We start from the raw sequence: 55,533 nt of genomic DNA, 5'->3' as shown, positions 1-55,533 counted from the left end.
CGAAGCCCGCGAGGTCGGTGATGCCGCTGCCCGCGGGGACGATCGCCTGCGAGAAGTAGCCCGGCTCCTGGCCCTCGGCCGTGACGATCGAGGAGATCGGGGTGATCTCGGCGCCGTTGTTCGTGGCGGTGACGTAGGTGAAGCCGGAGAACGAGGCGACGTCGATCTTGCCGGCGACGGCGGCCTCGATGAGCGCCGCGTAGTCGGTCGACTCGTGGTACTCGACGGTCTTGCCGGTCTCCTGGGCGAGGTAGTCCATGAGCGGCTGGTAGTTGGTCTCGGTGTCGACCGAGTCGGGCACGACGCCGAACACGAGGGTGTTCGCGTCGACGGCGAAGCCGGCGGCGTCGTCGCCGGACTCGCCCGCGGCGGCCGTGCCCGAACAGGCCGAGAGGCCGATGGCGAGGGCGGCGGCGCCGAGGAGCGCGAACGCGGAGGTCGTGGTGCGGGAGATCATGACGGCCTTTCAGGCAGGGGTGCGGATGCTGGCGACGGCAACGCTGCCAGATCCGCGACAAGGTGTATACCGATCTCGCCACCCATTCACGAGGTGTTCACTCTTGTCGGGTCCAAGGTGAACAGTCGGTGTCGGGAATCCGCCCGCTCTGTCGGCGTGGCTGGGCGGGAAGTAGTATTCCTACGTGACGTCGATGGTGTACAAGGAGATCGCCGAGGACCTGCGGCAGCGCATCGCGAGCGGTCAGCTCTCGCCGGGGGACGTGGTGCCCACGGAGGCCGAGCTGGCCGAACGGTGGAGCACCTCGCGCGGTCCCATCCGCAACGCGCTCGCCGAGCTGCGGCAGGAGGGGCTCATCGAGACGAGCCGCGGCCGGCCCGCGCGGGTCATCGAGCGGAAGGCGCACCAGGCGGTCGACGTCTCGATCCCCTTCACGCGCTGGGCGCGCGAGCTCGGCGCCGAACCGGGCGCCGTCACCCAGGAGGTCTCGCTCCGGCGAGCCGACGACGAGCACGCGCAGCTCCTCGGCATCGAGCCGGGCGCCCTCGTCGTGCACGTCCTGCGGCTGCGCCGCCTCGACGGCCGGCCGGCGATGCTCGAGCGGCTCAGCTACCTCGAGCCGGTCGGGCGGATCCTCCTCGGCATCGACCTCGACGCCGTGTCGATCACCGAGGTGCTCGCCGAGCACGGCTACGGATCGAGCGACGTCGACCACGAGATCGACGCCGTCGCCGCCGACGAGCTCGACGCGGCCCTGCTCGAACTTCCGCTCGGCTCGCCCGTGCTGCGGCTGCGACGGATCTCCCGCGATGCCGACGGGCGGGTGTTCGAGGCATCCGACGACCGCTACCGCAGCGACCTCGTGCGCTTCACCGTCGCAGCCTCCGGCCGCGCGCCCGGGGGCGAGCACTACCTGCGGCCGATCGCCGGCGCCTGAGCGGCGCGGGCGCTGCGCTCAGACCGCGAGCAGCGCGATCCCGCCGACGACGAGCGCGGACGCCGCGAGCCGACAGCCGGGCCGGCTCTCGCGGAGCACGACTGCGCCGAACAGGCTCACGAGCACCACGCTGACCTCGCGCATCGGGGCGACGAGCGCGACGGGCGCCATCGTGATCGCCACCAGCACGAGGATGTACGAGAGCGGGGAGAGCGCCCCGAACAGCAGGATGCGCGGCCAGTGCCGGCGCACGACGGGCAGCAGTTCGCGGTGCCGGCGGCCGAGCATGGCCGCGTAGAGCAGGATCTCGCCCAGCGTGCAGCCGACCATGTACGCGACCGGCGGGATGGCCCACTCGCGCACCGCGTGGGCGTCCCACACGGTGTAGATCGCGATGGCGACGCCGGTCGCGAGCCCCCACGCGATGCCGGGGTCGAGACGGACGCCGAGGATCCGGCCGGGGCGCGGACGCGGCGACGGCCCGGATGCGGGAGCGGGCGCGGATGCCGTCGCGAGCCCGGATGCCGCGGCGGCCCCGCGCTCGCGGTCGAGCAGTCCGATCGCGACGATCCCGGCGAGGATGACCGCGATGCCGGCGAACGCGGCCGGCGAGGGGCGTTCGCCGAGCAGGGTCACCGCGACGATCACGGTGATCGTCGGTCCGGTGCCGCGGGCGGTCGCGTACACGGTCGACAGCTGCCCGCCCGCGTAGCCGCGCTGCAGCACGAGCATGTACCCGCAGTGCAGCGCGGCCGAGACGACGACCCCGATCGCGAAGTCCTCGGGACGCGCGCGACCGAGCCCGCCGGTCGCGGGCACGAGGGGGAGCCAGACGAGGGAGGCGGCGACGGCGCCCCACCAGAGGAAGGGGATGCCGATGCGGCTCACGCCGTGGGCGAGGATGTTCCACGCGGCGTGGCAGACGGCGGCGGCGAGGACGAGGGCGAGCGCGGTGGGCGACATGGGGACCTTCTGCCCGTCGCGGGGCGCGACGAACCGGTCCTCCGGGCTTTTGTCCTGTCAGATGACGGTCGTCGCTGGCGGCGGCCGTGGCGCCGCTCGGACCAGGCGGGCGGACCTCGCGGTCGGCCCCGGAACCCTAGGCGCTATCGCCCTCGACGCTAGCAGGGAGCCCGCGTCGGACCGGACCGCTGGGCCTGCGCGAGCCGATCGTTCATCAGCAGTTCAGTTCGCCCGCGCGGAACGCTCAGTCGACGTCGAAGTTGCGCTGCACGAGCATCTGCACGTCGCGGTCGAGGCCGTCGATGCGGTGGCCGACGGCCTCGAATCGCGCCCGCATCTCCTCCCGGACGCCGCCGATCTCGCTGCGGAGGCTGCCGATCTCGCCCCGGAGCTCGCTACGGAGGCTGCCGATCTCGCCGTGGACTTCGGCGCGGAGCGTGCCCATCTCGCCCCGGAGTTCGGCGCGGACTCCGCCGAGCTCGGCGCGGACGCCCCGGAGTTCGGCGCGGAGCACCCGGACGAAGCCGACCGACACGATCGTGAGCATGCTGAACATGAGGGTCGTGAACACCCCCAGCATGGTCCACACCTGCGCCTCGGTCATCTGCACCCCTCCATCGTCGCCGTTCCGGGACCAGGCTTCCAGTGCTGGGCGTGCGGAAGTGGCGCGATGGCGATGCGGTGGAGGGTGGGCCGCGGTGCGCGGATGGGGAGGAGGGTCAGGCGGCCGCGAGGGTGCGCCGGATGACGCTCGTGAAGAAGCGCAGTCCGTCGACGCCGGAGCGCATCGCGGCCGCGGTGTCGGGGCCGAAGCCGGGCTCCACCGCGTGCTCCGGGTGCGGCATCAGGCCGACCACGTTGCCGCGGGCGTTCGTGATGCCCGCGATGTCGCGGAGCGAGCCGTTCGGGTTCACGTCGACGTAGCGGAACACCACGCGCCCCTCGCCCTCGAGCCGGTCGAGCGTCTCGTCGTCGGCGATGAAGCCGCCCTCGCCGTTCTTCAGCGGGATGGTGATCTGCTCGCCGGCCTCGAACTCGCCGGTCCAGTCGGTCGAGCCGTTCTCGACCCGCAGCACCTGGTCGCGGCAGATGAACGAGCCGTGGTCGTTGCGGATGAGGCCGCCCTCGAGCAGGTGCGCCTCGGTGAGCATCTGGAAGCCGTTGCAGATGCCGAGCACGGGCATGCCGCGGTTCGCGGCATCCACGACCTCGGTCATGATCGGCGAGAGCGAGGCGATCGCGCCGCAGCGCAGGTAGTCGCCGTAGCTGAAGCCGCCCGGGAGGATGAGGGCGTCGACGCCCTCGAGGTCGTGCGAGCCGTGCCAGAGGGCGACGGGCTCCGCGCCGGCGAGGCGCACCGCGCGCTGCGCGTCGCGGTCGTCGAGCGAGCCGGGGAAGGTGATGACGCCGACGCGCATGGGATCAGGCCCCGGCGGCCGTGTCGTCACCGAGCTCGGCATCGCCGAAATCGATGGCCACGACGTCTTCGATGACCTGGTTGGAGAGGATCTCCTCCGCGATCCGGCGCACCTCGGCCTTCACCGCGTCGTCGACCGGCCCGTCGACCGTGATCTCGAAGCGCTTGCCCTGGCGGACGCCGGTGACGAGGGCATGACCCGTGCGGTTCAGGGCGCCGGCGACGGCCTTCCCCTGCGGGTCGAGCAGCTCGGGCTTCGGCATCACGTCGACGACGATGGTGGGCACCTGGGACTCCGTCCGGTGTCGAGGGTGGGGATGCCTCGATTCTAGCCGGTGCCGCGGGGCGCTCGCGCCCGACCCCGCTCGGCTTGCGGAGCATCCATTCCGGGCGTACTATTCCGGGCGGAATAGCTTGCAGGATCGCGCTCGCACCGCGCGGACGAAGACGGGAGGACCGGATGCCGCAGCTCACGCCGCTCGGGGTGACCGCCCTCGCCGTGCTCGCCGAGGGCGACATGCATCCCTACGAGATGTACCAGCTGATGCTGACCCGCAAGGAGGACCGCGTCGTCAAGCTCTCGCCGGGCTCCCTCTACCGGGCCGTCGAGCGCTTCGCCGCCGACGGGCTCATCGCGGAGGTCGGCGTCGAGCGCGAGGGCAACCGGCCCGAGCGCACCGTCTACACGATCACGCCGGCCGGGCGGGAGGTGCTCCGCGACTCGATCGCGGAGATGCTCGGCCGGCACGTGAACGAGTTCCCCGAGTTCCCGGTCGCGATCGGCGAGGCGCACAACCTCCCCGCCGACGAGGTCGTCCGGCTCCTCGGCGAGCGGGTGGCCAGCATCCGCGAGACGGTCGGCTACATCGACTCCGCCATCGCGCGGATCGCCGAGCGCGGCGTCGCGACCGCGCACGTGCTGAACGTGCACTACACGCGGGCCATGCTCGCCGCCGAGGCGGACTGGCTCGACTCCACGATCTCCCAGCTCGGGACGGGCGCACTCGCCTGGCCCGGGCCAGCCAACTGACTCCGAAAGGTTCCGGCATGGAACGCAAGCCCTGGCCCGCTCTCTGGGCCCTCGTCATCGGGTTCTTCATGATTCTCGTCGACTCGACGATCGTCTCGATCGCGAACCCGGCGATCCTGAGGGACCTGAACACCGACATCACCGCCGTGCTCTGGGTGACGAGCGCCTACCTGCTCGCCTACGCGGTGCCGCTGCTCATCACGGGCCGCCTCGGCGACCGCTTCGGCCCGAAGCGGATCTACCTGATCGGCCTCGTGATCTTCACCCTCGCCTCGCTCTGGTGCGGCTTCGCGGGCGACATCTCGATGCTCATCGCGGCGCGCGCCGTGCAGGGACTCGGCGCCGCACTGATGACCCCGCAGACGATGGCGGTCATCACCCGCATCTTCCCGCCGAACCAGCGCGGGGCGGCCATGGGACTCTGGGGTGCGGTCGCGGGCATCGCGACGCTCGTCGGCCCGATCCTCGGCGGCGTGCTCGTCGACAGCCTCGGCTGGGAGTGGATCTTCTTCGTGAACGTCCCCGTCGGCGTCATCGCCTTCGCGATGGCGGTGTGGCTGGTGCCGAACCTCGAGACGCACGCGCACCGCTTCGACTGGCTCGGCGTGGTGCTGAGCGGGGTCGGCATGTTCCTCCTCGTGTTCGGCATCCAGGAGGGCGAGAGCTACGACTGGGGCACCATCGTCGGTCCGATCACCGTGTGGGGGCTCATCATCACCGGCCTCGTGGTGCTCGCCGGATTCCTCGTCTGGCAGCGGTTCAACCGCGCCGAGCCGCTGCTGCCGCTCGGCCTGTTCCGCGACCGGAACTTCGCCCTCTCGAACGTCGCGATCTCGCTCGTGGGCCTCGCGATCACCTCGATGCCGTTGCCGCTCGCGTTCTACTTCCAGGTCGCCCGCGGGCTCGACCCGACCCAGGCGGCGCTCATGCTCGCGCCGATGGCGGTCGCCTCGGGCATCATGGCGCCGATCATCGGCAAGCTCACCGACCGGGTCGACCCGAAGTGGGTCGCGTTCGCGGGCTTCTCGATCGTCGCGGTCGCGCTCGCCTGGATGGCGCTCTGGCTCTCGCCCGACGCGGAGCTGTGGACCCTGCTCTTCCCGGTCGCGCTGCTCGGCCTCGGCCTCTCGGGCATCTGGGCCCCGCTCGCCTCCTCGGCGACGCGGAACCTGCCGCAGCAGCAGGCCGGCGCGGGCTCCGGCGTCTACAACATGACCCGTCAGGTCGGCTCGGTGCTCGGCAGCGCGGCGATCACGGCGCTGCTGAACGCCCGGCTCGCGGCCGAGCTGCCCGGCTTCACCGGCGGGTTCGGCGGCGAAGCAGCCGGTGGCTCCGGCTCGGGCGGCCTGCCGCCCCAGCTCGCCGACGGCTTCGCCACCGCGATGAGCCAGTCGCTCTGGTTGCCCGTGATCGGCTTCGCGCTCGGCGCCGTCGTGGTGCTCTTCTTCGCGAAGCCGAAGGTCACGGTCGCCTGGGGCGGCGGGCAGCGGACGGCGGATGCCGCGGGCGCGCCTGCCTCGGGAACCCCGGCGGAGGCCGCGGAGGAGCCCGGCTCCAGCGACGCGCCGGCCGGGGCATCCACCTCCCGACCGGAGTAGCACCGGGCGCGGGGGCCGGCCGGACGTGCGCCGGCCGGGGCATCCGCCTCCCGATCGGACGTCGTGTGCGGAGGAGATTCGCACCGGGGGAGGCGCTGCCGGCGCGCGCCGTCCTCCCGAGGTGCGAATCTCCTCCCGCCGCGGGACGGGGCGGGAGGGCGTGGCACCGCGGGGCGCGCGGCGCCGGTTGGCGCGGGCGGGTGGCGGCTACGCTAGCCCGGCGCGCTCCGTCAGCACCTCGCGGAGCACCTGCTCGGTCTGCTGCAGGCCGCGGTGCACCTCCTCGAAGCTCGTCGACAGGGGCGACAGGCCGATGCGGAGGCCCCCGGGATCGCGGTAGTCGGGGATCACGTCGCGCTGCCACAGCCGTGCCGTGACCTCGCGCATCGCGTCGTGGTGCAGCGTGACGTGCCCGCCGCGCTCCTCGGGGTCGGCGGGCGAGGCGAGCGTCACGCCGAGGGGCGCGAGCCACGCCTCCGAGAGCTTCACCGCGAAGGCGGTGAGCGCGACCGACTTCGCACGGATCGCGGGCATGCCGGCCTCCTCGATCATCGCGAGGGTCTCGGCCATCGGCAGCATGCCGAGAATCGGCGCCGTGCCGGACAGGAAGCGGCGGATGCCGGGCACGGGCTCGTACTCGGGGCCCATCAGGAACATGTCCTTCGTGCCCCACCAGCCCTGGATCGGCTGCGCGAGCACCTCCTGCAGGTCGTCGCGGACGTAGGCGAACGCGGGCGAGCCCGGGCCGCCGTTCAGGTACTTGTACGTGCAGCCGACGGCCAGGTCGAAGCCCCAGGCATCCGCCTTCACCGGGACGGAGCCGGCGGAGTGGCAGAGGTCCCAGAGGATGAGCGCGCCCGCGTCGTGCGCGATGCGGGTGAGCTCCGGGGCGTCGGCGAGGTGCGCCGAGCGGTACGCGACGTGGGACACGACGACGAGCGCGGTCTCGGGCCCGACGGCCTGTGCGAGCTGCGCCGGGGTCACCCCGGCCGTGGTGTCGACCTCGATCCAGCGGAGGCGCAGGCCGCGCTCCTTCGCGATGCCCTCGAGCACGTACCGGTCAGTGGGGAAGTTGTCGGTGTCGACGACGATCTCGCGCCGTTCGGGATCGCGGGCGATCTGGGCGTCGACCGCGGCGCGGGCGAGCTTGTAGAGGAGCACGGTCGTGGAGTCGGCGACGATCGTCTGCCCGGCCTTCGCCTCGATGACGGCGCGGCCGATGCGGTCGCCGAGCTCGGTCGGCTGGGCGAGCCAGGCCTCGTCCCAGCCGCGGATGAGCCGGCCGCCCCACTCCTCCGTCATGAACTGCTGCATGCGCTCGACGGCGGCGAGCGGCGGCCGGCCGAGCGAATTGCCGTCGAAGTAGACGAGCGGGCCGTCGGCGCCGGCGAAGCGCGCGCGGTAGTGGGCGAGGCCGTCGGCCCGGTCCATGCGGCGGGCGTAGGCGAGGTGCTGGTCGAGGCTCATCCGAACTCCAGGTTCTCGATCGGGACGACGCGGGCGCCGGCGAGCCACGCGGGCAGCTCCTCGGCGTCCTGCGGCTGCGGGCCGGGGACGAAGGTGGCGAGGGCGTCGCCGCCCCACTCGACGGGATCGCCGAGCGGCCACGGGTCGCTCAGCGCGCCGATCAGTTCGCCCGGTGCGAGGCCGGCGGCGAGCATGGCGGCGAGCTCGCCGGGGTTCACCCCGTCGGGCAGCTCGCCGTTGCCGAGGTCGGTGCCGTAGAGCACCCGGCCGCCGGCGGCCAGGAACCGCGCCGTGTTGTCGATCGCGGTGCCGAGGGCGGATGCCTCGCCGGCGCGGGCGTGGATGTCGAAGGTCGTGATCCAGCACTGCCCCGACGCCGCGGCCAGGGCCACGAGCTCGTCGTCGAGGCGCTCGGTGAACGGGGCGTGCACGAGGACGTCGGCGCCCGCCTCGATCGCGAGCCGGGCCGTGCCCTCGCCCTCCGCGTGCGTGGCGACGAGGAGGCCCCGGGCTCGCGCTGCGACGACGATCGCGTCGACGGTCGCGCGGTCGAAGACCGGGCCGGCATCGGCGTTCAGCATGATCTTCACGAGCCGCGCACCGAACGCCGCCTGCTCGGCGACCGCGGTCTCGATCGGGTCGGGGAGCGCGCGGCGGTCGTCGGCGCGCGTCGCGGCCGGCAGCTCGCGCAGACTGCCGGGGCGGAGCCACCAGCGGTCGCTCGGGTACCCGCCGGGCGCGGTGAGGAACTGCCCGGCGAACACGACGCGGGGCAACGGCTCCCGGGCCGCGAGGGCGGCGATCGCCGTGAGCTCGGCGCCGAGGTCGACGACGCCGGCGATGCCCGCCTGGGGCGCGGCGTCGGGGTCGACCATCTGCAGGTGCACGTGGTGGTCGATGAACGGCGGGAACGCGACGCCCTCGGGCCCGGCGGCGCCACCCGGCAGCCGCAGCCGGGCCGGGCGCCCGGTCGGCGTGCCCGCGGCGTCGCCTGCTGCGCCCGTGCTCACCCCGGGATCTCCGTGCGCACGGCGAACAGCTCGGGGAAGAAGGTGAGCTCGAGGGCGCGGCGCAGGAACGGGGCGCCCGACGACCCGCCCGTTCCGGTCTTCGAGCCGATGATGCGCTCGACCGTCTTCAGGTGGCGGAAGCGCCAGAGCTGGAAGTTGTCCTCCAGGTCGACGAGCTCCTCGCAGGTCTCGTAGGCGGCCCAGTTCTCGTCGGGGTTCGCGTAGATCGCGGCGAAGAACGGCACCAGTTCCGGCTGGAACGTCCAGGCGAGGGTGACGTCGCGCTCGAGGACGGCGGACGGCACGGCGTAGCCGCGCCTCGCGAGCAGCCGCAGGAACTCGTCGTAGAGGCTCGGCTGCTCGAGGGCCCGTCGCACGACCGCCTGCGCCACCGGGTCGGCGTCGAACACCTGCAGCATCTTCGCGTTCTTGTTGCCGAGCACGAACTCGACCGCGCGGTACTGGTACGACTGGAACCCGCTCGCGTTGCCGAGCACGTTGCGGAACTGCGCGTACTCGGTCGGGGTGAGGGTGGCGAGCACCGACCACTGCTCGGTGAGGGTCTTCTGGATGTGCTTCACCCGGGCGACGCACTTCAGCGCGGGGGCGAGCTCGTCGGCGCGGAGGAACTCGCACGCCGCCTCGAGCTCGTGCAGCACGAGCTTCAGCCAGAGCTCCGTGGTCTGGTGCTGGATGATGAACAGCAGCTCGTCGTGGTGCTCGGGGCGCGAGATCGGGCGCTGCGCGGCCAGCAGGGTGCCGAGGTCGAGATAGCCGCCGTAGCTCATGCGGTCGCTGAAATCGGTGACGACGGATGCCTCGATCTGCCGGGTGTTCGACTCGACGCCGCTGGTCACGTCCTCGTGCTGGCTCACGGGGCAAGCCTACGCGCGCCCCGGAGCCGGGCGGTCGCCGAATCCGCCGGAGGTGGCGCGACGTGAAAATCCGCATGAATGCCGGAGGGGTTCGGTCGCTAGAATTCGAAGATGAGCTCGTCGACCTCCACCCGTCGCGACGCCAGGCGCAACCACGAGCGGCTGCTCGTGGAAGCCCGTCGCCTGTTCGCCGAGCGCGGCATCGACGCGCCGCTCGACGAACTCGCCAACCGAGCGGGGGTGGGCGCCGGCACCGTGTACCGGCACTTCCCCAACCGCGAGGCGCTGCTGCTCGAGCTCTACGACTCCGCCCTCGTCATGTTCCGCGACATGCAGCCGGAGATCCTCGAGGCCGACACCGCCTGGGAGGCGATCGAGCGCTACATCGACCGCCTCGCAGGGTGGATCGCCGAGACGCCCTACCTCGCGGCGCTGCTGCACCGGGTCGGCGAGATCTACCCGGAGCACCAGCCGGCGCTCGCCATGGAGCCGCTGCTGAACGAGCTCGTCGAGCGCGCGCACGCCGAGGGCTCGCTCCGCGCCGACGTCACCGGGGTCGACCTCTCGGTGCTCGCGAACATGCTCGGCTCGGTCGGGCAGTTCGGCGGGGGCTACCTGCCCTACTGGCACCGTCAGCTGCAGATCGTGCTCGACGGGCTCCGCGCCCGGCCCGATCTCTCGCCGTTGCCCGTGGCCGCGCCGAGCTTCGCCGAGTTCCACGCGCTGCAGCACGGTCGCACGGCGGAGTAGGCGCAGCGACGCGGATGCCTCGACCAGGCATCCGCCACGCCGGGGCACCCGGGGCGTCCGCGGCGCCGAGGCATCCGCGCCGCCGTACGCCGGTGCTAGCCGGCCGCGCGCACCTCGACGAGGTTCGCCCACGGGTCGTCGAAGGCGAGCGCCAGGCCGTCGTCGCGCACGTCGACGCGGAAGTGCTTCATGCGCTCGCCGAGGGCGCCGAGCTCGTCGGCGTCGGGCACGACGATCTCGACCTTGCCGAGGCCGAGCGCGAGGCCCCGGCGGCCGGCGCCGCGACTGCCCCAGGTGTTCATCGCCATGTGGTGGTGGTAGCCGCCCGCGGAGACGAACAGCGCCTGATCGCCCATCTCGGCGGTCGTCTCGAAGCCGAGCCGCTCGACGTAGAACTCGCGCGCGCTCGCCACGTCGCCGACCGAGAGGTGCACGTGGCCGACGATCGCGCTGCCGAGCCCGGTGCCCGCGGCGGCGGCCTGCACGCCGGTCTTGTCGAGGTGGTCGCGGAGGTAGGCGTTCGGGTCGAGGTGCATCGTCGCCATCTCGACGGAGCCGTGCACCCAGCTCCACGTGGAGCGGTCGCGGTCGAAGTAGAGCTCGACGCCGTTGCCCTCCGGGTCGGTGAAGTAGAACGCCTCGCTGACGAGGTGGTCGGCGCTGCCGGTGAAGGTGCCCGGGTACCGCGAGGCCACGGCGTAGATCGCGGTCGCGAGGGCCTCGCGCGTGTCGAAGAGGATGGCCGTGTGGTAAAGCCCGGCGTCCCGCGGGGAGGCGTGGCGGAGCTCGGGCGCGTGCTCGAGCACGATGATCGGCGTGCTGCCGCGCCCGAGCACGGCGACCGGCCCGTCGTGGCTCAGGAGCTCGAGGGTGACGCCGTCGCGGTAGTAGCGGATCATGCCGTCGAGGTCGGCGACGCGGAGGGTCACCGCGCCCATGCCGGTGTCGGCGGCGAGGAGTCCGGCGCCCTGCGGCGCCCCATTGGTTGTAAGCACAACTAATACTACCGCGCCGGGCCCTCGGGTATTCCCGATCACCACTCGAGGTGCCCGACTCCCATGGAAGTCGGGCAAGTCTGGAAGGGGGAGGGCGGCGTCAGTGGCGGCGGAGGCTTCCGAGCAGGGCGTCGAGGGCCGCGAGCATCCGCTCGTCGGTCGAGAACTCGGGCATCAGCAGGCGGATGGTCTGCCAGCCCATGTTCGAGGAGGCGACGCGGTCGGAGGCGGTGACGAGGTCGACGTCCTCGGCGATCTCGCCGTCGGCGTGCGCCTCCTCGAGGTGGCGGAGGATCCGCTCCCGCCACCGGCGGGCGTGCTCGCGCTGCGTCGCCCAGAACGTCTCGTTCTGCGCCGCGTAGCTCCAGTACGCGACGCCGACCCTCGCGTGCCGCGTGCCCTCGGGGCCGAAGGGGAGCGCCGCGACGCACATGCTGTGCAGCGCGTCGAGCCCCCGCTTGCCGGCGGTGAGCTCGTCGATGCGCCGGTCGGCGTCCCCGCGCGTGAGGAGGAACACCGCGTTCAGCAGGGTCTCCTTATCGGGGAAGTACCGGGCGAAGGCGCTGTGCGAGTAGCCGGCCTCGGCCGCGATGCTGCGCATCGTCGCCTGGTCGAAGCCGTCGCGGGCGATGACCTCCCAGGCGGCCGCCGCGATCTCGTCGCGGCGCGCGTCGTGGTCGACGACTCTCGGCATCCTCGGCTCCTCGTTCGGCTGGCGGACCGGCTGGTGCCTCACAGCATACGTTGTTCCACGCTTGGAGAAAGTTATGCGTTCGTGACCTGGCGCGAGCCGCCGGCGGTTATGGTTAGTGACCACTTGGTCTCCAACGATTGCGAGGATGCATGGGACGGGCAGCTGCACGCGGCTACGAGGGCTTCGGCGGACGGGTCGAGGAGTTCGCCTCCGCCTCGACGCCGTGGGACCGCCCGCGCCGGACCGCCCCAGCCGGTGCGCCGAACGTCGTGGTGGTGCTCGTCGACGACCTCGGCTTCAGCGACCTCGGCCCCTTCGGCAGCGAGATCCCCACCCCGAACATCGACCGGCTCGCCGACGGCGGCTGGGTCTTCACCGACTACCGCACCGCGCCCGTCTGCTCACCCGCCCGCGCCGCGCTCCTCACCGGACTGAACCCGCACCGCGCCGGCTTCGGCACCGTCGCGCACGTCGACCCCGGCTACCCCGGGTTCACCTGCGAGTTGCCCGAGGACGCCCCGACCCTGGCCGAGTCGCTCCGCGCCGGCGGCTACGCGACCTTCATGGTCGGCAAATGGCACCTCACCGTCGAGTCCGAGCTGCACGACGGCGGCGATCGCGCCAGCTGGCCGGTGCAGCGGGGGTTCGACCGCTACTTCGGCTGCATGGACGGTTTCACCTCCCTGCACCACCCGCACCGGCTCGTCCGCGACAACACGGTGGTCGACCGGCCGAGCCTGCCCGAGGGGTACTTCCTCACCGACGAGCTCACCGAGGAGGCGCTCGGGATGATCGACGGCCTGCGCGCGAACGACGCCGCGAAGCCGTTCTTCCTCTACTTCGCGCACACGGCGGTGCACGGCCCCGTGCAGGCGAAGGCCGAGGACATCGCGCGGCAGCGCGGCCGCTACGCCGCGGGCTGGGACGCGCTGCGCGAGGCGCGCTTCGCCCGCCAGCGCGAGCTCGGCATCGTCCCCGAGGGCGCCCGGCTGCCGGTGGGGGAGCAGGCGGATGCCGCGCTCATCCCCTCCTGGGAGGCGTTGACGGATGCCGAACGCGCGCTCTTCGCCCGGCACATGGAGGTCTACGCCGCGTCCGTCGCGGAGGTCGACGAGAGCGTCGGCCGCCTCGTGCAGCGGCTCGAGGAACTCGGCGAGCTCGACCGCACGATCATCGTCGTCGCGAGCGACAACGGCGGCACCGCGGAGGGCGGCCCCGGCGGCACCCGCAGCTACTTCGCCCAGTTCGTCGCGGGCACGCCGGTGCCCGGCGACTGGGTGCGCGACGTGCCGCGCGAGCTCGAGCTCCTCGGCGGGCCGCGCGTGCACGGCCACTACCCGGCGGGCTGGGCCCGCGTCTCGAACACGCCGTTCCGCTCATTCAAGGGCGGCCTGTACGAGGGCGGCGTGCACGCCCCGCTCCTCGTCTCGTGGCCGGGAGCGCCGGTGCCGAGCGGGGAGCGGGGTCTGCGCGAGCAGTTCGTCTTCGTCGCCGACCTCGCGCCGACCATCCTCGAGCTCACGGGCGTCGCCCCGCTCGCGGAGCGCCACGGCCGCCCCGCCCAGGATCCCGACGGCCGCAGCTTCGCCGCCGCGCTCGCCGACCCGGCGGCGCCCGGCCGCTCCGCGCAGTACTTCGAGAGCTTCGGCCGCCGCGCGATGGTCTCCGCGGGCTGGAAGGCCGTCTCCTCCACGGCCCCGACCCCGGCGGACGGTGCGGCCGGCGGCTGCTGGGAGCTCTACGAGCTCGGGGGCGACCCGACCGAGACGCGCGACCTCGCGGCGGAGCATCCGGCCCTCGTCGGCGAACTCGCCGAGGCCTGGCGCGGCGAGGCCTGGCGGAACACCGTCTTCCCGCTCGACGACGACGGATCGCTGTTCCGCAGCCGGCCCGAACGCGAGTGCGCGCTCGCCGAGCCGGTGCGGCTGCCGCCGTTCCGGCCGCCGCTCGAGCGCTTCCGCGCCTCCCGGCTCACCGTGCTCCGCTCCTTCGAGCTGCGCGCCGAGCTCGAGCTCGGGCCCGAGGCCTCCGGCGTGATCGTCGCGCACGGCGACCAGGGCGGCGGATACCTGCTCGCGATCGAGGGCGGCCGGCCGCTCGTCTCCTACAACGCCTACGGGGTCATGCACCGCGCGCACGGCGCGCGGCTCGAGCCGGGGGAGCACCTCCTCGATCTGCGCTTCGCCGAGCTCGAGGGGCTCCGCTGGCGGGTCGAGCTGGCGGTGGACGGGATGCCGGAGGCCGAGCTTCCGGGAGTGCCGATGCTGCTCGGCATGGCCCCGTTCACCGGCATCAGCGTCGGGTACGACTTCGGCGGCCCGGTCGACTGGGAGCTGCACGAGCGGCACCCGGGCGGCTTCCGCTTCCTCGGCGGGGAGCTCCGCGCCGTCACCTACCTTCCCGGGCCGAGGTCCCGGCACGACGCGACCGTCATCCGACGGCTCGACGAGGCGGTGCTCGCCGTCGCCGACTGACCGTGCCGGCATCCGCCGGCCGACCCAGCTGTTCCGCACTCCCCCGACCACGAAAGGAACACCATGACCCGCACCACCACCGCGGCCGTCGCGCTCGTCGCGGCAGCCGCCCTCGCCCTCACGGCGTGCTCGAGCGGCGGAGCCGGCGACGATGCCGGCGCCGTCCCGAGCGAGCTGCGCATCGGCAACTTCGCCGACCTCACCTCCTGGGACCCCGCGAGCGCCGACATCGGCTTCAACGCCCCGTACCTCTCGGCGATCTACGACCCGCTGATCACGATCGACGGCGCGGGGGAGCCGCAGCCGGGGCTCGCGACCGACTGGGCCTTCTCCGACGACCGGCTCACCCTCACGATGAACCTCCGCAGCGACGCCGTGTTCTCCGACGGCGAGCCCTTCGACGCCGAGGCGGCCGTCGCGAACCTCGCGCACCTGAAGGACGGCACCGTCTCGCGCGAGTCGTACCTGAACGTCGAGAGCTTCAGCGCCGTCGACGAGGACACCGTCGAGATCCGGCTCTCGCGCCGCGACGACCGACTGCTGTACTTCATGGGCCTCGGCCGGAGCTACATGGCCGCGCCCGCGGCGATCGAGGCGGGCACGCTCGAGGAGACGCCCGTCGGCTCGGGTCCGTACACGCTGTCGGACGCCACGATCCCCGGCGCCGAGTACCGCTTCGAGCGGGTCGCCGAGCACTGGGCGGCCGAGGACTTCCCCTTCGACGAGGTCACGGTGCTGCCGATGCAGGACTCGAGCGCTCGCAACAACGCCCTCGAAGCGGGGCAGATCGACGTCAGCTACGGCGACGCCACGACCGTCGGGATGGCGGAGCAGCACGGCTGGAACGTCGCCTCCCAGGTCGCCTCCTGGGTCGGCCTCCGCATCAACGACCACACCGGCTCGAAGCTCGCGCCGCTCGGCGACCCGCGGGTGCGCCAGGCGCTCGCCTACGCCTTCGACGGCGGCGCCCTGCTCGAGAGCATCGGCGAGGGCGAGGGGGTCGCGACGCCGCAGCTCTTCGCCGCGGGGTTCGCGGGCTACGACGCGGAGCTCGACGGCCGGTACCCGCACGACCTCGACCGGGCCAAGGAGCTCCTCGCCGAGGCGGGCTACGCCGACGGCTTCGACGTGACGATGCCGATGGCGCCGCCGTTCCAGCCGTGGCAGGCCGCCGTCGACCAGACCTTCGGCGAGCTCGGCATCCGCGTCACCTGGGACGAGTTCCAGTACGTCGACTACCAGTCGAACGCGCCCAGCTACCCGATGTTCATCTCGGTGCTCGCGGTCGACTCGAACCCGACCGCGACGATCGCCCGGCAGCTCACGGTGCCGCAGTGGTACATGCCCGAGCCGGACATCGCGCAGTTCCCCGAGCTGCAGGCGCAGGTCGACCGGGCGCTCGACGCCGAGCCGGGCGAGGTCCAGCAGGCCGAGATCCAGGAGCTGAACGCCATGCTCGTCGAGGCGGCGTGGCAGGTCGTCTGGTACCAGGCGAACGACATCTACGTGACCGTCGCGGGCATCGAGCTCACCCCGGTCACGGGCATGAAGTTCCCGTCGCTGCGGCAGATCCAGCCGACGGATTGACGGGAGCCGGTCGCGGCCGGTCCGTCCTCGCGGGGAGGGCGGGCCGGCCGCGGTGCGTGCGCTCCACCCAGGGTTGCCCGACTTCCATGGAGATCGGGCGACTCGAGATCAGGAGCGCGGGGCGAGGTGCGGTGCGACGGCCGAGGCGAAGCTCGCCGCCGTGCGGGCGGCGACCTCGGCGTGCGGGCTCGCCCAGATGTCCGCGTTGAAGAGCTCGACCTCGACGTCGCCCGTGTAGCCCGCCGCCGCCACCGCGGCGGTGAGTCCGGCGAAGTCGACGACGCCCTCGCCCGGGTAGTGCCGGGAGAGCAGCACGTCGGCCGCGAGCGGGGTCTTCCAGTCGCACACCTGGTACGTCGCGATGCGGCCCTCGCGACCTGCGCGCGCGATCTGCGGCAGCACCTCCGGGTCCCACCAGAGGTGGAAGGTGTCGACGGCGACGCCGACGGTCTCCGGCGCGAACGGCGCGGCGAGGTCGAGCGCCTGGCCGAGGGTCGAGACGACGGCGCGGTCCGAGGCGTACATGGGATGCAGCGGCTCGATCGCGAGCGTCACCCCGGCGGCGGATGCCTCGGGTGCGAGCTCGGTGAGGGCGTCGGTCACCCGGTCGCGGGCGCCGATGAGGTCCGTCGACCCCTCGGGGAGCCCGCCCGCGACCAGGACCAGCACCGCGCGGGAGCCGACGGCACCGGACTCGGCGAGCACCGCCGTCTCCTCGATCGCGCGGCGGTTCTCCTCGATCGAGGCCCGGCGCGCGGGCCCCTCCGGCATGGTGAAGAAGCCCTGGCGGCAGAGCGTCGACAGGCGCAGGCCCGAGTCGTGGAAGCGTCGCGCGGCGGCGGCGAGCCCGACCTCGGCGATCGGCTCCCGCCAGAGTCCGACCGACTCGTACCCGGCGTCGACGAGCACGCGCAGGGACTCGTCGAAGCCGGCGTGCTTGATCGTGCCGACGTTCATCGAGAGGCGGGGGTGCGCGCTCATGCGCCCGCCCCCACCGGGACGGCGGCGCTCCGCGCCTCGATGCCGTTCACGCCGAGGAGGGCGTGCCACCGGGCGGCGGCGAGCTCGGGCTGCTCGAGCGCGCCCGCCTCGTTCGCGAGCTCGACGATGCGCGAGAGGTGCGGGAGGCTGCGGGCGGCGTGCAGGCCGCCGACCATCTGGAACGCGGGCTGGTGCCCGTTGAGCCAGGCGAGGAAGGCGACGCCGGTCTTGTAGTAGTACGTCGGCGCGGCGAACACCTGCCGGGAGAGCTCCTCGGTGGGGCCGAGGATGGCGCGGTAGGCGCCGACATCGCCGGCGTCGAGCGCCTGGATCGCCGCGGAGGCGTTGGGGGCGACGGCGGCGAAGGCCCCGAGCAGCGCGTCGGAGTACGGCCGGGCCGGTCCGTCGCCGGCCGTCGCGTCGCCGCTCGTGCCGTCGCCCTCGATCAGACCGACGTAGTGGAAGTCGTCGCCCGTGAACATGCGCGCGGTCGCGGGCAGCCGGCGGCGCACCGCGATCTCGGCGTCCGCGTCGAGGAGGCTCATCTTCACGCCCGAGACCCGGTCCGGGTTCGCCGCGATGATGTCGAGCAGGGTGTCGGCCGCGGCATCCACCGCGTCCGATCCGCTCGTGCTGAGCTCCTTCGAAGCGAAGTACCCCGCGAGCACCGGGTCGAAGGCGGGGCCGAGCCAGTGCAGCACGACGGGCGCGCCGGCCGCGGCGAGCACCTCGCCGTAGACGCGCCGGTAGTCCTCGGCGCTCCGCGCCGCCCGGGCGAGGTGCCGGCTCGCCATGAGCACGGCGCCCGCGCCGGCGTCCTCGGCGTGGTGCAGCTGCACGCGGTAGGCGTCGACGATCTCCGAGAGGGAGACGTGCTCGGCCTCGAGGTGGTCGGTGTTGACGCCCACGACGAGCCGGCCGCCGACCGCGTTCGCCTCGGCGGCGCTGCGGCTGATGAGCTCGCGGGTCGCGGCGGGGTCGAGGCCCATGTTGCGCTGGGCGGTGTCCATCGCGTCGGCGACGCCGAGCCCCCACGACCAGACGTGGTGGCGGAACGCCAGGGTCGCGTCCCAGTCGAGGTCGGCCGGGACGCCGGGCGTGTTGTCGGCCGAAGCACGCGGCACGACGTGCGCGGCCGCGTAGGCCACGCGGCTCGCCGGCGGGCGGCCGGGCTTCGTGAAGGCGGGAGCCTCGCGCAGGGCGACGGCGCGCACCGCGCCGTCGCCCGCGAGCAGGGTGAGGGCGGTCACGCGCGGGCTCCGGCGAGCTCGGCGGATGCCTCGTCGGCGCCCTCGATCGTCACGAGCGGCAGCTCGACGCGGCGGCCCTCGGCGTTCGAGCGGAGACCCGCCTCGGCGAGCAGCACGCCGCGGGCGCCGGCGAGGAAGTCGAAGCGGTTCGGGGCGTCCTCGATGACGTGGCGGAGGAACTCCTCCCACTGCGCCTTGAAGCCGTTCTGGAACTCGCGGTTGCCGGGGGACTCGATCCAGTCGCCGGCGTAGTCGTGCGCGTCGGCGAGGTCGGGGTTCCAGACGGGCTTCGGGGTGGCGTTCCGCGGCTGGATCTTGCAGCCGAAGAGGCCGACGACGGCCGAGCCGTGGGTGCCGTCGACCTGGAACTCGACGAGCTCGTCGCGGTTCACCCGGGTGGTCCAGCTCGAGTTCAGCTGCGCGGTGACGCCGCCCTCGAGCTCGAAGATCGCGTAGGCGGCGTCGTCGGCGGTGGCGGCGTAGCTCCGGCCCTGCTCGTCGACGCGGCTCGGGATCTCGGTGACGGCCTTCGCGTAGACCGACTCGACGCGGCCGAAGAGGTTCTCGAGCACGTAGTTCCAGTGCGGGAACATGTCGACGATGATGCCGCCGCCGTCCTCGGCGCGGTAGTTCCAGCTCGGGCGCTGGGCGGGCTGCCAGTCGCCCTCGAACACCCAGTAGCCGAACTCGCCGCGCACCGAGAGGATGCGGCCGAAGAAGCCGGAGTCGATGAGGCGGCGGAGCTTCTCGAGGCCCGGCAGGTAGAGCTTGTCGTGCACGACGCCGTTCTTGATGCCCGCGGCCTCGGCGAGCCGGGCGAGCTCGAGCGCCTCCTCGAAGCTCTCGGCGGTGGGCTTCTCGGTGTAGATGGCCTTGCCGGCGGCGATCGCCTTGCGGAGGGCGGCCGCGCGGGCCTTCGTCACGAGGAAGTCGGCGTAGATCTCCCAGCGGGGGTCGGCGAGGGCCTCGTCGAGGTTCGTCGTCCAGTGCTCGATGCCGTGCTTCGCGGCGAGCTCGGCGAGCTTCTTCTCGCTGCGGCCGACGAGGATCGGCTCGAGCTGGACGCGCGTCTCGCCGTCGCCGAGGAGCACGCCGCCCTCCTCGCGGATCGCGAGGATCGAGCGGACGAGGTGCTGGCGGTACCCCATGCGGCCGGAGACGCCGTTCATGATGATGCCGATGGTGCGGGTGGGCTGCTCTGCCACGTGGTTCCTCCAGGTCCGGGAGTGCGGCTCGGCGCCGACTCGGAAAGCGTTTACCGAGAGTGTGGCACGCGCCCGGGCGCGACGCAAGGGCGGTGGGCCGGGCGGATGGCGCGGTGCGGCCACGGCTTGCCGCGCCGCGGCGGGGCTGTCATGATCGCAGCATGGATAACGCTTTCCCGAACGGCGACGGAGCCGCTCGTCCAGCGAGACCCCGCGTCGTGATCGCCCCCGACTCGTTCAAGGGCACCGCCTCGGCGGCGGAGGCCGCGCGGGCCATCGCGGGCGGCTGGGCGTCCGTCCGCCCGTTCGACGAGCTCGTGCTGCGCCCGATGGCCGACGGCGGCGAGGGCACGCTCGACGCGTTCGCCGCCGCGGTCCCGGGGGCCGAGCGGCGTGCCGTCGTCGTCACCGGCCCCGCCGGCGGCGAGCACACCGCGGACTGGCTCCTGCTGCCCGACGGCACCGCCGTGGTCGAGCTCGCCGCGACGAGCGGGCTCACGCTGCTCGATCGGCCGCGCCCGTTCGAGGCGAGCACCCGCGGCTTCGGCGAGGCGATCGCCGCCGCGCTCGACGCCGGCGCCTCGGGACTGCTGCTCGCGCTCGGCGGCAGCGGATCCACCGATGGCGGCACGGGGGCGCTCGCGGCGCTCGGCGCCCGCTTCCTGCAGGCCGACGGCGAGTCGATCGCTCCCGGCGGCGCCGGGCTCGAGGAGCTCGACCGGGTCGAGCTCGATGGGCTCCGCGCACTGCCGCCGGGCGGTGCGACGATCCTCGGCGATGTCACCAATCCCCTCCTCGGGCGGGAGGGCGCCGCCGCCGTCTTCGGCCCGCAGAAGGGCGCCGACGCGGCTGCGGTCGCCCGGCTCGAACGCGGACTCGATCGGCTCGCGCGGATGACTCCCGGTGGCGCGGAGCTCGCGGCCGCGGCGGGCGCCGGTGCCGCCGGCGGAACCGGCTTCGCGCTGCTCGCGTGGGGCGCCCGGATGCGCGGCGGCGCCGCCGCGGTCGCGGAGGCGATCGGCCTCGACGCAGCGCTCGGCGGAGCCGGGCTCGTCATCACCGGCGAGGGCCGGTACGACCGGCAGTCCGCGGCGGGCAAGGCTCCGAGCGAGGTCGCGGCGCGGGCGGCGGTCGCCGGGGTGCCGGTCGACCTCGTCGCCGGGCGCATCGACGCGGGAACGGGCGGGTTCCGCGCCGCGGCGTCGCTCAGCTCGCTCGCCGGCTCGGGCGCGCGGGCGATGGCCGATCCGCTCGCGTGGCTGCGCGCCGCCGGGGTCGAGCTCGCCCGGTCACGCTGACCCCCGATGCGCTGACCCCGGACGCGCCGACCCCGGCGCCGACCCCGGGCGCACTGACCCCGGACGGGATCCGCGGTCGAGGCATCCGCCGTCGTACTGAGCGCGCCCGCGTCGCTAGGCGTCCGCGGTCGAGGGGAGCGCCGAGGCGGCGAGCAGGAACCACGCCGAGTGCGGGATCCACTGCTCGGCCCAGCGCCAGCTGTCCGGTCCGCCCGCCGTCTCCTCGGTGAGGAAGGCGATGCCGTGCTCGTCGCCCGGCGCGCTCGTGATGCCGTTCACGATGCCGCCGGGGACGTTCGGATGGTCGCGCGAGTACTCGACCGTGTTGCGGCCCCGGCCGTGCAGCATGCTCGCGTCGAAGGGGTTCCGGCCGAGGATCCAGGCGAGCTGGTCGGCGGCGAACGCCTCCAGCCGGGCGGCGAGTCCGGCATCGGTCCCGTCCAGCTCGGCGACGAGGAGCGCGGCGAAGGCGAGCGAGCCGAGGGCGGCGTTCTCCCCCTGCCACCAGTAGCCCGTGTCGTTCTCGTGCGGGAAGAAGAAGGCGTCGCGCGCCGCGCCGCCGCGGGGCTGCACGCGCTGGCGCGGATAGCCGAAGGGGTTCGGCACCGCCTCGCTGCGGTCGAGCAGTTCGCGGGCCAGCCGGATCGCGAGCGCGGTCGCCGCGGGCGCCTCCGGGGCATCCGGAAGCACCGCCGCGTAGCGGAGGAGCGCGACGATCGGCAGGCCGGCCTCGACGGGGCTGAAGTAGGGGCGCCCGTCGTCCCAGGCCTCGAGCCATCCGGGCGCCTCGGGATGATCCGGGTCGGTGCGGTGACGGGCGATGAGCCCGGCGGCGCGGCGGTCGGCCGCCGCCCGGTAGGCGGCGCGGGCCGGGTCGGCCGCGGCGAGCTCGGCGGCGGCGAGGAGCGCGCACACCTCGTCGACGATCGACTCGCTGCTCGGCGTCAGCTCGCCCGTAGCCAGGTCGAGGCCGAAGAGGTAGTCGCGGTTGCGGAGCTCGAGATCGTCGAACGCTCCGGCCGCCGCGGCGAGGTACGTCGCGGCGTCGTACTCGCCGAGCGGCTCGTCGCGGGCGACGGTCGCGGCACGCGCGAGGGCCGCGATCGCGAGACCGCCGCCGCCGCGGTACGAGGCCTGATAGCGGTCGGTGCGGACGCACTCCGGCAGCGGCGCGTTCACGATGCGCTCGGAGAGCCGCTTCGTGAGGCCGTCGAAGATGCCCGTGTAGAAGTACCCCTCGGGTGCGCGGAACCGCACCAGGAAGTCCGCACCGAAGAGGGCCTCGTCGCGGGCCCGGCCGCCGAGCGCGCGGTGGAAGCGCGGATGCCTCGACGCGAGCCGGTCCCGCGCCTCGAAGAGCGCCCAGACGCACATCGGGATCTGCTGCGGGCTCATCGTCGGCGAGTAGGTGAGGTGGCTGAGGAACTTGCTCGGGTCGCCGCTCGCGTCGAGCCAGCCGCCGCGCGCGTCGACCGTCGGCCCCGCGGGGTCGCCCCAGCGCGCCGCCGTGCGGTCCTTGCGGTCGATCTCGCCGCTCGAGCGCACCGCCTTGAAGGCGTACAGCACATCGGACAGCGTGCCGGCGGCGAACTGCTCCACGCCGATCGGGAACGTCTCGGAGACCGCGGTCGACCCGCCGGCCACGGCCTCGAGCCGGTACCGGCCGGGCTCCTCGACCGCGCTGAGCTCGACCCGCGCGTAGGCGCCGCCGGCCCAGGCGTCGACGTGGGCGGCGGGCTCCGCGGCCACCGCGATGCGCACGCCGTCGTCCCGGACGAGGGTGCAGACGGGCGTCTCGCCCTCCGCGAGCCCGGCCACGACGGCGCGCTTCGCGGCGCCGAGGTCGTAGCCGAGGTGGCTGGTGAGCACGCGCACGGTCATCCCTTCAGCGCTCCGGCGAGCACGGCGCTCTCCATCTTGTCGGCGAACACGGCGTACACGAGGTAGGCGGGCACGAGCGTGATGATGATGCCCGCCGCGAGCACACCGTACTGCGCCGCGTTCGCGATCGACAGCGTCGGCAGCGCGACCTGCGCGGTGCGGAGGGCGGCGTCGGGCCCGATGATCACGAGCGAGAAGAAGTACTCGTTCCAGAACGACAGGAAGTTCAGGATCGCCACGACCGTCAGCGTCGGCACCGAGAGCGGGACGTACACCGACCAGAGGACGCGGAGCGGGCCGGCGCCGTCGAGCAGCGCCGACTCCTCGAGCTCGGCCGGCACGGCCCGCATCGCCTGGGTGAGCAGGATGACGGTGAGCGGCAGCGCCGAGGCGGGCAGGAACAGGATCAGGAACTCGCGCGTGTGGAACAGCCCGAGCGAGATCGACAGCAGCACCGTCGGCACGAGCGCCGCGAAGCCGGGGATCAGGAAGCCGAGCGCGAAGACCCGCTCGACCATCCGCCCCACCGCGCCCTTCGAGCGCGCCAGGGCGTAGGACGCGGGGATCGCGAGGAGGAGCGTCACGAGCTCCGCGCCGATGGTGACGTAGACCGAGTTCAGCATCGCCGTCCCGAGGGATGCCTGGCTGAACGCGAGCCCGAAGTTGTCGAACGTCAGCGGCGTGAACGGCGAGAAGGGCTGGTTGAAGATGTCGGTGTTGCGCTTGAACGCCGAGATCACGAGGTAGTACAGCGGGGCGGCGAGCAGCAGCACGTACAGCCAGACGCCCGCGTGGGCGAGGTGCTTCAGCGGGCCGGTGCGGCCGAGGGCGTCGCCGCGGCGACGGCGCCGCCGCGACGGGCGGGGTGCGGCGGCCGTGCGGCGCCGGGCGGGGGCGGCGGGGGCTTCGGGGGTGGCGGTGGCGGTCATGGTGGTGGCTCCCAGGGCTCGGCTCAGTACTTCTGCCGGAAGGCGCGACGGATGAGGAGGATGCCGGCGACGCCGACGACGAACAGCACGACCGCGACGGCCTGGCTGTAGCCGACCTTCGACTGGTTGAACGCGAAGTCGTACACGAGGAAGGAGAGCGTCACCGTCGCGTTGCCGGGGCCGCCGCGGGTGAGCAGCAGCACCACGGCCGCGGAGGCGAAGAGCGTCCAGAGGAACTGCAGCATCGTCACCACGCCGATGAACTCGCGGCAGATCGGCCAGGCGATCTGCCACATCCGGCGCCAGTGCCCGGCGCCGTCGATCTCGGCCGCCTCGAAGATCGACTCGTCGACCGAGTTGAGCCGGGCGGCGAGCATGATCGCCGACACCGACATGCTGCACCAGATCGTGACGATGATGATCGCCCAGAGCGCGCTCGTGCCGTCGGCGAGCCAGGGGCGCGCGAGCTCGTCGAGGCCGACGGCGTCGAGGAAGCCGTTGATCATCCCCTTCGGTGCGAAGACGCCGACGAAGACCATCGCGAGCGCCGAGGCGGAGAGCAGCACGGGGGTGAACATGAGCGCCCGCATGATGCGGTGACCGCGGGGCTTCAGGCTCAGGTAGTAGGCCAGCATGAACGCGCCCACGACGACGATCGGCAGCGAGACCACGAGCTGCACGAGGGTGTTCCAGGCGGCGAGGCCGACGACCGGGTCGGTGAAGAGGCGCTCGAAGTTGCCGAGCCCGGCGGGCGTGCGCGGGGCGATGAGGCCGCGCCAGTTCACCGTGGAGAAGTAGAACAGGCTCACGAGCGGTCCCACGGTGAAGACGAGGAACCAGATGAGCGCGGGCAGGGTGGCCGAGAGCTGCGCCGCCTCGCGGACGCGCGCCGAGCGGCGGCGGCGCGGGGCCGGGGCGGCGGCGCGGTCGGGGGAGTCGGGGGAAGGGCGGTGCGGGGTGGTGAGCGTGGTCACGTCGGTCCTCGGCGGTGCGGCGGTGCGGGGTGCTGCGGTGGGAAGCGGATGCGCGGGCCGGCGCGCGTGCGCCGGCCCGCGCCGGGATCACTGCGCGGCGGCGTAGATCTCGTCGACCGTCGAGCAGATCGTCTGCGCGTCGGTGCCGGGGGTGAAGGCGATCGAGGTCGCGCGGTACATCGGGTTCGAGACGTCCGCCGGCACGTAGATGTCGGGCATGACGGGGAACTCGACGCGCTCGGGGAACTCGGTGAGCGACTGCGCGAGCAGCGGGGCCGAGACGCCCGAGGTGTCGCCGCCGAAGTCGGCGACCGGGATGACGCCGCCCTCGTCGAGGATGCCCTTGATCACCTCGTTGCCGTACATGTGCTCGATGAGCTGACGCACCTGGTCGATCTTCTGCTCGCCGTTCGGGCTGATCCACCAGCCGGCCGAGGTCGAGCCGCGGTAGGCGATCGGCTGCTCGTAGGCGGCGTCGGCCGGCAGCGGGAGCCCGCCGAGCTCGGTGGCGGCGGCGAGTTCGTCGGAGGCGCCCGGGTAGGCCCAGGAGCCGAGCGGGGCGATGGCGGCCTGCCCGTCGAGGTAGGCGGCCTGCGCCTGGTCGGCGGTGTAGCCCTCGATGCCGTCGACGAAGACGCCCGCGTCGCGGAGCTCGATCAGGAGCTCGATGCCCTGCATCGCCTTCGGGTTCTCGCAGACGCCGCCCTCGGCGTACACCTGCTTCGCCTCGTCCTCGCTGAGGTAGGCCTCGAGCAGTTGGAGGAAGATCTTCTGGCCCGACCAGTCGATCCCGCCGAAGACGACGGGCGCGATCCCGGCGGCGCGCAGCTTGCCGGCGGCGGCGATGAGCTCGTCGGTCGTCTGCGGCACGCTGTCGACGCCGGCCTGCGCGAGCAGCTCGGTGTTGTACCACCACGGCCAGGTGAAGCCCGAGTACGGGAAGGCGCGGAGGTTGCCGTCGGCGTCGGTCCAGTCGACGAGCGCGTCGGCGGGGATGCGGTCGGCGATGCCCCACTCCTCGATGTAGTCGTTCACCGGCACGACCGCGCCGTTGATGGCCCAGTCGAGCTGCTTCTCGAGGAGGCCCACGAGGAGCACGTCGGCCTCTTCGCCGGCGAGCAGGGAGGTCTCGTAGACCTGGTTCAGGTTGTCGCCGGACTCGAGCACCTTGACCTCGATGCCGGTCTCCTCGGTGAAGGCCTCGAAGGCGTCGAAGAGCGGCTTGTTCTGGGCCTGGCTCGAGGTCCAGTTGGTCTGCACGACGATGACGTTCTCGTCGGCGGCGGCGTCGCCGCCGCTCGCGCACGCACCGAGTGCGAGCACCATGGCGATCGCGCCGGCGCCGGCGCCGGCCGTGGACAGGGTCTTCCTCACGGGGTTGCCTCCTGGGGGGTTCCGCCGGCTTCCGCACCGGCGCGTTGAGGCGATGGTACATTTCGGACTACATGTGGTCAATACTGGTATTGAACTTGATGCCCGAATGGTGTGCTCGCGTCCGCGGCATCCGCAGCTCGACGCGCGGGCGGGAGTCAGACCTGCCGGAACGGAGTGGTCGTGTACGGTACTGACTGGTATCGATCCCGAGCCGAGGGGGTACGCGTGGCAGAGCAGGGGGCGACCGCGTCGCCGATCCGGGCGGACTATCCAGAGCCGCTCTGGGTGCAGGCCGTGAACCTGATCACCGAGGAGATCGCGCAGGGCCGGCTCGCCGAGGGGTCCCGCCTCCCGCCCGAGCGCGAGCTCTGCCAGCAGCTCGGCATCAGCCGGGTCACGCTGCGGAAGGCCCTGCTCCAGCTCGTCGACGACGGCGTGCTGGCCTCCTCGCACGGTCGCGGCTGGTACGTCGCCTCCGCGAAGGTCGCGAAGGAATGGCCGAACAACCTCGAGTCCTTCACCGAGACCGCGCGCAAGATGGGCCTCGAGGCCTCCTCGCGCGTGCTCCGCGCGGAGATCTCCCCCGCCGACCTCGACGAGGCGGAGTCGCTCTCGATCGCCCCCGGCACCCCGGTCTTCCACCTCGATCGCATCCGACTGCTCGAGGGCGTCCCGACGGCGCTCGACACGACCATCGTGCCGGCCGCGCTCATCGCCGACGCCGAGTCGGTCGACTTCGCGCACGACTCGCTCTACGCCGCCCTCGAGCGGGCGGGGGCCGCCCCGGAGCGCGCGGACAGCACGATCGAGGCGCGAGAGTCCGACGCCGACACCGCTGAGGCGCTCGGCATCGCCCCGGGCAAGCCGCTCCTCGTCATGCGCCAGCTCGTGCACGGCGCCGACGGGCGCGCGGTCGCCCTGTCGACGCTGCGCTACGTGGGCGAGCGCTACCGGCTGCGCACCGTGTTCGCCCGCGGGGCGCGCTGAGCGCACTGCGTCAGCACTGACCGCACTGCGTCAGACGTCGCCGGCGAGCCGGCGGGCGAGCGCGAGCGCCCCGGCGACCGGCGGTTCGCGGAGGATCACGAGCTCCAGCTCCGGATGCCTCGAGGCGAGCCGATCGCGCAGGCCGGCCTCGAGGCGCGGCTGAGCCGCGACCACGCTGCCCCCGGCGACGACGTGCCGACCGACCGCGCCGCGGGCGAGGAGCTGGTCGACGAGCCGGGCGAGATGCTCCGCGCCGGCGTCCACGACGGCGGCCGCCAGCGCCGAGCCCTCGTCCGCCGCGCGGAACACGGCCGGGGCGTGCGGCGCCCAGTTCGCCATCGTCGGCTCGTCGTTCACCGCCCGGGCGAGGCGCTCGGCGTCGGCGACCCCGAACGCGTCGAGGAGTGCGCCGAGGAGCCCGTCGTCCGGCATCCCGTCGTCGTGCGCGAGCAGCGCCGCGCGGCTCGCCTCGCGGACGAGGCCGGCGGCGCCGGCCTCGTCGCCGATGACCCAGCCCCACCCGCCGGTGACGAAGTCGCGGCCGTCGGCCGTGCGACCGACCCCGATCGCGCCGGTACCGGCGATCAGCCCGAGGCCGTCCGTGAAGCCGGCGGCGGGCACGAGCAGGGCGGCGTCGTTCACGCACGCGACGCGGGGGAGCCCGCTCGCCGCGAGCGCGGTCTCGAGCGCCCGGGCCACCGCTTCAGCGTCGAGCCCTTGCGCCCCCACCGCGAGCGCGGCGATCGGCCGGCCGCCGAGCGCGTCCGCCACGACGTCGAGGATCAGCCGCGCGGCGCGCTCGACGGGCTCGGCGTCCCATTCGCCCGAGGGCACGACGACGTCCGCGACGACCGCCCCCGAGGCATCCGCCGCCCGGAGCGCCGTCTTCGTCCCGCCGACGTCGAGGCCGACCCGCAGTCCGCTCATGCCGGCACGTCGCTCGCGCCGAGCTTCGTGTCGTCGTTGTGGAAGACGAACTCCTCGATGTCGACCCCGCGGAGCTCCGCCACCCGCCGGACGAGCCCCTGCAGCGCGAGCGCCTCGAACACCGGACGCTGCGCCTCGCTCGCCTCGGGCAGCACCACGACCGTCGCGCCGGGCGCGTCGAGCCGCGGGTCGCTCGTCACGAGCAGCACGCGGTGGCCCGCACCGCTCAGGGTGCGGGCGAGCTGCGCCTCGCGCTCCTCGCCGAACACCACGTGCACCCCTTCGCCGGCGGACTCCATCGAGCCGTGCAGGTACTGCCGGGTGCTCATCGCGCTCGCCGGGATGCGCGCCGCCTCGCGGAAGAGCAGCGCCCCCGCCTCCGCGGAGCCGAGCGAGGCGCCGCCGCCGACGAAGTCCGCGCTCGGCGCGGCGGCGAAGAGCTCCGCCGCCGCGTCGAGGCCGGGTGCGAGGCTCGTCTCGGCCTGCCGGAAGCGCTCGCCGAGACTCGCCCACGAGGCATCCGCCCGTCCGTCGGCCCAGGCCTCGGCGAGCATCGCGAGCGCCGTCACGGTCGCCGTGTAGCCGATCGTCGAGGCGTAGCTGTCGGCGATGTTGCCGAGCTCCAGCCGCCGGCCCGCGAGCTCGGAGAGCGGGGACGGCGCCGTGTTCACGACGGCGTAGCGCAGCTCCGGTGCCACCGACTCGAGCGCCGCCACCGTCTCCGAACTGCGGCCGCTCTGCGAGATCGCGACGACCGGGTGATCGCCGGTCGCGAGCGGCAGCGGCGTGTCGCCGGCGCCGAGGCGCCAGGCGGGCACACCGCCAGCGCGGAGCCGCCACACGGCCGGCGCGGCGGCCGACAGGCTCGCGCCGATGCCGAGCAGCACCGGGCCGGGCCCGGAGAGCGCGCCCGCAGCGCCGAGCGCGGCGAGCTGCGCCTCGAGCCGGGGGACGAGCGCCCCGAGCTCCTCGGCCTGCGACGCGGTGGCGTCGGTGAATGCGATGTATCCGTCCACGGTTTCCTCGTGCTCCAGTCTCAGTGGTGCGCGTCGTGCGGGTGCGCATGCCCCGCCGAGGCGTGATGGTCCGGCGCGCAGTGATCGGCTGCGGCGGGGATGTCGAGCGAGGGGTTCCGGCCGAAGAAGCCGTGCGGCTTCAGCACGAACCCGGTGGAGTCGACCGGCATGATCGGCCAGTCCTCGACCCGCGGGAAGTGGGTGAGGCCGAAGGTGTGCCAGAGCACGACGTCGCTCGCCTCGACCGGGCGGTCCTCCGCCGTCCACTCCGGCAGGCCGGCGCCGCCCGGGTGCAGGTTCACGAAGTCGCCGGCGGGGTAGCGCTCATCGGGGGCGTAGGGGGTGACCCAGAGGTGCTTCGTCGTGTACGCGGCGCGCGCGGCGATGTCCGACTCGGCGTCGGCGAGCAGCAGCGGGCCGCCCTCGGGGAAGAGCACCCAGCCGGTGGGCCGGCCGAGGCGGTTGCGCCGCTCCTCGCTCGTGACGAGCCAGACCCGGCCGCGCCGGTTGTCGGCCTCGCGCTGGGCCTGCAGCTCGCTCGTCAGCCGGGTGAAGCGCTGCGTGAACCCGGTGCCGGTGGGGTTGTCGCCGCCGCGCGGGACGGCGACGGCGTCGACCTCGTCGACCGAGTTGCGGTGGCCGTCGACCATCATGTCGAGGCGGGCGCTGAAGAGGTGCTGGTGGTTCGGGGCGCCGAGGCCCGGCGCCACCTCGGTCGCCCAGGGGTAGCCCTCGCCGGGGTACGACGAGGTGAACACGATGCCGGTCGCCTTGATCTCGAACTCGATCGTGCCGTCGAGGCCGAAGTACCAGTAGAAGCCGTAGTCGTAGTTGCCGACGGTCATGAAGAAGCTCACGACGAGGCGGCGGTTGCGCCGGGTCTCGCTCGAGCCGTTCCAGTTGTCGGAGTGCTTCCAGAGGATGCCGGCGTCCTCCTCGTGGATGCAGATCGCCTGGCGGATGACGTGCGGCGCGCCGTCGTTTCCGGCCACGACCGCATCGAGGTAGGTGATGTCGCCGACGCAGTCGCAGCCGAGCTCGAGGGAGTTCGCGAAGCCGCCGAAGAGGTACTCGCCGCCGTCGAAGAAGTTCTGGAACCAGCGTTGCGGGCTCGGGTCGCCGTAGGGCACGACCATCTCGGCGATGGAGGCGCGGTACACGACCGGGCGGGTCTCGCCGTCGTCGTCGATGCCGATGTTGTGCAGCACGAGCCCCTCGCGCTGGTCGAAGCCGACCTGGAGGTGCCAGCCGGCCCAGGAGAGCACGCCGTGCTCGTCGATCGTGAAGCTCGGCCCCTCGGGCTGGGTGATCTCGATCGGCTTGAGGCCCGCGCGGTCGGGGCCGCGCCACTCGGGCAGGTGGTAGTTGCCCTCCTCCGCGGGGACGGGCAGCTCGGCGTAGTCGACGACGTCGAGCACCTCGCCGGTGACGACGTCGACCATGACGGTCACACCGTCGACGGGGTGCGCCCAGCCGAGGTCCTCCGGGGTGTGCTGCACGAAGGTGAAGCAGCGCTGGATGCGCCGACCGCGCTCGGCGTCGGCGAGCACGCCGGCGGACAGCGGGTTCACCCGCAGCTGCGAGACGTCGGTGAGGCCGCGCTTGGCCATCGCCGCGAGCCAGCGCTCGTCCTGGTGCACGACCTCCTCGACCAGGGAGAACTCGCGGAGCACCACCGGGACGGCGCCGTCGACGTCGAGGTCGAGCTCCCGCGCGGACACGAGGGCGCCGGTCGCGGGCTCGACGACCGTGTCGTGCGAGCGGCCCGTCTTCATGTCGATGAGGAAGGAGCGCACCCGGCGGGGCGGCTGCCCGCCGGCGAACAGTTCCCGCTTGTCCGCCTCGTCGAGCCCGACGTAGGAGAAGTGCGTGTCGGCGCTGACCAGGCCCTCCCGTTCGAGCACGGCGCGGTTCCCGGCGATCTCGTCGGCCTGCAGGGTGCGCAGCGCCTCGGGCAGGTGGTCGGGGAATCGGGTCATGGTGGAGCTCCTTCCAGGCCGGCGGACCGGCGGATCGGTGGGCGGGCGGCGTCAGCCGCCCTTGGTGAAGGTGGTGCGGAGGCGGTAGCGGTCGCCCGCGTACTCGACGAGGGAGAGGAGGACGGGGCGGCCGCGTTCGTCGTGGACGAGCTGGCGGATGACGAGCATCGGCGCCCCGCGGCTCAGCTGGAGCGCGTCGCTCGCCGCGGCGTCGGCCGGCCGCGACTCGAGCACGGACTCGGCGCGGTGCACGGTGGTGCCGCGGGCCTGCAGGGCCCGGTAGAGGCTCTCGCTCGTGAAGTCGTGCTCGAGCAGGCCCGGTGCCGCAGCCTCGGGCACGACGGCGGTGTCGAGCGCGGTCGGGACGCCGTCGAGGTGCCGGATCCGGCGGATGCGGTAGACCGGCGTGCCCGGGGCGATGCCGAGCGCTTCGGCGTCGTCGAGACTGGATGCCTCGCGCGCCGCCTCGACGACGGTGGAGGAGGCTTCGAGGCCCAGGCGTTCGGCGGTCTCGCTGAACGACTCCAGGCTCGACGGCCAATCGCCGCGCGGGGGCCGGGAGACGAACCAACCGCGGCCCTGGTGCGAGGTGAGCGCGCCGGCCTCGACGAGGTGGGCGAGCGCCCGGCGCAGGGTCACCCGCGAGACGTCGAGCTGCTCGCAGAGCTCCCGCTCGGGCGGGAGGCGGGTGCCGAGCGGGTACCGGCCGGCCTCGACGGCGGCCAGGATCGACGCGGCGACGCGGGACCAGAGCGGGTCGGGCCGGCCGCTCGCGAGCAGTCCGTCCGGTGCCTCCGGGGTCATCGTTCGACCAGGACCTTCTCCCACGTGCCCGACCGCATCGAGCGGTAGCAGGCGTCGAGGATGCAGTTCACGATCCAGCCGTCCTCGAAGGTCTCGATGGGCGTCTCGTCGGCCTGGAAGCGCTGCACGAAGTGCCGCATCTGCTGGGAGAAGCCGTAGGCGCGGGTCTCCTCGGGCACCGGGTGGACCCAGCCGGTGTCGACGTCGGCCTTCTCGACGAGGTAGCCGACGGGCTTCGTGATGAATCCCCAGACGGGGCTCACCGAGGTGTCGGTGACGAGTCGGCCGGCGCTGCCGGAGAACTCGTGGCGGAGCTGCATCCCGCCCTGCTCGGCCCAGGACGCCTCGATGATGGCGAGCTGCCCGCGCTCGAACTTCAGCAGGGCGACCGCGGTGTCCTCGCCGGTGGTCTTGTCGGCGTGGCGGAGGGTCGCGCCCCAGGCGAACGCCTCGACGACGCGGTTGTCCTTGCCGAAGAAGTGCCGCGCGGACTCGACGGTGTGGCAGCCCATGTCGAGCAGGGCGCCGCCGCCCGCGGTCTCCGCGTCCCAGAAGTGCGCGGCGTGCGGGCCGGAGTGCGCCTCCCGCGCGCGCACGGTGAGCAGATCGCCGATGCCGCCGGCGGCCGCCATGCGGTGGGCCTGCTCGATGTTCGGCGAGAAGACCGAGCTCTCGGCGTAGCCGTGCCAGACGCCGGCCTCCTCGACGATGCGGAGGATCTCCGCGGCTTCGGCGCCGGTCCGGGCGAGGGGCTTGGTGCAGACGATGGCCTTGCCGGCGGCCGCGGCGATGCGCACGGCGTCGAGGTGGGCCTCGTTCGGCAGCGCGATCACGACGAGGTCGATCGAGGGATCCGCGCAGAGCTCGGCGGGATCGGTGGTCCACAGCGGGCTGTTCCAGCGCTCGGCGAAGGCCCGCGCCTTCTCGGCGTCGCGCGAGGTGTTGCCGGCGAGCACGGCCTCGCGGACATCGAGCAGCGAGTCCGCGTAGCAGTCGGCGATGAAGCCGGAGCCAAGGATGCCGACACGAATCACAGGTCCTCCAACGGTCGATGCGCCCGCCCTACCGGACGGTGTACCAATCTGTATCAGACAATACAACTACGCACAATCAATCGATCCAGAAAATACCTCTTGCTACCTCATTGGTACAACAGTATGCTGACGGCACCGCGCGGCGAGGCGCACCCCGCTTCTCCCCGCGACGGCTTCATCCCCTGACCGAGCGACACCACAGCAAGAGAGAAGGAACCGATGCGTTCGAGACTCGCTCCGCTCGCCACACTCGCCGTCGCCGCCCTGGGCCTCGGACTCGCCGGCTGCGCCGCCGGCGGAACGGGCGACGGCGACACCACCAAGATCGTGCTGGGCACCTGGCGCACCGAAGACGCGGCGATGTGGGAGAACGACATCATCCCCGCGTTCGAGCAGAGCCACCCCGGCATCACGGTCGAGTACGCCCCCGTCGACACCAACGACTACAACGCGGCGATCCAGTCGCAGATCGAGGGCGGCACCGGCCCGGACGTCATCATGTGCCGTCCGTTCGACGTCAACCGCTCCTGGATCGAGCAGGGCTACTTCGACTCGCTCGCCGAGCTCGACGCCATCTCGACCTTCCCCGAGTCCTCGCTCACCGCCTGGGAGGGCGACGACGGCACGCCGTACTGCGTCCCCGTCGCCTCGGTGCTCGCGGGCTTCTACTACAACACCGCCATCTTCGACGAGCTCGGGCTCGAGGTGCCGACCACGCAGGGCGAGTTCATCGAGGTGCTCGACGCGATCAAGGCCGACGGCACCTACACCCCGCTCGCCCTCGGCTCGGCCGACGGCTGGCAGCTCGCGTACAACATGCTCTACCAGGTGGGACCGAACGCCTGGCACGGCGAGGACGGCCGGCTCGGCCTCATCGACGGCACGAAGAAGCTGACCGACCCCGACTTCGTCGAGGGCTTCCGCATCTTCGACTCCTTCAAGGACTACCTGCCGAAGGGCTACGAGTCGATCTCCTACGAGGACATGACCCAGCTGTTCACCCTCGGCAAGGCGGCGATCCTGCCCGACGGCTCGTGGCAGATCAGCCAGGTCACCTCCACCGGCCTCGACGTCGGCGTCTTCGGCGCCCCGCCCGCGGCGGCCGGCGACCAGCGCTACCAGCAGGAGATGGCGGACATGGCCTTCGGCCTGAACGCCGCGGGCAAGCAGAAGGAGGCGGCGACCGAGTTCCTCGAGTGGCTCGGCACCCCCGAGTTCCAGCAGCTCTACGTGAACAAGCTGCCCGGCTTCTTCTCGATGGGCGCAGAGCCGGTGAGCTACGACAACCCGCTCGCCCAGGAGTTCGCCGACCTCAAGGAGGGCGCCGAGCTGACCTCCCGCCTCGCCCTCGACCGCCTGAGCGCCGGCCAGCCGCCGCTCGACGACGAGATCTGGCGGGTCGCCCAGCTCATGTACAACTCCGGGCTCTCGCCCGAGGAGGCGACCGCCGAGCTCCAGAAGGGGCTCGACTCCTGGTACACGCCGGCCGGGTAGTCGCAAGAACGGCCGGGGCGGACGCGTCCGCCCCGGCCATCCCGGCTCGCCGAGTCATCCCGCCGGCTCGCCGAGCCGTCCCGCCGGCTCGCCGAGCCGTCCCGCCGGCTCGCCGAGCCGTCCCGCCGGCTCGCCGAGCCGTCCGAATCCCGGACCGCCCCCGCCCCGCCCCCGAGGAGTCCACGCATGATCCGAACCGGCACCAGATACCGGTTGCTCGCCCTGTTCGTCGCGCCCGCGCTCGTCGTGTACGTCGCCTTCGCGGTGTACCCGCTGCTCAGCTCCGTGGGGATGAGCTTCTTCGACTCGGGCGGCGGTGAGAGCACCTTCGTCGGCTTCGGCAACTACGTCGAACTGTTCACGAACCCCACCACGAGCGAGCGGTTCTGGAACGCGCTGGTGAACAACGTGGAGTTCTTCCTCATCCACCTCCTCGTCGAGCTGCCGATCGGCCTGCTGATCGCGGCCCTGCTCACCTCGGGCCGGCTGCGCCGCTCGGTCGGCGTCTACCGCACGCTGCTCTTCATCCCCGCCACGCTCTCGGTGGTCATCGTCGGCTTCCTGTGGCGCCTCATCATCAACCCGCTCTGGGGCATCGTCGAGTTCCCGCTGCTCGGGAACGAGGCGACGGCGCTGCCGACGATCTCGCTGATGTCGGTGTGGCAGTACCTCGGCATCCCGATGGTGTTCCTCTACACCGCGCTGCTCGCCATCCCGGACGACGTCGTCGAGGCCTCGCGCATCGACGGCGCCGGCGCCTGGACCATCTTCTGGCGCATCAAGTTCCCGCTCATCGCGCCGCAGTTCGGGCTGATCACGATCCTCACCTACATCTGGACGTTCAACGGCTTCGACATCGTCTACGCGCTGAACGGCTCGGCGCCCGGGCCGAACTACTCCACCGACATCCTCGGCACCTTCTTCTACCGCTCCTTCTTCGGATCGAGCGGGCAGGTCGCCGACCTCGACCTCGGGGCAACCGTCGCGAGCGTCATCTTCGTGATCATCCTCGTGACCACCGCCGCCTACTTCTGGGTGCTCCAGCGGCGCCTGAAGACCTACGAGCTCTGAGGGACGCCATGACCACCGTGACCCAGCCCCGCCAGCGCCGCCGCGTCCGCCCGGCGGACCGCGCCGCGAACGTCGGCCTGCACGCCGCGCTCATCGCGCTCTCGCTCGGCGCCGTCGTGCCCGTGCTCATCGTCGTGATGAACTCCTTCAAGACGACGCAGGGCATCTTCGGCTCCTTCCTCGCGCCGCCCGACGCCGAGACGTTCAGCGTGCAGGGCTACCTGAACGTCTTCAGCCGCGGGAACTTCCTGCTGAACTACCAGAACAGCCTCATCGTGACGGTCTCGACGATCGTGCTCACGATCGTGCTCGGGACCCTCGCCGCGTGGGCGCTCGTCGAGTACCGGGTCCCGATCGCGCCGGCGCTCGCGGGCTTCTTCGTGATCGGCATCATGCTGCCCATCCGTCTCGGCACCGTGCCGCTGCTGAAGACCATGACGGCCTGGGGGATCGTCGACACGCTCGGCGCGCTCGTGCTGGTCTACACGGCGATGCAGCTGCCGCTCGCGATCGCGCTGATGACGACCTACTTCCGGGCCGTGCCGGCCGAGCTCAAGGAGGCCGCGCGGATCGACGGAGCGGGCGAGTGGCGCACGCTCTGGATCACCCTGCCGATCGTGCGCGTCGGCATCGCGGCGGTCGCGTCGATCACGATGCTGCCCGTGTGGAACGACCTCTGGTTCCCCCTGATCCTCGCGCCCGGCAAGGGCAACCAGACGGTCACGCTCGGCGTGCAGCAGTTCGTCGGCCAGTTCCAGAGCGACTACCCCGCGCTGCTCGCGGCGTTGACGCTCGGCGCGGTGCCGCTCGTCGTGCTCTTCGCGGTCTTCTCGAAGCAGTACATCGCCGGGCTCAGCAAGGGCTACGGGAAGTGACGGCCGGCGCGCCGGACGCCGCGGGCGCGCGGACCCCGGCCGCCGGCACCGCGAAGTGGCTCGCCTTCGGCGTCTCGCAGCTCGCCATGCTGGCGGTGATGACCTTCGCGATGACGACGGGACCGTCCCCGCTGGCTCAGCTCGGTGCCGCACTCCTCCTCGTGGTGCTCGCGGGCGTCGACGCGGTCCGCGGCCGGCGCGGGCGGCACGACCCCCTGATGGCGCTCGACGGGCTGGCGATGGCCGGGCTCGTGGCGGTGCCGTTCCTGCTCCCCGCGAACGGGCACCACGGCGCGGCGTCGGGCGCCGACCCCGTGCCCGCGATGCTCGCCGTGGCGATCGCCGTCGGCTGGTGGCTCGCCCGGGCCGCACCGCTCCTCCGCGCCCCGCGGCGCGAACCGATCGACGTGGCCGGCGTCGCGGTCGCCGGGGCGATGGTCGGGGTGATGGCCGTGATGCACCTGCTCGGCGCGCATCCCTGAGCGGGCGCTGCGGCCGGCCGGCGTGCGCCCGGCTCCGCCCCGGGCGGGCGCTGTGCGAGGATGACTGGCGGACGGCCGCACGGCGACCGGACCGCCACCGGAGGGGGAGTGATGGACCGCGAGCCGAACGCCCGCACCGCGACCCTGCACGACGTCGCACGGGAGGCCGGGGTCTCGCTCGCGACCGCGTCGCGCGTGCTGAACGGCAGCACCCGGAAGGTCAATGAGGAGTACCGCCAGCGCGTCGTCGACGCCGCCGCCCGCCTCGACTACACGACGAACCTCTCCGCGCAGGCGATCGTGCGCGGCTCGACCACGACGGTCGCCCTGCTCGTCGCCGATATCGCCGACCCGTACTTCGCCCAGATCGCCGCCGGCGTCGTCCGCGAGGCCGACGAGGAGGGCCTCATCGTGACGATGGCGGCCACCGAGCGCGATCCCGAGCGCGAGCTCGCCCTCGTCCGTACCCTGCGCGGGCAGCGGCCGCGGGCGATGCTGCTCGCGGCGTCCCGCCGGAGCGACGAGCCGGAGACCGAGGCGCTCGTCGCCGAACTGGGCTCGTACGAGCGGGCGGGCGGGCGCGTCGCCTACCTCGGCTCGGGCGAGCTCGAGTTCCGCGCGGTCCGCATCGGCAACGTGGCGGGCGCCGAGGCGCTCGCGCGGGCGCTCGCGGGGCTCGGCTACCGCCGCTTCGCGGTGCTCGCGGGGCCCGAGGGGCTGCACACCGGCGACGACCGGCTCCGCGGGTTCGGGGCGGGCGTCGAGGCGGCGGGCGGGGTGATCGAGCGGGTCGAGCGCACCGGCTTCACCCGCGACGACGGCCTGGAGGGGATGCGCCGCCTGCTCGATCGCGGACTCGACGGGATCGAGCTCGTCTTCGCCGTGAACGACGTCATGGCGATGGGGGCGATGACCGCGCTCCGCAAGGCGGGGCTCGAACCGGGGCGGGACGTCGCGGTCGCCGGCTTCGACGACATCCCCACGGTGCAGGACGTGTCGCCGCCGCTCACGAGCGTGCGGATCCCGCTGCAGGAGACCGGCCGGACCCTGCTGCGCGTCGCGCTCGGCGAGGTGGCGGACGCGGACGGGGACGCCCCTGAGGCGTCGGCCGAGGTCGTCATCCGCGCGAGCACCCCCGCGCGCTGAGCGGCTCAGTCTGCCGCGTGCACGGGCGGTTCGGTCGCCCCGGGGATGTACGCGGCGACGTGGGCGTTGACGATCGCGACCGACCGTTTGACGTCGCCGGAGGCGAGGGCCTCGACGATGCCGCGGTGCCCCTCGGCGGCGACGTCGAGCGGCTCCTCGTTCGTGAGCATCGTCATGATGGTCATGATCTCGATGCCGAGCGCGTTCCAGGCGCGGAGCAGCGAGTCGTTCTGCGCCGAGCGCACGACCTCGCGGTGGAACTGCGTGCAGGCGTTCGCGTAGGCGAGCCGGTCGTCGAGGGTGGCGACGCGGATGAGCTCCTCGAGCGCCGACTCGAGCCGGGAGGGGTCGGCCGCGACATGCGGCGCGGCGAGCCGGGCCGCGACGGCCTCGAGGGCGGCGCGCACGGGGACCGCTTCGGCGAGTTCGCGCTCCCCGACCTCCCGCACGCGGGTGCCGACGTGGCTGCGCGCCTCGAGCAGGCCGAAGGCGGCGAGCTCCCGGAACGCCTCGCGCACCGGCGTCTGGCTCGTGCCGAGGCGCTTCGCGATGTCGAGCTCGCGGACGGGTGAGCCGGGGGCCAGCCGCCCGTTCGCGATCTCGACGAGCAGGTAGTCGCGCACGCGGCTGCCGAGCGTCGCCCGATCGAGCAGGCTCGAACTCGTCCCGCCGTCGGCTGCGCTCATGCCGCCCCCTTCGCTGGCCCGCCGCGCACCCCAGTTCGGGGCCCGGTCTGGCTCGATCATACGCGGCCGGGGTGGCGTGGTGCAGGATTATCGATAATCCTTGACGCAGTATCGATCGGCAGGTACTGTCGCTGAACAGGCGTTGGAAAACGTTTCCCCAACACGATGAAGTGGAGTGCGCATGAGCCATGCGTTGGAGGTGCGAGGCCTCGCGAAGTCCTTCTTCGGCTACCCCGCCCTCGCGGGAGTCGACCTCGTGGTCGAGGCCGGCGAGGTGCACGCGCTGGTCGGCGAGAACGGCGCCGGCAAGTCCACGCTGATGAAGATCCTCGCCGGGGTGCAGCAGGCGGATGCCGGCACCGTGCGCATCGACGGCGAGGCCCGCGCGTTCTCCCACCCGCAGGCCGCCTACGCCGCGGGCGTCTCGACCGTCTACCAGGAGTTCAACCTCCTGCCCGACCGCACGGTCGCCGAGAACATCCTGCTCGGCCGCGAGCCGCGCCGCCTCGGCATCGTCGACCGCCGGGCGATGCGCCGCCGCGCGGCGGAGCTCCTCGCCGAGATCGGGGTCGACGGCATCTCCCCGAACGCGCTCGTCCGCTCGCTCTCGGTCGCCGAGCAGCAGATCGTCGAGATCGCGAAGGCGCTGAGCTACGAGCCGCGCATCATCTCGATGGACGAGCCGACCGCCGCCCTCGCCGAGCACGAGGTCGAGCTGCTCTACGCGATCGTGCGCCGCCTCTCCGCCCGCGGCGTCGCCGTGCTCTACGTCTCGCACCGCATGCGCGAGATCTTCGAGCTCTGCTCGAAGATCACCGTGCTGAAGGACGGCGCCCTCGTCGCCACGCTCGACACCGCCGAGACGAACGAGTCGGAGGTCGTGCGCCTCATGGTCGGTCGGGCGCTGTCCGCATTCTTCCCGGAGCCCGCTCCCGGCGAGGACCGGCGCGAGCTGCTCGCCATCACCGCCGGCGGCAACGCGCAGCTCGACGGCATCGAGCTCCAGGTGCGCCGCGGCGAGATCCTCGGCGTCGCCGGGCTGCAGGGCTCGGGCCGCACCGAGCTCCTCGAGGCGATCGCCGGCGTCGCCCCCTTCACCCGGGGCGGGATGTGCCTCGACGGGCGCGCGTACCGCCCGCGCCGGCCGGTGCACGGCATCGACGCCGGCGTCGCCTACCTGACCGAGGACCGCAAGGGCTCCGGTCTCGCCCTCGAGCAGTCGATCGAGGACAACGCCCTCGCCGTCGTCCGCTCGCGCGCGCCCCGACGGGCCCGCGCGGTGTCCCGCGAGCTCACGCCCCTGCTCTCGGAGCTCGACGTCTCCGCGCGCGGACCGGAGCAGATCGTGCGCTACCTCTCGGGCGGGAACCAGCAGAAGGTGGTCCTCGCGAAGTGGCTGCTGCTGGAGCCCGGACTCATCCTCCTCGACGAGCCCACCCGCGGCATCGACGTCGGGGCGAAGCGCGCCGTCTACGAGGTGATGCGACGGCTCACCGCGGCGGGCCACGCGATCGTGATGGTGTCCTCCGAGCTGCCCGAGGTCATCGGCATGAGCGATCGCATCGTCGTCATGCGCGACGGCCGGATCGTCGGCGCCCTCGACCGCGACCCCAGCGAGGAGCAGGTCGCCGCGCTGGCCGCCGGAACGGCGGTGGCGGCATGAGCGCGCTCGCGCGGCTGCGCGCCCGCCTCGGCTCCACCGCCGGGGTGTACCTCGTGCTCCTCGGCGTCGTCGCGGTCGCCGCGATCATCGTCGCGGCCGCCGGGCGGAACCTCTTCACCCCCGGCAACCTCACCGTGCTCATGACGAGCATCGCGGTGCTCGGCTTCGTCGCCATCGGGCAGACGCTCGTCATCCTGGTCGGCAGCCTCGACCTCTCGGTCGCCTACCTCGTGAGCCTGTCGAGCGTGCTCGCGGCCGGCACGATGGCCGGAGCATCCGACGGCACGGTCGCCGGCATCGCCACGGCGCTCGTCGCGACCGCGGCGATCGGCGCGCTGACCGGATGCCTCGTCGCGTACCTCCAGCTCAGTGGCTTCATCGCCTCGCTCGGCGTCGGGCTGCTCGTGGCCGGCTACCTCGCCACCTACTACCGGGGCACCACCGGCAAGGCGAGCCCCGAGCTCGCCGCCTTCGGCTCGGCGAGCGTCGGCCCGTTCCCCGTGCCGACGCTGCTCATGCTCGTCTGCCTCGTGCTCGCCGTCGTCCTCGTGGGCCGCACCCGGCTCGGGATGCATCTGCTCGCCGTCGGCGGCGACGCGCACGTCGCCCGGATGTCCGGCATCCGCGCGGGCACGCCCGTCGTCGTCGCCCATGCGCTGTCCGGGCTCTGCGCCGGGATCGCCGGGGTCGTGATCGTCTCGCGCCTCGGGGTCGGCAGCCCGACCGTCGGCGAGCAGGGCGGATACGACCTGCTCTCGATCGCCGCGGTCGTCCTCGGCGGCGCCTCGCTCGCCGGCGGGCGCGGCTCGCTCTGGGGCACCCTCGGCGGCATCCTCATCTTCGCCGTCGTCGACAGCGCGATGGGGATCCTGCAGGTGAACCCCTTCCTGAAGGAGGTCGTGCGCGGGGTGGTCATCATCGCCGCCGTCGCCCTCTACGCCCGCCGGGCCGCACCGCTCGTGCGCCGCCGTTTCACGGCGTCCGCGGCATCCGCTCCGGTCGAGGCATCCGCCGCCGTCACGGAAGGAGCCGAGCGATGACCGGCACCGTCGTCGAGTCCGCCGCCACCAGATACGACCCGAGCCGGCCCCCGCTCGCGAAGCGCATCGCCGCGGGCCTCACCACCCCGGGCGGCATCGTCTGGGTGCTGCTCGTCGCGCTGCTCGTCGCGGTCGTCGCCTACAACCCGCAGCTCGCGGCGCCCGATCAGTTCCTCCGGCTCATCGCCAGGATGGCCCCCGTCGCCATCGTCGCCGTCGGCCAGTACTTCGTGCTCGTCTCCGGCGAGTTCGATCTCTCGATGGGCGCCGTGATCGGCGTGCAGGTGGTGCTCGCCGGCACGCTCATCGGCGACGACCCCTCGCGCATCCTGCCCGTCGTCCTGCTGATGTTCGGCATCGCCGTCGTCGTCGGCCTCGTGAACGGGCTCGTCACCACCCTGCTGCGGGTGCCCGGCTTCATCACGACGCTCGGCACGATGCTGATCCTCTCCGGCCTGACGTTCTACGCCACCGGCGGCTCCGCCGGCCAGAACCCGGCCGAGGAGTTCCGCGTGCTCGGCCGCAGCGGCCTCGAGCTGCCGATCATCGGCTACCTGCCCTGGGCCGTCGTCGTCCTCGTCCTCGTCGTGCTGGCCGGCGTGTGGCTCGTGCGCCGACCCTTCGGGCGGCTGCTCCTCCTCTCGGGCGACAACCCGCGCGTCGCTCACCTCGCCGGCTCGCCGGTGTGGTGGCTGCAGACCCGCGCCTACCTGCTCTCCGCGCTCGCGGCCACGGTCGCCGCCATCCTGCTCGTCGGCTACGCGGGCGTGCACCCCTCCGTCGGCTCCGGGTACGAGTTCACCGCGATCACCGCCTGCGTGATCGGCGGCGTCGTGCTCGGCGGCGGCCGCGGCTGGCTGCTCTCCGCCGTCGCCGGCGCGCTCGTGCTGGAGAGCCTGTTCACCCTCCTGAACTTCGTCGGCGTGGCCGCGACCTGGCGCCCCACCGTGCAGGGCGCGATCATCCTCGTCGCGATGGCCGTCACCGTGCTCCGAACCATCCGGCGGCGTCGTCCGCCGGCCGCAGAGGTCCCGCCGCGCTCCGAGCCCGGCGCGGGCGAGGGGGCCCCCGCCCCCGCCACCGCACCACAGCAACCGAGAGGAACATGATGCAACGACGCACCTCCCGCCTCGCCCTCGCCGGCGCCGGCGTCTTCGTGCTCGCGCTCACGGCGTGCGCGCCGGGCGCGAACGCCGGCGGCGGCTCCGAGAGCGAGCCGAGCGCCGAAGCCAACCCCTGGTTCGACCAGGCGCAGTTCGACCTCGAGAACGAGCGGCGCGCCGCGCAGTTCGAGGGCGACCCGGCGAAGCCCTACCTGCAGTACCTCGCAGGCGACATGGTCGCCGCGGCCGACTACGCGCTCGACCGGCCGGGCAAGGCGTGCTTCGCCAACGCCTCGCTCTCGAACACGTGGCGCCAGACCGGCTGGATCACGATGAACCAGCAGCTCCAGGTGCTCCAGGAGCAGGGCGTCGTGGCCTCGATGGAGACCCGCGACGCGCAGGACTCCGACGACACCCAGGTCGCCGACATCGACTACTTCGTGAACGAGGGCGACTGCGACGGCTTCATCATCTCGCCGTACTCGCCCGACGCCACGACCGCGGCGGTCGAGCGCGCCTGCGAGACCGGCAAGCCCGTGATCGTCTTCGACCGCGCCGTGAGCACCGATTGCGTGACCTCCTTCGTGCACTCGATCGGCGGCATGGCGTGGGGCATCGACGTCGGCGAGTTCATCGCCGACCAGCTCGAGCCGGGCGACAAGGTCGTCGCGCTCCGCACCGCCGCGGGCGTCGACGTCTTCGAGTCGCGCTGGGCCGCCTCGCAGAAGATCTTCGACGACGCGGGCATCGAGTACGTCGACTACCTCACCGGGGCCGACCCGGCCGAGATCAAGAAGGCCGTCACCGACGAGATCGCGAAGGGCGAGATCGACGCCGTGTGGGTCGACCTCGGCGACCAGTCCGTCCCGGCGATCGAGGCGTTCGAGGACGCGGGCGTCGACGTGCCCATCGTGAACGGCGAGGACAACATGGCCTACCTGCGGGCGTGGAAGGAACGCGACCTCAACGGCTTCGGCGGCGTCTACTCGAACTTCCAGTGGCGCACCGCGCTCCTCGCGCTGACCCAGCTCTGGCAGGGCCAGGACATCCCGAAGGACTGGGTGGTCCCGCAGACGCCGATCACGAGCGCCGAGCTCGACGCGGTGCTCCGCGTGAACGACGAGATGCCCGACGTGCACTCGACCTCGTTCGGCGGCGAGGACCTGCCCGGGTTCCCCGACGCCTGGCGCGACCGCATCATCCCCTGACCGGACGGCGGGGCGTCCCCCCGGGGGCGCCCCGCCCTCCGCTCGGCATCCGCTCCACCTCCGCACGACTCCCGCTCCACCTCCGCACCATCGAGAAGGCCAGCATGACCAACGACCAGCCGGCGTCCCCCGCCCCGGACGCCACCGCCAGCACCCTGCTCGCGCTCGCGCGGGCGCTCTACCCGCACGACGGGCTCCCGGACGGCCCGTACGAGCGCGCCGTGGCGCTGCTCGCCGCCGATGCCGCGGCCTCCGCCGAGCGCTCCGCGCTCGTCGCCGCGGGCGCGGCCGACGCGGCGACCGCACTCGGGGACCCGGCGGCGGCGAGCCTCGAGGCGCGCACCGCCTGGCTCGAGGCGCAGGAGGACGGGCCGTTCTTCGCGTTCGTGCGGGAGCGGATCTGCTACCACCTCTACGACGACCGCGAGGTCTGGCAGCTGCTCGGCTACCCCGGGCCCTCGTACGCCCTCGGCGGGTACCTGCACCGCGGCTTCGACGAGCTGCCCTGGCTGCCCGAGCCCCGCGTCGAGGAGGCCGCGGAGCCGCTCGTCGAGATCGGCCCGCTCGGGGCATCCGCCGCGTCGGACGCCACCGCATCGACCGGCGTGGGGGTGACCGCATGAAGCGCTACGAGCTGGACGACGCGGACGTCGCCGTCGTCGTCGGATCCGGACCCGGCGGCGCGAGCCTCGCGCTCCGCCTCGCCCGCGCCGGCCTCGACGTCGTCATGCTCGAGTCGGGCCGCTGGATCGACACCGAGGACTTCGTCGACGACGAGCGGATCGCCTTCGCGCAGCTCTCCTGGCTCGAGGCGCGACGGGCGACGGGCAGCTGGACGCTCGCCCGCGACTTCCCCGCGCTGCCCGCCTGGAACGGGCACGCCGTCGGCGGCACCGCGCTGCTCTGGACCGGGCTCACGCCGCGGTTCAAGGACCACGAGTTCCACACCCGCTCGAGCTACGGCGAGATCGCCGGCGCCTCGCTCGCCGACTGGCCGATCGACCCGGCCGAGCTCGCCCCGTACTACGAGGAGTCCGAGCGGGCGATGGGCGTCTCGCACCGGCAGGGGCGTCCGCCGATGCCGGCGAACACCTCGTACCGCGTCTTCGCGAACGGCGCCGAGCGGGTCGGCTACCGTCACTACGCGACCGGCCCCTACGCGACGAACGTCGAGCCGTACGACGGCCGGCCGGGCACGATCCAGGACGGCTTCAACTCGCAGGGCGATCGGCGCCGCTCGAAGTGGACGCCCCTCGTCAGCGAGATCCCGAAGGCGATCGCGACCGAGCGGTTCGAGCTGCGCCCCGAGTCGCACGCGGTGCGGATCACCCTCGACGGCGCGGGCCGCGCCGACGGCGTCGAGTACCTCGACCGCACGGGCGCCCTCCGGCGTCAGCGCGCGGCGCTCGTCGCGGTGGCCGGCAACGCCATCGAGACGCCGCGGCTGCTGATGCTGTCGGCGACGGCCGGGCACGAGCACGGGCTCGGCAACGGCTCCGACCACCTCGGCCGGCACTACATGCGGCACACCACGGCCGTCGTCTACGGGCAGTTCCCCGACGAGGTGCACATGTACCGCGGCGAGAACATGGCGGGCATCGTCGCCGACGAGTCCCGGCACGATCCGGAACGCGGCTTCGCCGGCGGCTATTACCTCGAGACGATCTCGCAGGGGCTGCCCTCCTTCACCACCTTCATGGAGCCCGGCGGCTGGGGTGCCGACTTCGCCGCCCGGGTGGAGGGCTACCCGCGGACCGCGGCGAGCTGGGTGTGCGGCGAGGACATGCCGCAGCCGGGCAACCGCGTCACCCTCTCGAGCGAGCTCGTCGACCGCTGGGGGCTGCCCGCCCCCGAGGTGCACTACGACGACCACCCGAACGACGCCGCCATGCGCGAGCACGCGGCCGGTCGCGTCGAGGAGATGTTCCGCGCGGTCGGCGCCGAGCGGGTGTGGCGGGCTCCGGCGATGCCGTCCGGCCACAACCTCGGCACCGCCCGCATGAGCGCCGACCCCGCCGACGGCGTGGTCGACCCCGAGGGCCGCGTGCACGGCGTGCCCAACCTCTTCGTCTCGGACGGCTCGGTGTTCACCACCGGCGCCGCGGCGAACCCGACCCTGACGATCATGGCGCTCTCCCTCAGGCAGGGCGACCGGATCGTCGACGCGCGACGCCGCGGCGAACTCTGATCGCGGCGCGGAGAACACGGAAGGAAACGAGATGGTGATCGCGACGATCAACCCGACGACGGGAGCGGTGGAGCGCGAGTTCGCACCGCACACGCCCGAGCAGGTGGAGGAGATCCTGGCGCGCGCGGATGCCGCGAACGCCGTGCTGCGCCGGACGAGCTTCGCCGAGCGGGCCGAGTGGATGCGTCGGGCCGCCGACCTCCTCGACGCCGATCTCGAGCAGGCCGCCGCCCTCGCCTCGACCGAGATGGGCAAGACCCTCGGGACCGCGAAGTACGAGGTCACGAAGTCGGCGAACGGCATGCGCTGGTACGCCGACCACGCCGAGGAGTACCTCGCCGCGGAGGAGCCGGTGCCCGCGGCCGCGGTCGGCGCGAGCGCGGCGCGGGTGGTGTACCAGCCGATCGGCACGGTGCTCGCGGTGATGCCGTGGAACTACCCGTACTGGCAGGTGATCCGCTTCGCGGCGCCCGCGCTCATGGCCGGCAACACGGGCCTCTTGAAGCACGCGTCGAGCGTGCCGCAGACGGCGCTCTACCTCGGCGAGCTCTTCGAGCGCGCGGGCTTCCCGGCGGGGGCGTTCCAGACCCTGCTCATCGAGGGCGCCGCGGCATCCGCCCTGATCCAGGACCGGCGCATCCGCGCCGTCACCCTCACCGGCTCGGTCGGCGCGGGCGCGGCGGTCGCCGAGGCGGCCGGCCGGAACATCAAGAAGAGCGTGCTCGAGCTCGGCGGCACCGACGCCTTCGTCGTGCTGCCGAGCGCGGACGTCGCCAAGGCCGCCGAGGCCGGCGCCGCCTCGCGCACGCAGAACAGCGGGCAGAGCTGCATCTGCGCGAAGCGCTTCTACGTGCACGAGGACGTCTACGAGGAGTGGTTCGCGCTCTTCCTCGAGCGGATGCGCGCGACGACCGCGGGCGACCCCTTCGACCCGGCGACGGGTTTCGGGCCGATGGCGACCGAGCAGGTGCGGGCCGATGCCCACGAGCTCGTCGCCGACGCGATCGCGAAGGGCGCGACCGTGCACACCGGCGGCGAGCTGCCCGACGGCCCGGGCTGGTTCTACCCGGCGACGGTGCTCACCGAGGTCACCCCCGAGATGCGGATCTTCCGCGAGGAGTGCTTCGGCCCGGTGGCGTGCGTGTACCGCGTCTCCTCGCTCGAGGAGGCGGTCGAGCTGGCGAACGACTCCGAGTTCGGCCTCGCGGCGAGCGTCTGGACGACGGATGCCGCGGAGATCGACCGGCTGCAGGACGAGCTCGAGTTCGGCGCCGTCTTCGCGAACGGCAACTCGGCGTCGTTCTTCGGCCTGCCCTTCGGCGGGGTGAAGGACTCCGGCTACGGCCGGGAGCTCGGCGCCTTCGGCATCCGCGAGTTCGTGAACATCAAGACCGCCTGGACGGCCTGACCGCCCGGCGGCTGGCGGCCGGCGCCCTGCGCTCTGCGCTCTGGGTCGCGGCCGCTCAGAACCCGAGTTGCCCGACTTCCATGGAAGTCGGGCAACTCGGCGTTTGCAGGTGTCCGAGAGGGCGGGGTCGGGGCCGCGGGGATGCGGGGGCTGTCCGTTTGCTGAGCGTTTCCTCTGCGTCACGGATTCTTGGCGACGTCTGAGAACGGCCCGCGGAGCATGGCCGCATGACCGCAACAGCCAGCTCCCGGCCCGCAGCGATGATCCCGGTCCCGCACGGGTCCGGTGCCCGGGCGGCGCGACAGCGCTGGAAGTTCGCCGCCATCGGCGTGATCTGGGGCACGAGCCTCTCGATCGCCGTGATCTGGGTGCTCGGCGGGGGAGTGCAGGCGCTCGCCGCGGGGCCCGCCGACGCGCTCGACAGCCTCGGCCGGATCACCGGGCTCGCCTCCGCGAACCTGCTGCTGTACCAGGTGCTGCTCATGGCCCGAGTCCCGGTCTTCGAACGCGGCCTCGGTCGCGACGCCATCACGCGCCTCCACCGGCAGAGCGGATTCTGGTCGTTCTGGCTGCTGCTGGCGCACATCGCGCTCCTCGTGCTCGGCTACGCCGAAGCAGCGCGGATCGACCCGCTGACGCAGCTGTGGAGCTTCGTCTGGAGCTATCCGGGCATGCTGCTGGCGACCGTCGGCACCCTCCTGCTCGTGCTCGTCGTCGCCACCTCGGGACGGCGTTCCCGGAGGAGGATGCGCTACGAAAGCTGGCACCTGCTGCACCTCTACGGCTACCTCGGCGTCGGCCTCGCGGTGCCGCACATGCTGTGGACCGGGGCCGACTTCTCGGGCGCGCCCATCGCGAGCGCCTACTGGTGGGGGCTGTGGCTCCTCGCTGCGACGAGCGTCATCGTCTGGCGCATCGCGATCCCGCTCCGCCGGTCGCTCCGTCACGGACTGCGCGTCGAGTCGGTCCGCCCGGACGGCGAGCGCGGCGTCGAGGTCTGTGTGCACGGTCGGGCGTTGCACGGGCTCCGGGCGCTCCCCGGACAGTTCTTCGTCTGGCGGTTCCTCGACGGACCCGGCTGGACGCGCGGCCACCCGTTCTCCCTCGCTGCGGCTCCGGCCGCCGAACACCTGGTGCTCGCCGCCCGGACCGCGGGAGACGGGACTCGGCGGTTGGCGACGATGCGCCCCGGCACCCGGGTGCTCGTCGAGGGGCCGTACGGAACGATGACCGGTCGGGCGCGCATCGAAGGGCGGGGCGTCCTGATGCTCGGCGCGGGTGCCGGCGTCGCGCCGCTCGTCGCCCTGCTGGAGGGGGAGGCCTACGGCCCCGGTGAGGCGACCCTCGTGACTCGCGATCACCGCGGGGCGGAAGCACTGCGGTCGCAGGAGATCCACCGGCTGCGACTGGAGCGCGGGGTCGTGCACTTCGCCCTGGACGGTCCCCGTGCACAGCGCGGCCCGACCTGGGTACCGGCCCAGTACGCCGACTGGTCCGGCGGCGAACTACTGCGGTACCTGCGCCCGGATCTCCTCGACTGCGACGTCTACGTGTGCGGACCTGCGCCCTGGATGACCGCGCTGCTCCGAGACCTGCGTGCCGCCGGCGTTTCGGCGGACCGCCTGCACCACGAGTCCTTCACCATCTGAGCCGGTCGCCCGGTTTCGGGCGACTCCCGACCCGGGAGGCATCATGAAACGCATCCTCTTCGCTCTCGCGGCGACCGTGAGCGGGCTCGTCCTGCTCTTCAGCTATCGCACCTCGTTCGGTGACACGGTCCCAGCCGACACCGCCGCCGGAACGGGCACCGCCGCGACCTCGTCGGCGACCGGCTCGACCGGCTCGGCCGGTTCGGCGGGTTCGGTCGGTTCGGCCGATTCGGTCGGTTCGGCGGGCTCGGGGTACATCGACGGCCGGTACACGGGGCAGACGGCCTCGACGCGCTACGGTCCGGTGCAGCTGAGCGTGACGGTGTCCGCCGGCCGGATCAGCGCCGTCGACGTGATCCAGTCGCCGAACGGCAACGGCCGCGATCGGGAGATCTCCCAGCGCGCCATCCCGCAGCTCGTCTCCGACACCATCCAGACGCAGTCCGCGTCGGTGCATTTCGTCTCCGGCGCCACCTACACGAGCACCGGGTACGAGCAGTCCCTGCAGTCCGCACTCGACCAGGCCCGGCAATGACGGCCGTGCAGACCCGAGTCGCCGAGCTGATGGGCACGGTCGCGAGCGTCCGAGTCGTGGGCGAACCGCTCGATCCGCAGGCCGCCTCCGAGGCGATCGACGACTGCCTGCGAGAGCTCTCGGAGCTGGAGGCTCGGTTCTCCACCTATCGAACGGACTCTGAGGTCTCGAGGCTGCGGCGGGGCGAGCTCGCGCCGGGCGAGGCGAGCCCGCTCCTCGCTGAGGTCGCGTCGGCGTGCGAGGTCTGGAGCCGGCGAACCGGGGGACGGTTCTCGGCGTGGTTCGGCGGCGAGTTCGATCCGACGGGGTTCGTGAAGGGCTGGGCGGTCGAGCGCGCGGCGCGGCACCATCTCGCCCCGCTCTGCGACCGTCCCGGAGTGATCGCCGTGGGCATCTCCGTCGGTGGCGACCTGCAGCTCTTCCGCGCGCCGGACCAGGAGTGGCGCTGGCGGATCGGCATCAGCGATCCCCGCCGCACCGGATCCCTGTTGGCGACCCTCGAGCTCGGCCACGGAGCCGTTGCGACGTCCGGGCTCGCCGAGCGCGGGACGCATCTCGTGGACCCGCGCAGCGGCCGCGCGGCCGCATCCGTGCTGAGCGCCACGGTCGTCGCGGACGGCCTCGCCCGGGCGGACGTCTGGGCGACGGCGGCGTGCATCGCCGGAGCCGACGACCTCAGCTGGATCGGGGTCGCGGAGACGAGGTCCGGCCTTCTCGTGGCAGCCGACGGCCGGATCCGGAGCTGGGCCGGCACGGCGGAGCTGGTCGCGGCCGAGGGCGTGACATCACCCGACTGAGCGGCCCCCCGAGCCGGTCGGCGGGCCGCCCGCACGCGGCAGCCGGAGTGTGAACGTCGATCCCTGATCGGACGTCGAGGTGAGCTCGACACTGCCGCCGAACCGCTCCGCCCCCTCCCTCGCCAAGGCGAGCCCGAGCCCGAAGCCGCGTCGACGGCCGCGCTCGCCGGAGCGAGCGAACCGATCGAAGATCCGCTCGACGTCGACGGGATCGACACCGGGACCGTGATCGCGCACCCGGACCTCGACGACGTGGTCCACCGCGGCGAGCGTGAGTTCGACCTCGGAGCCCTCCGGTGCGTGCTGCACCGCGTTGTCGACGAGCACGGTGATCAGCCGGGTGAGCGTCGACGCCGGGATCGCGACCCCCGGCACGTCCGACGGCGTGAGCGTCATCCGGACGTCGTGCCCACTCGCGATGGGCTCGAGCAGGCCCACGGCGGTGCGCGCGCAGGCGACGGCATCGGCACCGCCCGCGGGGATCTCGGCGGCCCCGCCTTCGGCGAGCAGCAGCAGCTCCTGGAGCACCGCGTCCATCACCTCGACATCGTGCCGGAGGAGCGGCAGGAGCTCGTCGATCGCCTCGCCCCGATCGCGCCGCCGTTGCAGCAGCTGGACCCTCGCCGAGACCGCGGTGAGCGGAGTGCGCAGCTCATGGCTCGCATCGGCGACGAAGCGGCGCTGCGCGCCGAGCGCTGCGGCCAAGGGGCGCACGGCACTCCGCGCCGCGATCCAGCCGATCACGGCCATGAGCACGGCCCCAGCCGTCGCGAGCGCGACGATCCACCACACGATGTGGTCGAGATCGACGACGAAGCGGTCGCTGTCCGGATGCGGCGCGCCGCCGTGCTCCCGTTCGGGTCGTGCCGAGGTGTTCAGCACGACCAGGAGGACCGAGACGCCCACGACGAGCACCGCGGCCGAGCCCGCCCCGACGAACACGCCGACCCGCGTCGCCGCCGCACGCACGCGGGAGCGGTCGGCGGCGTCGCTCACGACCCCGCTCCCGCGCGGTAGCCGAGCCCGCGGACCGTCTCGATCACTTCGGGATCGGTCTTGCGGCGGAGGTAGTGCACGTAGGTGTCCACGGAGCTCGAGGCATCCTCCGACGCGAACACCGCTCGGAGGATCTCCTCCCTGGTGAAGATGTGCTCGGGGCTGTCGGTGAGCAGTCGCAGCAGGGCGTTCTCGGTGGCGGTGAGTGCGACACGAGCACCGCCCGCCCCGTACATCGCGCTCGAGTCCGGGACGTAGCTCCACTCGCCGACGGTCCGTCGGCGACCTTCGGCCTGGAAGCCGCGCAGCAGCGCACGGAGCCGAGCGAGGAGCTCCTCGTAGTCGAACGGTTTGACGAGATAGTCGTTCGCGCCCGCGTCGAGCCCGGCGACGCGGTCGTCGATCGCGCCGAGCGCGGTGAGCAGCAGGATGGGCGTCGTGATCCGCGCCGTGCGGATGGCGCGCACGAAATCGATCCCGTCCAGACCGGGGAGACGCCGGTCCACGAGCATGAGTTCGTAGCCGCCCCCGAGCGCCCGGCGCACCGCGGTGTCTCCGTCGGCGACGTGGTCGACGTCGTAGCGCTCGGCGAGCACCTCGATCGTCATCGCCGCGATCGCCGCATCGTCCTCGACGTACAGCAGCCGTGGCATCCTCGTCTCCTGCGAACCGGTCACGCGAGAGAGTCCATCAGACTCCCGCCAAGATCGCACCAAGACACGGTCGGTGCACGGAACCGAGTTGCCCGACTTCCATGGATGTCGGGCAACTCGGGGTTCGAGTCGGGGTTCGGGGTCAGCCGCGCAGGCGGGTGAGCAGTTCGCCGTAGCGGGCGGCGGTGCGCTCGACGACGTCCTGCGGCAGGGCGGGCGGCTCGGCGTCGTTCGCCCGGTCCCAGTTGGCACTCAGCCAGTCGCGCACGATCTGCTTGTCGAAGCTCGCGAGCCGCTCGCCGAGCGGGGCGTCGGTGCGCGCGTACGCCTCGGCATCCCAGTAGCGGCTCGAATCGCTCGTCAGCACCTCGTCGCCGAGGGTGACGATGCCGGTCTCGCGGTCGGCGCCGAACTCGAACTTCGTGTCGGCGAGGATCACGCCGTGCGCCTCGGCGATCGCCGACGCCTTCGCGAACACCTCGAGCGAGATGGCCCGGAGCTGCTCCGCGACGACCTCGCCGACGAGCTCGACGGTGCGCTCGTACGACACGTTGACGTCGTGCTCGCCGACCGGCGCCTTCCATGCGGGGGTGTAGACGGGCTCGGGCAGCTGGTCGCCGTCGGAGAGGCCGGCGGGCAGCGGCATCCCGCCGATCGCGCCGGTCTGCAGGTACTCCTGGTAGCCGCCGCCGGTAAGGTAGCCGCGCACGACGCACTCCACCGGGAACATGTCGAGCGTGCGGCACACCGTCGCCCGCGCGGCGACCTCGTCGGGCACGGCCGGCACCTCGAAGCGGTCGTCGAGCGGCTGCACGAGGTGGTTCGGCACCTCGGGGAGCTGCTCGAACCACCAGTGCGTGAGCTCGGTGAGCAGCGCGCCCTTGCCGGGGATCGCCGGGTCGAGCACGCGGTCGAAGGCGCTCACGCGGTCGCTCGCGACGACGAGCACGAGGGGCGAACGGCGCAGCGGGTCGCCCGTCCAGGAGTCGTCGTCATCCGGTGTGGCCGCGGGCACGTAGAGGTCGCGCACCTTGCCCGAGTAGACGTGCTGCCAGCCGGGCAGCTCGGGGGTGTTCGTCATCCGTGTGCTTCCTTCAGTCGGCGACGCGTGCGGCGATGTCGGTGCGGTACTGGCCGCCGTCGAGGCGGATGCGCCCGATCGCGTCGTAGGCGCGGCGGCGGGCCTCGGCGAAGTCCTCGCCGACGGCGACGACGTTGAGCACCCGGCCGCCGGTCGCGATGAGCCCGGGGGCGTCGCCGATCGCGGCGACGGCGGTCGCCGCGTGCGCGAGGTGCACGCCGGGCACCTCCGCGGCCTGGTCGATGCCCTCGATGGCACGGCCGGTCTCGGGCTTCTCGGGGTAGCCCTCGCTCGCGAGCACGACCGTGACGGCCGCCTCGGGGCGGAACTCGGGCTTCGGCAGCCCGCCGAGCCCACCGGTCGCGGCGGCGAGGAGGAGGCCCGAGAGGGGCGTCGCGAGGCGGGGGAGCACGACCTGCGTCTCCGGATCGCCGAAGCGCGCGTTGAACTCGATGACGCGGATGCCCCGGCTGGTGAGGATGAGCCCGGCGTAGAGCAGCCCGGCGAACGGAGTGCCCTCGGCGGCGAGCTGGCGCACCGTGGGCAGGGCGATCGACTCGATGACCTCGTCGACGAACGCGTCCTCGCTGCCGAAGACGTCGCCGCGGCCGTTCGTGGCGCCGGCGAGCCAGGGCAGCGGGGAGTACGCGCCCATGCCGCCCGTGTTCGGCCCCTGGTCGGCGTCGAGCAGCCGCTTGTAGTCCTGCGCGGGCGAGAGCGGCAGCACGTGCTCGCCGTCGGAGAGGAGGAACAGCGACACCTCGGGGCCGTCGAGGAACTCCTCGACGAGCACGGGGCCCTGCTGCAGGTAGTGCGCGGCGTGGGCGAGGGCGGCCTCGCGATCGTCGGTGACGAGCACGCCCTTGCCGGCGGCGAGGCCGTCGGCCTTCACGACGTAGGGGGCGCCGAACTCGTCGAGCGTGCGGGCGACCTCGTCGAGCTCCGCGGCGCGCACGGCGCGGCCGGTCGGCACGTTCGCGGCATCCATGACGCGCTTCGCGAAAGTCTTCGAGCCCTCGAGTGCCGCGGCTTCGCGGTTCGGGCCGAAGACCGGGACGCCGGCGGCACAGAGCGCGTCGGCGACGCCCGCGACGAGCGGCGCCTCCGGGCCGACGACGACGAGCTCGATGCCGTTGTCGCGGGCGTAGTCGGTGACGACCGCCGGGTCGGTGGGATCGAGCGCGATCGTCGTGACGCTGCCGCGCGCGGAGTCGGTGTGCGAGCCGGCGATGCCCGCGTTGCCGGGGGCGGCGACGATCTCGTGGCCGGCCTCCTCGTCGAGCAGGGCGAGGATGATGGCGTGCTCGCGCGCGCCCGAGCCGAGGACGAGGATCTTCACCCCCACAGGCTACCGCGAGGGAGAATGGCGGGATGGCACGGGCGAGGATCGATGACATCGCAGGACGCGACGCGGTCGCGGAGTGGGCGCGCGAGGGCGACGCCACCGCGCGTCCGGCGCTCGCTCTCGCGGTGCGCTACACCCTGCAGCTGCTCGCAGAGCTCTCCCCGGGCGGCACGGTCGAGGTGCGCGTCCCGCCGTTCGGCGCGGTGCAGTGCATCGAGGGCCCGCGCCACACGCGCGGCACGCCGCCGAACGTCGTGGAGACGGATGCCTCGACCTGGCTCGGCCTCGCCACCGGTCGCGCCTCGTGGGACGAGGCGCGGGCGAGCGGTCGGGTGCACGCCTCCGGTCAGCGGGCCGACCTCGACGGGCACGTGCCGGTCATCGACGACCCGGCCCGCTGAGCCATGGCCCGCTGAGCCTGTCGAAGCGGCCGCGTGGTTCGCTGAGCTGGTCGAAGCGGCCGCGTGGTTCGCTGAGCTTGTCGGAGCGGCCGCGTGGTTCGCTGAGCTTGTCGAAGCGGGGATCCCCTCGACGGGCTCGGGGAACCAGGTCTGGCCCGCTGAGCTTGTCGAAGCGGGACCGATGCTCGAGGCGATGGCGACGCCACCCGGGGCAACGCAGATGCGAGCACCGTGCCGTCCACCGAGACGAGGCCACAGGAAGATGAAGCGCAGCGACTGCCGCCCATCACCGAGCAGGTCCCGGCTGCGTCTCCACGTGTGCTCCTCAGATCCCGGGGGTCGGTAGCGCAGATCTGCTGCACCACCCCCGAATCAGGTTCCGCGGCAATGCCCTAGAGCGCACGCCACGAATTCCCGCTGGCGTTGTTTGCTTCGACGGCATCCCCGGGCGGCGGGTCGATTGCCGCCTGGATGCCCCCAGAGCTGGTCTCGAATCCGAACCGAACACGCACCGTGGCTGCAGCATCACCGGGCTGCAATGCCGCCACGGTGGTGCAGGTGATCGTGACGTCCACTCCGCCGGTCAGCTGGTCGGGCAGCGGGTCGCAGGACAGACGAGGATCGATGTTCACCTCGGCGAGCGAAACGGTCTCCCCAGACCAGAACGTGAGGCGCTCGACCGAACCGGCCGGGATCGGGTCGGTCGATGCCGGCCCGACGACGATCCCACCGGTGAGCAGCGGGCCCGAGGCCAACTCGGTGACAGCCATAGCGTCGATGATGCCTGCGGGGGGTGTCGGGGTCGGGGTCGGGGTGGGT

General features: G+C 72.9%; 52 protein-coding genes (1 of these 52 only partly in view). 24 read left to right on the top strand and 28 right to left on the bottom strand.

Annotation, left to right across the window (positions count from 1 at the left end; all coding sequences use genetic code 11):
• Positions 1-457, bottom strand: partial view of a phosphate/phosphite/phosphonate ABC transporter substrate-binding protein gene (locus tag ROT00_RS15910; RefSeq protein ID WP_404776008.1) — the 5' portion only. It extends 467 nt beyond the left edge of the window; only the first 457 of its 924 coding nucleotides appear in the window; the start codon lies at positions 455-457; its stop codon lies beyond the left edge, outside the window.
• 193 nt (positions 458-650) lie between these two features.
• On the opposite strand from ROT00_RS15910, the gene ROT00_RS15905 reads away from it, so the two are divergent.
• A complete protein-coding gene (locus ROT00_RS15905) occupies positions 651-1,394 on the top strand; it encodes a GntR family transcriptional regulator (RefSeq protein ID WP_404776035.1) in 744 nt (247 codons plus the stop codon).
• A gap of 18 nt (positions 1,395-1,412) precedes the next feature.
• Here ROT00_RS15905 and ROT00_RS15900 read toward each other — a convergent pair whose 3' ends face one another.
• From ROT00_RS15900 to purS, 4 genes are all read right to left on the bottom strand, one after another.
• Positions 1,413-2,357 (bottom strand): EamA family transporter, encoded by a 945-nt coding sequence (locus ROT00_RS15900; protein ID WP_404776007.1) that lies wholly within the window; start codon positions 2,355-2,357, stop codon positions 1,413-1,415.
• Between the two features lie 244 nt (positions 2,358-2,601).
• Positions 2,602-2,961 carry a hypothetical protein gene (locus ROT00_RS15895; protein ID WP_404776006.1) on the bottom strand — a complete coding sequence of 120 codons (360 nt, stop codon included), beginning with the start codon at positions 2,959-2,961 and terminating at the stop codon, positions 2,602-2,604.
• Positions 2,962-3,076: 115 nt separating this feature from the next.
• On the bottom strand, positions 3,077-3,775 hold the full coding sequence (purQ, locus tag ROT00_RS15890; protein ID WP_404776005.1) for a phosphoribosylformylglycinamidine synthase subunit PurQ: 699 nt from the start codon (positions 3,773-3,775) through the stop codon (positions 3,077-3,079).
• Between the two features lie 4 nt (positions 3,776-3,779).
• Entirely contained in the window at positions 3,780-4,061 is a 282-nt protein-coding gene (purS, locus tag ROT00_RS15885; RefSeq protein WP_404776004.1) for a phosphoribosylformylglycinamidine synthase subunit PurS, read from the bottom strand.
• A 173-nt stretch (positions 4,062-4,234) separates the two neighbouring features.
• On the opposite strand from purS, the gene ROT00_RS15880 reads away from it, so the two are divergent.
• Complete coding sequence (locus ROT00_RS15880) at positions 4,235-4,804, top strand: PadR family transcriptional regulator (protein ID WP_404776003.1); 570 nt, start codon at positions 4,235-4,237, stop codon at positions 4,802-4,804.
• A 17-nt stretch (positions 4,805-4,821) separates the two neighbouring features.
• Positions 4,822-6,402 carry a DHA2 family efflux MFS transporter permease subunit gene (locus ROT00_RS15875; RefSeq protein ID WP_404776002.1) on the top strand — a complete coding sequence of 527 codons (1,581 nt, stop codon included), beginning with the start codon at positions 4,822-4,824 and terminating at the stop codon, positions 6,400-6,402.
• Positions 6,403-6,609: 207 nt separating this feature from the next.
• Here the strand turns inward: ROT00_RS15875 and ROT00_RS15870 are convergent, their stop codons facing one another.
• The 3 genes from ROT00_RS15870 to kynA are packed head-to-tail and all read right to left on the bottom strand — an operon-like array spanning position 6,610 to position 9,736.
• Positions 6,610-7,869: a kynureninase gene (locus ROT00_RS15870; protein ID WP_404776001.1), complete on the bottom strand. Its 1,260-nt coding sequence runs from the start codon at positions 7,867-7,869 to the stop codon at positions 6,610-6,612.
• Complete coding sequence (locus tag ROT00_RS15865; RefSeq protein ID WP_404776000.1) at positions 7,866-8,879, bottom strand: amidohydrolase family protein; 1,014 nt, start codon at positions 8,877-8,879, stop codon at positions 7,866-7,868. The genes ROT00_RS15870 and ROT00_RS15865 overlap by 4 nt, the downstream gene beginning before the upstream one ends.
• A complete protein-coding gene (gene kynA, locus ROT00_RS15860) occupies positions 8,876-9,736 on the bottom strand; it encodes a tryptophan 2,3-dioxygenase (protein ID WP_404776034.1) in 861 nt (286 codons plus the stop codon). Before kynA ends, ROT00_RS15865 begins: the two co-directional genes overlap by 4 nt.
• Positions 9,737-9,865: 129 nt before the next feature.
• On the opposite strand from kynA, the gene ROT00_RS15855 reads away from it, so the two are divergent.
• Positions 9,866-10,504, top strand: a complete 639-nt coding sequence (locus tag ROT00_RS15855) for a TetR/AcrR family transcriptional regulator (RefSeq protein ID WP_404775999.1) — start codon at positions 9,866-9,868, stop codon at positions 10,502-10,504.
• 95 nt (positions 10,505-10,599) lie between these two features.
• On the opposite strand, the gene ROT00_RS15850 is transcribed toward ROT00_RS15855, so the two are convergent.
• On the bottom strand, positions 10,600-11,442 hold the full coding sequence (locus tag ROT00_RS15850; RefSeq protein ID WP_404776033.1) for a VOC family protein: 843 nt from the start codon (positions 11,440-11,442) through the stop codon (positions 10,600-10,602).
• Between the two features lie 157 nt (positions 11,443-11,599).
• Positions 11,600-12,193, bottom strand: a complete 594-nt coding sequence (locus ROT00_RS15845) for a TetR/AcrR family transcriptional regulator (protein ID WP_404775998.1) — start codon at positions 12,191-12,193, stop codon at positions 11,600-11,602.
• A gap of 149 nt (positions 12,194-12,342) precedes the next feature.
• On the opposite strand from ROT00_RS15845, the gene ROT00_RS15840 reads away from it, so the two are divergent.
• Together ROT00_RS15840 and ROT00_RS15835 are read left to right on the top strand one after the other, a co-directional pair.
• Complete coding sequence (locus ROT00_RS15840) at positions 12,343-14,667, top strand: arylsulfatase (protein ID WP_404775997.1); 2,325 nt, start codon at positions 12,343-12,345, stop codon at positions 14,665-14,667.
• A gap of 63 nt (positions 14,668-14,730) precedes the next feature.
• Positions 14,731-16,254, top strand: a complete 1,524-nt coding sequence (locus ROT00_RS15835) for an ABC transporter substrate-binding protein (protein ID WP_404775996.1) — start codon at positions 14,731-14,733, stop codon at positions 16,252-16,254.
• A gap of 108 nt (positions 16,255-16,362) precedes the next feature.
• On the opposite strand, the gene ROT00_RS15830 is transcribed toward ROT00_RS15835, so the two are convergent.
• From ROT00_RS15830 to ROT00_RS15820, 3 genes are read right to left on the bottom strand one after another with little or no spacing between them, the layout of a single operon-like run.
• Entirely contained in the window at positions 16,363-17,235 is an 873-nt protein-coding gene (locus tag ROT00_RS15830) for a sugar phosphate isomerase/epimerase family protein (protein ID WP_404775995.1), read from the bottom strand.
• Positions 17,232-18,485, bottom strand: coding sequence for a dihydrodipicolinate synthase family protein (locus ROT00_RS15825; RefSeq protein ID WP_404775994.1), 1,254 nt, complete (start codon positions 18,483-18,485; stop codon positions 17,232-17,234). Before ROT00_RS15825 ends, ROT00_RS15830 begins: the two co-directional genes overlap by 4 nt.
• Positions 18,482-19,654, bottom strand: coding sequence for a Gfo/Idh/MocA family protein (locus tag ROT00_RS15820; protein ID WP_404776032.1), 1,173 nt, complete (start codon positions 19,652-19,654; stop codon positions 18,482-18,484). Before ROT00_RS15820 ends, ROT00_RS15825 begins: the two co-directional genes overlap by 4 nt.
• Positions 19,655-19,851: 197 nt before the next feature.
• Here ROT00_RS15820 and ROT00_RS15815 point away from each other — a divergent pair, with 197 nt between their 5' ends.
• Positions 19,852-20,988, top strand: coding sequence for a glycerate kinase (locus ROT00_RS15815; protein ID WP_404775993.1), 1,137 nt, complete (start codon positions 19,852-19,854; stop codon positions 20,986-20,988).
• Positions 20,989-21,102: 114 nt separating this feature from the next.
• On the opposite strand, the gene ROT00_RS15810 is transcribed toward ROT00_RS15815, so the two are convergent.
• The 4 genes from ROT00_RS15810 to ROT00_RS15795 all read right to left on the bottom strand — a co-directional run bounded on the left by ROT00_RS15810 (position 21,103) and on the right by ROT00_RS15795 (position 26,146).
• Positions 21,103-22,869: a glycoside hydrolase family 9 protein gene (locus tag ROT00_RS15810; protein ID WP_404775992.1), complete on the bottom strand. Its 1,767-nt coding sequence runs from the start codon at positions 22,867-22,869 to the stop codon at positions 21,103-21,105.
• Positions 22,866-23,798, bottom strand: a complete 933-nt coding sequence (locus ROT00_RS15805; RefSeq protein ID WP_404775991.1) for a carbohydrate ABC transporter permease — start codon at positions 23,796-23,798, stop codon at positions 22,866-22,868. The genes ROT00_RS15810 and ROT00_RS15805 overlap by 4 nt, the downstream gene beginning before the upstream one ends.
• Before the next feature lie 23 nt (positions 23,799-23,821).
• Complete coding sequence (locus ROT00_RS15800; RefSeq protein WP_404775990.1) at positions 23,822-24,772, bottom strand: carbohydrate ABC transporter permease; 951 nt, start codon at positions 24,770-24,772, stop codon at positions 23,822-23,824.
• Positions 24,773-24,859: 87 nt separating this feature from the next.
• On the bottom strand, positions 24,860-26,146 hold the full coding sequence (locus ROT00_RS15795; protein WP_404775989.1) for an ABC transporter substrate-binding protein: 1,287 nt from the start codon (positions 26,144-26,146) through the stop codon (positions 24,860-24,862).
• Positions 26,147-26,371: 225 nt separating this feature from the next.
• On the opposite strand from ROT00_RS15795, the gene ROT00_RS15790 reads away from it, so the two are divergent.
• A complete protein-coding gene (locus tag ROT00_RS15790; RefSeq protein WP_404775988.1) occupies positions 26,372-27,133 on the top strand; it encodes a GntR family transcriptional regulator in 762 nt (253 codons plus the stop codon).
• Positions 27,134-27,163: 30 nt separating this feature from the next.
• Here the strand turns inward: ROT00_RS15790 and ROT00_RS15785 are convergent, their stop codons facing one another.
• The 5 genes from ROT00_RS15785 to ROT00_RS15765 are packed head-to-tail and all read right to left on the bottom strand — an operon-like array spanning position 27,164 to position 32,893.
• Positions 27,164-28,060: an N-acetylglucosamine kinase gene (locus ROT00_RS15785; RefSeq protein WP_404775987.1), complete on the bottom strand. Its 897-nt coding sequence runs from the start codon at positions 28,058-28,060 to the stop codon at positions 27,164-27,166.
• A complete protein-coding gene (locus ROT00_RS15780; protein ID WP_404775986.1) occupies positions 28,057-29,076 on the bottom strand; it encodes an SIS domain-containing protein in 1,020 nt (339 codons plus the stop codon). Before ROT00_RS15780 ends, ROT00_RS15785 begins: the two co-directional genes overlap by 4 nt.
• A 20-nt stretch (positions 29,077-29,096) precedes the next feature.
• Positions 29,097-31,055 (bottom strand): primary-amine oxidase, encoded by a 1,959-nt coding sequence (locus tag ROT00_RS15775; RefSeq protein ID WP_404775985.1) that lies wholly within the window; start codon positions 31,053-31,055, stop codon positions 29,097-29,099.
• Positions 31,056-31,106: 51 nt separating this feature from the next.
• A complete protein-coding gene (locus tag ROT00_RS15770) occupies positions 31,107-31,859 on the bottom strand; it encodes a GntR family transcriptional regulator (protein ID WP_404775984.1) in 753 nt (250 codons plus the stop codon).
• Positions 31,856-32,893: a Gfo/Idh/MocA family protein gene (locus ROT00_RS15765; RefSeq protein WP_404775983.1), complete on the bottom strand. Its 1,038-nt coding sequence runs from the start codon at positions 32,891-32,893 to the stop codon at positions 31,856-31,858. Before ROT00_RS15765 ends, ROT00_RS15770 begins: the two co-directional genes overlap by 4 nt.
• Before the next feature lie 219 nt (positions 32,894-33,112).
• Here ROT00_RS15765 and ROT00_RS15760 point away from each other — a divergent pair, with 219 nt between their 5' ends.
• The 5 genes from ROT00_RS15760 to ROT00_RS15740 all read left to right on the top strand — a co-directional run bounded on the left by ROT00_RS15760 (position 33,113) and on the right by ROT00_RS15740 (position 37,961).
• The gene (locus tag ROT00_RS15760) at positions 33,113-34,387 is read left to right on the top strand and encodes an ABC transporter substrate-binding protein (RefSeq protein WP_404775982.1); all 1,275 of its coding nucleotides are present in this window, start codon (positions 33,113-33,115) and stop codon (positions 34,385-34,387) included.
• A 186-nt stretch (positions 34,388-34,573) separates the two neighbouring features.
• Entirely contained in the window at positions 34,574-35,458 is an 885-nt protein-coding gene (locus tag ROT00_RS15755; RefSeq protein WP_404775981.1) for a carbohydrate ABC transporter permease, read from the top strand.
• 8 nt (positions 35,459-35,466) lie between these two features.
• Complete coding sequence (locus ROT00_RS15750) at positions 35,467-36,333, top strand: carbohydrate ABC transporter permease (RefSeq protein ID WP_404775980.1); 867 nt, start codon at positions 35,467-35,469, stop codon at positions 36,331-36,333.
• Positions 36,330-36,815, top strand: coding sequence for a hypothetical protein (locus tag ROT00_RS15745; RefSeq protein WP_404775979.1), 486 nt, complete (start codon positions 36,330-36,332; stop codon positions 36,813-36,815). Before ROT00_RS15750 ends, ROT00_RS15745 begins: the two co-directional genes overlap by 4 nt.
• A 111-nt stretch (positions 36,816-36,926) precedes the next feature.
• Positions 36,927-37,961 (top strand): LacI family DNA-binding transcriptional regulator, encoded by a 1,035-nt coding sequence (locus tag ROT00_RS15740; protein ID WP_404775978.1) that lies wholly within the window; start codon positions 36,927-36,929, stop codon positions 37,959-37,961.
• Positions 37,962-37,966: 5 nt separating this feature from the next.
• On the opposite strand, the gene ROT00_RS15735 is transcribed toward ROT00_RS15740, so the two are convergent.
• Positions 37,967-38,647, bottom strand: a complete 681-nt coding sequence (locus ROT00_RS15735; protein WP_404775977.1) for a GntR family transcriptional regulator — start codon at positions 38,645-38,647, stop codon at positions 37,967-37,969.
• A gap of 181 nt (positions 38,648-38,828) precedes the next feature.
• Between ROT00_RS15735 and ROT00_RS15730 the strand changes: the two genes are divergently transcribed.
• The 10 genes from ROT00_RS15730 (at position 38,829) to ROT00_RS15685 (ending at position 50,238) form a co-directional block, all read left to right on the top strand.
• On the top strand, positions 38,829-40,310 hold the full coding sequence (locus ROT00_RS15730) for a sugar ABC transporter ATP-binding protein (RefSeq protein ID WP_404775976.1): 1,482 nt from the start codon (positions 38,829-38,831) through the stop codon (positions 40,308-40,310).
• Positions 40,307-41,350 (top strand): ABC transporter permease, encoded by a 1,044-nt coding sequence (locus tag ROT00_RS15725; RefSeq protein ID WP_404775975.1) that lies wholly within the window; start codon positions 40,307-40,309, stop codon positions 41,348-41,350. The genes ROT00_RS15730 and ROT00_RS15725 overlap by 4 nt, the downstream gene beginning before the upstream one ends.
• Complete coding sequence (locus tag ROT00_RS15720) at positions 41,347-42,459, top strand: ABC transporter permease (RefSeq protein ID WP_404775974.1); 1,113 nt, start codon at positions 41,347-41,349, stop codon at positions 42,457-42,459. The genes ROT00_RS15725 and ROT00_RS15720 overlap by 4 nt, the downstream gene beginning before the upstream one ends.
• Complete coding sequence (locus tag ROT00_RS15715; RefSeq protein WP_404775973.1) at positions 42,459-43,661, top strand: substrate-binding domain-containing protein; 1,203 nt, start codon at positions 42,459-42,461, stop codon at positions 43,659-43,661. Before ROT00_RS15720 ends, ROT00_RS15715 begins: the two co-directional genes overlap by 1 nt.
• Before the next feature lie 104 nt (positions 43,662-43,765).
• Entirely contained in the window at positions 43,766-44,284 is a 519-nt protein-coding gene (locus tag ROT00_RS15710; protein WP_404775972.1) for a hypothetical protein, read from the top strand.
• On the top strand, positions 44,281-45,849 hold the full coding sequence (locus tag ROT00_RS15705) for a GMC family oxidoreductase (RefSeq protein ID WP_404775971.1): 1,569 nt from the start codon (positions 44,281-44,283) through the stop codon (positions 45,847-45,849). Before ROT00_RS15710 ends, ROT00_RS15705 begins: the two co-directional genes overlap by 4 nt.
• A gap of 31 nt (positions 45,850-45,880) precedes the next feature.
• The gene (aldh, locus tag ROT00_RS15700) at positions 45,881-47,257 is read left to right on the top strand and encodes an aldehyde dehydrogenase AldH (RefSeq protein ID WP_404775970.1); all 1,377 of its coding nucleotides are present in this window, start codon (positions 45,881-45,883) and stop codon (positions 47,255-47,257) included.
• Between the two features lie 227 nt (positions 47,258-47,484).
• Positions 47,485-48,906, top strand: a complete 1,422-nt coding sequence (locus ROT00_RS15695; RefSeq protein ID WP_404775969.1) for a ferredoxin reductase family protein — start codon at positions 47,485-47,487, stop codon at positions 48,904-48,906.
• A 43-nt stretch (positions 48,907-48,949) separates the two neighbouring features.
• Complete coding sequence (locus tag ROT00_RS15690) at positions 48,950-49,441, top strand: FMN-binding protein (RefSeq protein WP_404775968.1); 492 nt, start codon at positions 48,950-48,952, stop codon at positions 49,439-49,441.
• Entirely contained in the window at positions 49,438-50,238 is an 801-nt protein-coding gene (locus tag ROT00_RS15685; RefSeq protein WP_404775967.1) for an FAD:protein FMN transferase, read from the top strand. The genes ROT00_RS15690 and ROT00_RS15685 overlap by 4 nt, the downstream gene beginning before the upstream one ends.
• Here ROT00_RS15685 and ROT00_RS15680 read toward each other — a convergent pair.
• The 4 genes from ROT00_RS15680 to purD all read right to left on the bottom strand — a co-directional run bounded on the left by ROT00_RS15680 (position 50,227) and on the right by purD (position 54,307).
• On the bottom strand, positions 50,227-51,234 hold the full coding sequence (locus ROT00_RS15680; RefSeq protein WP_404775966.1) for a sensor histidine kinase: 1,008 nt from the start codon (positions 51,232-51,234) through the stop codon (positions 50,227-50,229). The two genes, ROT00_RS15685 and ROT00_RS15680, sit on opposite strands and share 12 nt — an antisense overlap.
• Positions 51,231-51,887 (bottom strand): response regulator transcription factor, encoded by a 657-nt coding sequence (locus tag ROT00_RS15675; protein WP_404775965.1) that lies wholly within the window; start codon positions 51,885-51,887, stop codon positions 51,231-51,233. The genes ROT00_RS15680 and ROT00_RS15675 overlap by 4 nt, the downstream gene beginning before the upstream one ends.
• Before the next feature lie 142 nt (positions 51,888-52,029).
• Positions 52,030-52,968: a phosphoribosylaminoimidazolesuccinocarboxamide synthase gene (locus tag ROT00_RS15670; RefSeq protein ID WP_404775964.1), complete on the bottom strand. Its 939-nt coding sequence runs from the start codon at positions 52,966-52,968 to the stop codon at positions 52,030-52,032.
• A 13-nt stretch (positions 52,969-52,981) separates the two neighbouring features.
• Entirely contained in the window at positions 52,982-54,307 is a 1,326-nt protein-coding gene (gene purD, locus ROT00_RS15665) for a phosphoribosylamine--glycine ligase (RefSeq protein WP_404775963.1), read from the bottom strand.
• Positions 54,308-54,339: 32 nt separating this feature from the next.
• On the opposite strand from purD, the gene ROT00_RS15660 reads away from it, so the two are divergent.
• Positions 54,340-54,714, top strand: coding sequence for a sterol carrier family protein (locus ROT00_RS15660; RefSeq protein WP_404775962.1), 375 nt, complete (start codon positions 54,340-54,342; stop codon positions 54,712-54,714).
• Positions 54,715-55,106: 392 nt separating this feature from the next.
• On the opposite strand, the gene ROT00_RS15655 is transcribed toward ROT00_RS15660, so the two are convergent.
• Positions 55,107-55,484 (bottom strand): hypothetical protein, encoded by a 378-nt coding sequence (locus ROT00_RS15655; RefSeq protein ID WP_404775961.1) that lies wholly within the window; start codon positions 55,482-55,484, stop codon positions 55,107-55,109.
• Positions 55,485-55,533 lie beyond the last annotated feature (49 nt).

This window comes from Agromyces mediolanus (assembly GCF_044917495.1).
Taxonomy (GTDB): Bacteria; Actinomycetota; Actinomycetes; order Actinomycetales; family Microbacteriaceae; genus Agromyces; species Agromyces mediolanus_B.
Note: the sequence above shows the minus strand (reverse complement) of the source record. Positions and strands in the feature narration are given on the sequence as shown.

Bases quoted from the DNA above. Each gene is read 5' to 3' on its own strand.
- ROT00_RS15875 (WP_404776002.1), top strand. From the start codon at position 4,822: ATGGAACGCAAGCCCTGGCCCGCTCTCTGGGCCCTCGTCATCGGGTTC.
- ROT00_RS15685 (WP_404775967.1), top strand. From the start codon at position 49,438: ATGACGGCCGTGCAGACCCGAGTCGCCGAGCTGATGGGCACGGTCGCG.
- ROT00_RS15830 (WP_404775995.1), bottom strand. From the start codon at position 17,235: ATGAGCGCGCACCCCCGCCTCTCGATGAACGTCGGCACGATCAAGCAC.
- ROT00_RS15755 (WP_404775981.1), top strand. From the start codon at position 34,574: ATGATCCGAACCGGCACCAGATACCGGTTGCTCGCCCTGTTCGTCGCG.
- ROT00_RS15740 (WP_404775978.1), top strand. From the start codon at position 36,927: ATGGACCGCGAGCCGAACGCCCGCACCGCGACCCTGCACGACGTCGCA.
- ROT00_RS15670 (WP_404775964.1), bottom strand. From the start codon at position 52,968: ATGACGAACACCCCCGAGCTGCCCGGCTGGCAGCACGTCTACTCGGGC.
- ROT00_RS15820 (WP_404776032.1), bottom strand. From the start codon at position 19,654: ATGAACGGCGTCTCCGGCCGCATGGGGTACCGCCAGCACCTCGTCCGC.
- purQ (WP_404776005.1), bottom strand. From the start codon at position 3,775: ATGCGCGTCGGCGTCATCACCTTCCCCGGCTCGCTCGACGACCGCGAC.
- ROT00_RS15880 (WP_404776003.1), top strand. From the start codon at position 4,235: ATGCCGCAGCTCACGCCGCTCGGGGTGACCGCCCTCGCCGTGCTCGCC.
- ROT00_RS15805 (WP_404775991.1), bottom strand. From the start codon at position 23,798: ATGACCGCCACCGCCACCCCCGAAGCCCCCGCCGCCCCCGCCCGGCGC.
- ROT00_RS15750 (WP_404775980.1), top strand. From the start codon at position 35,467: ATGACCACCGTGACCCAGCCCCGCCAGCGCCGCCGCGTCCGCCCGGCG.
- ROT00_RS15675 (WP_404775965.1), bottom strand. From the start codon at position 51,887: ATGCCACGGCTGCTGTACGTCGAGGACGATGCGGCGATCGCGGCGATG.
- ROT00_RS15855 (WP_404775999.1), top strand. From the start codon at position 9,866: ATGAGCTCGTCGACCTCCACCCGTCGCGACGCCAGGCGCAACCACGAG.
- ROT00_RS15730 (WP_404775976.1), top strand. From the start codon at position 38,829: ATGAGCCATGCGTTGGAGGTGCGAGGCCTCGCGAAGTCCTTCTTCGGC.
- ROT00_RS15695 (WP_404775969.1), top strand. From the start codon at position 47,485: ATGACCGCAACAGCCAGCTCCCGGCCCGCAGCGATGATCCCGGTCCCG.
- ROT00_RS15845 (WP_404775998.1), bottom strand. From the start codon at position 12,193: ATGCCGAGAGTCGTCGACCACGACGCGCGCCGCGACGAGATCGCGGCG.
- aldh (WP_404775970.1), top strand. From the start codon at position 45,881: ATGGTGATCGCGACGATCAACCCGACGACGGGAGCGGTGGAGCGCGAG.
- ROT00_RS15810 (WP_404775992.1), bottom strand. From the start codon at position 22,869: ATGACCGTGCGCGTGCTCACCAGCCACCTCGGCTACGACCTCGGCGCC.
- ROT00_RS15840 (WP_404775997.1), top strand. From the start codon at position 12,343: ATGGGACGGGCAGCTGCACGCGGCTACGAGGGCTTCGGCGGACGGGTC.
- ROT00_RS15895 (WP_404776006.1), bottom strand. From the start codon at position 2,961: ATGACCGAGGCGCAGGTGTGGACCATGCTGGGGGTGTTCACGACCCTC.
- ROT00_RS15715 (WP_404775973.1), top strand. From the start codon at position 42,459: ATGCAACGACGCACCTCCCGCCTCGCCCTCGCCGGCGCCGGCGTCTTC.
- ROT00_RS15850 (WP_404776033.1), bottom strand. From the start codon at position 11,442: ATGGGCGCGGTGACCCTCCGCGTCGCCGACCTCGACGGCATGATCCGC.
- ROT00_RS15775 (WP_404775985.1), bottom strand. From the start codon at position 31,055: ATGACCCGATTCCCCGACCACCTGCCCGAGGCGCTGCGCACCCTGCAG.
- ROT00_RS15815 (WP_404775993.1), top strand. From the start codon at position 19,852: ATGGATAACGCTTTCCCGAACGGCGACGGAGCCGCTCGTCCAGCGAGA.
- ROT00_RS15900 (WP_404776007.1), bottom strand. From the start codon at position 2,357: ATGTCGCCCACCGCGCTCGCCCTCGTCCTCGCCGCCGCCGTCTGCCAC.
- ROT00_RS15655 (WP_404775961.1), bottom strand. From the start codon at position 55,484: ATGGCTGTCACCGAGTTGGCCTCGGGCCCGCTGCTCACCGGTGGGATC.
- ROT00_RS15870 (WP_404776001.1), bottom strand. From the start codon at position 7,869: ATGAGCCTCGACCAGCACCTCGCCTACGCCCGCCGCATGGACCGGGCC.
- ROT00_RS15660 (WP_404775962.1), top strand. From the start codon at position 54,340: ATGGCACGGGCGAGGATCGATGACATCGCAGGACGCGACGCGGTCGCG.
- ROT00_RS15905 (WP_404776035.1), top strand. From the start codon at position 651: ATGGTGTACAAGGAGATCGCCGAGGACCTGCGGCAGCGCATCGCGAGC.
- ROT00_RS15835 (WP_404775996.1), top strand. From the start codon at position 14,731: ATGACCCGCACCACCACCGCGGCCGTCGCGCTCGTCGCGGCAGCCGCC.
- ROT00_RS15770 (WP_404775984.1), bottom strand. From the start codon at position 31,859: ATGACCCCGGAGGCACCGGACGGACTGCTCGCGAGCGGCCGGCCCGAC.
- ROT00_RS15785 (WP_404775987.1), bottom strand. From the start codon at position 28,060: ATGAGCGGACTGCGGGTCGGCCTCGACGTCGGCGGGACGAAGACGGCG.
- ROT00_RS15760 (WP_404775982.1), top strand. From the start codon at position 33,113: ATGCGTTCGAGACTCGCTCCGCTCGCCACACTCGCCGTCGCCGCCCTG.
- ROT00_RS15725 (WP_404775975.1), top strand. From the start codon at position 40,307: ATGAGCGCGCTCGCGCGGCTGCGCGCCCGCCTCGGCTCCACCGCCGGG.
- ROT00_RS15690 (WP_404775968.1), top strand. From the start codon at position 48,950: ATGAAACGCATCCTCTTCGCTCTCGCGGCGACCGTGAGCGGGCTCGTC.
- ROT00_RS15705 (WP_404775971.1), top strand. From the start codon at position 44,281: ATGAAGCGCTACGAGCTGGACGACGCGGACGTCGCCGTCGTCGTCGGA.
- ROT00_RS15720 (WP_404775974.1), top strand. From the start codon at position 41,347: ATGACCGGCACCGTCGTCGAGTCCGCCGCCACCAGATACGACCCGAGC.
- ROT00_RS15735 (WP_404775977.1), bottom strand. From the start codon at position 38,647: ATGAGCGCAGCCGACGGCGGGACGAGTTCGAGCCTGCTCGATCGGGCG.
- ROT00_RS15710 (WP_404775972.1), top strand. From the start codon at position 43,766: ATGACCAACGACCAGCCGGCGTCCCCCGCCCCGGACGCCACCGCCAGC.